We start from the raw sequence: 57,671 nt of genomic DNA on the forward strand, positions 1-57,671 counted from the left end.
GCTGGCAGCGTGGTGGTCAACGCTGGCCAGCCACCGCACCGCAATGCGCTGGCGCATCCGGTACAGTGGCAGCTCAAGCCGGGCGCGATTCCACGTCCTGTCGTCGGTACGGCGATTGACCTGGGCGCCGTCGAAAGATAAGGCGTATCGGGACTGCGCTGCCTGGCGGTAGCAGGCAGCGCCCCGGTCTTACGCGAGCGCGTGTGCGCGCTGCCAGCGGAACGACAGCGCGGCGCTGGCGGCTGCCCCCACCGCCAGCGCCCCCGCCAGATAAAATACCGACTGCGGCCCAATGCTGTCCCAGCATAGCGACATCAGCAGGCCGCCGACGGTACCGCCGATGCCGTAGGCAAGACTCATGTACAGCGCCTGGCCGCGCGCCTGCAGCGGGCCCGCGAACCAGCGCTGCATGACCATCACCGAGCTTGAAAGGTGCGCGGCAAAGGTTGCCGCGTGCAGCAGCTGCGCCAACGCCAGGACCAGCAGCAGCTGGCCGGCCGCGCCGATCAGCGGAAAGCGCACGGCAGCCACCGCGAACGCGCACATCATCACGCGCTGCGCACCGAAGCGGCGCAGCAGCGGCGCCTGGAAATAGAAAAACGCCACCTCGGCCACCACCCCCAGCGCCCACATGGCGCCGATCACCGGCTTGCTGTAGCCGGCCTGCTCCAGGTACAGCGAATAGAAGGCGTTGAGCGACATGTGCACGCCCGCCATCAGCGCGGCCGAGACGAAAAACGCGATCACTTCGCGCCGCCGCAGCACGCTCCACAAACCCGGCGCCGCTTGCGCATGGGGCAATGCGGGCGCCTGCACGATGAGCAGGCCCGACGCCGCCACGCACACCAGCAGGAACAGCGCGATCGACGGCAAGGCGTTCACGCCGAGCCAGTCGAGCAGCCAGCCGGCGGCCAGCACCGCCACGATGAAACCGACCGAACCCCACAGGCGCACCCGCCCGTAATTGCTGGCGTCGCCGCGCAGGGCCGACAGCAGCAGCGCTTCGGCCAGCGGCGCCTGCGCGCTCGAAAACAGGTTGAACGCCACCATCACGGCGATGAACTGGACGTAGGTCTCCGCGAAGAACATGCCGCTGAACGCCAGCAGCGCGCCGGCGGTAGTAAAGCGCAGCACGCGCACGCGCTGGCCGCTATGGTCGGCCAGCCAGCCCCACAGGTTGGGGCCGATAATGCGCATCACCTGAATCAGCGACATGAGCACCCCGATTTGGGGCGCGCTCATGCCGCGCGCCGCAAAGAACAGGGTCGCGTAGATGGCAAAGGCGCCGACCTGCGCGTAATACGCAAACAGGAACAGCGAAAACGGGGCGAGCGACGGGGCGATATGCGCAGCGCCGCGCCCCGCGCCGGCGTCAGGCAATTTTCGGCGTATCGACCCGCACGTCGCCGCACTGGGCACGGTGCATCAGCGCGTGGTCGATCAGTACCAGGGCCAGCATGGCCTCGGCAATCGGCGTGGCGCGGATGCCCACGCAGGGGTCGTGCCGGCCGAAGGTCTCGACCATCACCGGGTTGCCCGCTTTATCGATCGAACGGCGCGGCGTGCGGATCGACGAGGTCGGCTTGATCGCAATCGACACCGTAATATCCTGGCCGGTCGAAATGCCGCCCAGTACGCCGCCGGCGTTGTTACCGACAAAGCCTTCCAGGGTCAGCTCATCGCCATGCTCGGAGCCGCGCTGGGCCACCGAGCGGAAACCGGCGCCGATTTCCACGCCCTTGACCGCGTTAATGCCCATCATGGCGTAGGCGATGTCGGCGTCGAGCTTGTCGTAGATCGGCTGGCCCAGACCCACCGGCACGTTTTTGGCCACCACATCGATGCGCGCCCCGATCGAATCGCCATCGCGGCGCAGTGCGTCCATGGCCGTTTCCATGCGCGCGATCAGGTCGGCGTCGCCGCTGGCGGCAAAGAACGGGTTGTTCGGCACGTGTTCCCAGGCCTCGAACGGCACTGGAATGTCGCCCAGCTGGCTCATGCAGCCCATGAAGACGGTGCCGTACTGCTCGTGCAGCCATTTCTTGGCGATTGCCGCCGCCCCCACCACGGGCGCCGTCAGGCGCGCCGACGAGCGCCCGCCGCCGCGCGGATCGCGCACGCCGTACTTGTGCCAGTAGGTGTAGTCGGCGTGGCCGGGCCGGAAGCTCTCGACGATATTGCCGTAATCCTTGCTGCGCTGATCCTGGTTGCGGATGATCAGCATGATCGGCGTGCCGGTAGTCTTGCCTTCGTACACGCCGGACAGGATCTCGACCGTGTCGGCTTCCTGGCGCTGCGTAACGTGGCGCGAAGTGCCCGGTTTGCGGCGGTCGAGGTCGGGCTGGATGTCGGCTTCGGACAACACCAGGCCCGGCGGGCAGCCGTCGATCACGCAGCCGATGGCCGGTCCGTGCGACTCGCCAAACGTTGTAACGGTAAACAGCTTGCCAAAAGAATTGCCGGACATGATAAGAAAGTGAGTGGCGGAAAAGCCAATTCTACCAGCCCGCGCGCTTTTGCTGGCGGCACCGGCCAAGTGCCGCCTGGAAGCCGCCTTGGTTCCGCCACGCCGACGCCGCCCGTCAAGTGAGCATTTTAACAACCATGTTAGTACGTCGTACAAGTTCTTTTTCTCACGGTAAATAGATACAGTCAGCCGGATTCGTGGCATGCTGTTGGAAAGCAGTAGCTGTTCCGCAATCTGTGTCGCCCTATCCGCATGGATATGGGTTACTGTGTAACAGTTGGACGTATACTGGCGACGCGTCATTACCGAGAAACGCCTGGAGAAGCGACACATGCCCCCATCGAGCACGCCCTTGGACGACCTTGAGGACAACCACGACGACCTGGTATTTTTGGAGGAACATCCCGCGGCGCCGGTAGCCGGGGGTGCGAACAGCGTTTGGCGCGTGATGATCATCGACGATGACGAAGACGTGCACTCGACCACCACCTTCGCTCTCGGCAACCTGGACATGCAACAGCGGCCGCTCGAATTCGTGCACGCTTACTCGGCCGGCCAGGCGCGCGAAATGCTCAAGCACGAACACGACATTGCCGTCATCCTGCTCGATGTGGTGATGGAACAGGACGACGCCGGCCTGCACCTGGTGCGCTACATCCGCGAAACGCTCAAGCTGGCCGACGTGCGCATCATCCTGCGCACCGGGCAGCCCGGCTACGCGCCCGAAATCGACGCCATCCGCGATTTCGACATCAACGACTACAAGACCAAGTCCGAACTGACCCGCATCAAGCTGTTTACGACAGTGACGGGGGCGATCCGCTCGTACGAACAAATCCGCGCCATCAGTGCCAACCGGCGCGGCCTGGACCTGGTGGTGCGCGCCAGCACCGAGCTGATGGCGCTGCACGGCGTGCAAAACTTCGCCGCCGGGGTGCTGGCCCAAATCGCCGACATCCTGGAAGTCGAGCCGAACGGCGTGCTGTGCGTGCAGGAGTGCCCGGACGGGCGCTGCCGCGAGCTGCACATCATCGCCACCGCCGGCGCCTACCGCCGGCTTGGTACCGGCAATCTGACCGCGGCCGTAGACGCCATCGTCGCCACGGCCATGGAGCGCACCCTGGCCCAGCGCCGCAACATCTACGAGCCAGGTACCGTCACCCTGTTCTTCGCCGGGAAATCGAGCCGCGATTTCGTCGCCTACCTGGCGCCGGGCCGCCCGCTCGGCGAGATCGACCAGCGCCTGCTCGAAGTGTTTTGCAGCAATGTCGCCGTGGGGCTCGACAACGTCGAATTGGTGACGCATCTGCACAACGCCGCTTTCTACGACCAGCTGTCCAAGCTGCCCAACCGCACGCGCCTGGTCGAAATCCTCGACGCCACCATGGCCGGGCCGGCGCGCAACGACGCCACCCTGTCGCTGGTCGACCTCGACCACTTCGCCGAAACCAACGACGCGCTGGGGCACCAGTTCGGCGACATGCTGCTCGTCGCCGTGGCCACCCGCCTGCAGCAGCGCCTCGGCCAGCAGCTGACGGTGGCGCGCATCGGCGGCGATATTTTCAGCGTGCTGGGCGACGCCGAGGCGGTCAATCCGGTCCGCATCCTGGCGCTGTTCGAAACGCCCTTCTCGATCGACGGCCAGGATGTGCAGCTGTCGGCCACCCTGGGCCTGGTGCGGCTGTCGGAACACGATGGCAGCGGCGCCGATGCGCTCAAGGATGCCGACATTGCCCTCAAGCGCGCCAAGAGCCAGCAGCGCGCCGGCCACTTCTATTTTTCGCGCAGCATGGGCGTGGAAATCCGCGAACGCGTGCGCATGATGCATGCCTTGCGCACCGGCTTCGCCAAGGGCGAGCTGTTCGTCGTCTACCAGCCGCAGATCGACCTGACCGCGCGCCGCCCGGTGGGCGCCGAAGCGCTGCTGCGCTGGCAGACCGCCGACGGCACCTATATTTCGCCGGACCGCTTCATTCCCATCGCCGAGTATTCGGGCCTGATCATCGACATCGGCGAATGGGTGCTGCGCAGCGCCTGCCACGAACTGGTGCGCCTGCGCGAAGCCGGGCACCGCCAGTTCACCATGTCGATCAACGTCTCGCAGGTGCAGTTCCGCCATCCGTACTTCCTCGACATGCTGCGCTCGGCGCTGGAAGAAACCGGGGCGCCGCCGGAATTCGTCGAACTCGAAATCACCGAATCGATGGCGATGGAAGAGCCGGACCTGCTCATCAAGATGCTGGCCCAGATCAAGCATACCGGCGTGTCGATCGCGATCGACGACTTCGGTACGGGTTTTTCGTCGCTCTCGTATTTGCAGCGGCTGCAGGTGGACCGGCTCAAGATCGACCGCGCGTTCGTCACCGAAATCACCAATTCGGCGCGCGGCAGCAGCATTGCCGAAATGGTCATCCAGCTCGGGCGCAACCTGGGGCTGTCGGTGATCGCCGAAGGGGTCGAGGATGAACGCCAGGCCGAGATATTGCAGTCGCTCGGCTGCCCGCTGGCGCAGGGCTTCCTGTTCGCCCGGCCGATGGCCACCACGGCGCTGTACGAGTGGCTCAACGACGAAGCCCTGCCCGGCTCCGCATGATGCAGGTGACGGTCGATATCACCAAACGCGATGTGTTCCTGGTTTCGCTGGCGATGATTCCGCGCCTGAAGGGCAACTGGATTTTCATGGGCGTGCTGGCACTGGCGATCTTCGTGCTGGTGCTGGTGACGCGCACGCCGGACAATCTGTACTCGCTGGGCGTGGCGGCGGTGGCCGCGCTCGGAGGCGCCCTGGGCGGGGGTCTGTCGGCCCTGACGATCAATATCGCGACCATGCTGCTCAAGCTCGATGCCGGCAATCCGATGCTGGGGCGTCACCACTATGCGCTGACCGACGCCGGGCTGGAGCGGCGCGCGGGCAAGCAGGACAGCATGCGGCCATGGGCGGCGATTGCCTCGGTGGGCCGGCTGTCGGGATATATCGTGTTCCGGCTACAGGGGAACGGCATTTTCGTGCTGCCGCGCCGCGCTTTCAGTAGTGGCGAGGCATTCCAGGCGTTCTGGCAGCGGGCCAGTGCCCTGAAAACGGCGGCTTGACGTTTCGCGCCCATTTCACCACCGTCGGCCCCCGCGCAGGCGGGGGCCCAAGTATTCAGATATGCCACTGGCTTCGATACGAACTTTGGCCCCCGCCTGCGCGGGGGCGACGGTGGGGGGGCGCGGGCGACGGTGGAAGTGCGCAAATGACGGTGGAAGCGCAGGGGCGACGGTGCAGGCACGAGCGCGACTGAACTAAGCGTCAACGGCAGCAATCACCCCGAAGTATCCTAGTAGCAATCAATTGTTGCACGTCGGCAACAGCATCTCTTCCCCGCACCGTAATCGCACCGTGCGCGCCTGCGTTCACGTAATATCGATGCCATGCTTTGCAATGGATGGGGCGCCAACTTGAATGAATGCATGAGGATGGACACTTCGCGGTGCTCCCCAAGCCTGGCGCGGCGCGCGTGGCGCTGCTGCGTACTGCTCTGGCTGGCCTGTCTTGCCCTGAGCGGACCGGCCGTGGCGCTCGATCCCGACAAAGCCTTCCACCATTTCGTGCGCACCAGCTGGTCGATCCAGAACGGCTTGCCGCAGATCAGTGTGCAAGCCGTCACCCAGGATCAGCAGGGCTACATCTGGGTTGCTACCCAGAACGGCCTGGCGCGCTTCGACGGCGTGCGCTTCACCACCTATTCGCCGGAGAACCAGCCAGGCTTGGCCGGCGTATGGATCCGCAGCCTGATGGCCGACAGCGCCGGGCGCGTCTGGATCGGCACCTACAAGGGCCTGACGCTCTACGAAAACGGCGTGTTCCGCATCATCCCCGCAGCCGATACCGCCCAGTTCCCCATGCTCGACATCTACGCCGTGGCTGAAGACCAGGGCCGGCTGGTGGTGGCCACCACCAGCGGCGTGTTCGACTACGAGGGCGGCAAGCTGGTGCATCGTTCCGGCAGCCCGGCGCCGGCCACCGCCCTGCTCAAGAGCGCCGACGGCATCTGGATCGGCGGCACCGGCGGCATGTTCCACAGCAGAGGCAAACACACCGAACTGATTGCGCTGCCGGCGGGCCTGCGCCATGGCGTGGTCACGCGGCTGGCCGAGGCGCAAGGCAAAATCTGGGCCGGCACCAGTGTCGGCCTGTTTGCGCGCGCCGGCGGCGTGCTGGAAGCGGCGGGCACCGAGCCCGTCTTGCAAAACTCGCCGACCACTATGCTATACCAGGACAGCGACCGCAACCTGTGGGTTGCCAGCAACGCCGGCATGGCGCGCATCCGCAACGGCAAGACCACCGAGGTCATCCCCGACAAGAACCCGGCCGCCTTCAAGGGGGTCCTGGCCGCCTTTGAAGACCGCGAGCGCAACCTGTGGCTGGGCAGCCAGTGGCAGGGCCTGGTGCGCCTGTGGAACGGCTCGACCCGGCGCCTGGCCGCGGCGGAAGGCTTGACCGAACCGATCGTGTGGTCGCTGGCGCGCGCGCCGGACGGGCGCACCTGGGTCGGCACCAGCGATGGCTTGAGCGTGTTCAGCGACGGGCGCTTCCGCCATGTGCTGTCGGGCAGCCAGCTGCCGCATCCGCATGCCTACAACCTGCTGGCCGACGCCGACCGCATCTGGATCGGCACGCGGCGCGGGCTGGCGCTGTGGCGCGACGGCAAAGTCGAGACGCCCCCCCTGTTCGCGCCGATGTCCGCGGCGCAGATCAACGGCATCGTGCGCGACCGCACCGGCGTGCTCTGGTTTCCGACCAGCGAGGGCGTTTTCCGGCTGGCCGGCGCCACGCTGACCAAATACGGCAAGGACCAGGGCCTGCGCGACGTGCGCGCGCGCCAGGTGCGCGAACTCAAGGACGGGCGCCTGCTGGTGACCACCCAGGACGGCTTGTACGAACTGCGCGCGGAGCGCATGGTGCAGATAGGCCTGGACAGCGGCTTGCCGTCCGGGATGGACATTACCGCCATCACCGAGCTGAAAGACGGCGCGCTGGCACTCGGTACGCTGACGGAGGAAATCTACCTGTTCAACGGCCGCCGCTGGCACAAGTTCGGCAGCGCCGAGGGGTTTCCGGCGAATGCGCCGTTCTTCCTCACGGAGGATGCGGCCGGCTATCTGTGGTCGGCCGGCCTGCGCGGCATCCTGCGCGCCCCGCTGGCCGACATGCGCCGGGTCCAGGACGGCCAGACCAAAACCGCCTTTGGCGAAATGATCCTCAACGAGCGCGGCGACCGGCGCAGCGGCGAACAGGGATTCTGCTGCAACGGCGCCGGCAATTCCAAGGGCTTCATGGACCCGGCGGGCACGCTGTGGCTGCCCAGCCGCGATGGCGTGGTCACGCTCGATACCATGGGCATGACCAAGAACATGACGGCGCCGACGGCGGTGATCGAACGCGTGCGCGTGCTCGATACCTGGCGCGACGTCCGCCAGGGCCAGGGCGGCGCCCTGCGCATGCGCGAAGATGCGCGCGACCTGGCATTCGAATTCACCGCGCTGAGCTTCCAGGACCCGGCCAGCGTTGTGCTGCGCTACCGCCTGCACGGCTACGACAAGGACTGGCGCGAACTGCAGGCGGGGGCACCGCGCTCGGTCAACTACACCAACCTGCCGCCCGGCTCCTATACGTTCGAGGTCAAGGCCAGCAACAACGCCGACGTCTGGAACAAGCTGCCGGCGCGCCTGGACTTCATCATCGCGCCGCATTTCTACGAGACCAGCTGGTTTTACGGACTGCTGCTGGCCTGCCTGGGCGGCACCGTGTACGGGGGCTTTCGCCTGCAGCGCCATTCGCATGACAAGCAGCGCGCGGCACTGGAGCAGCAGGTGGCCGAACGCACCGAGCAACTGCACGTGGCCAACCGCGCGCTCGAACTGGCCAGCCAGACCGACCCGCTCACGGGGCTGCACAACCGGCGCTATCTGAGCAACCAGATCCCGGCCGACCTGGCGTTCTACGAACGCGAAAACAAGCGCACCGGATCGAGCGACAACACGCTGCTGTTCGCGCTGGTCGACATCGACCATTTCAAGCGCATCAACGACACGTATGGACACAAGGCGGGCGACCGCGTGCTGCAGCAGGTCTCGGACGTGCTGCGCGCCCAGGTGCGGGTGGGCGACTACATCGTGCGCTGGGGCGGCGAAGAATTCCTGCTGGTATGCCGGCCCAGCACGCGCCAGTTCGTGCCGGTGCTGGGCGAGCGTATCCGGCGCGCGGTCGCCAGCCACGTCTTCGACCTGGGCGACGGCATTCAGGTATCGCTCACCTGTTCGGTGGGGCTGGCCGAGAGCGGCCTGTATCTGGACGACAGCAAGGGCGTCAGCTGGGAACACCTGGTGGAACTGGCCGACGCCGCGCTGTACTGGGTCAAGGCGAATGGCCGCAACGGCTGGAGCGCACTGCGGCCCAAGCCCGATGCCGACAACGGCGAGCTGATCGAAAAGCTGCACCTGGGCGCGCAGGCGATGTTAGACACCGGCCGCGCGACCCTGATCAGTTCAGGCGACCAGCTCACGCCGGCGCACGCCGCGCTGGCCGAGTCGAACGACCCGGCGTGAGCGCCGTGATCGTTTAGCTGGCATCGACGCGGGTCGATGCGGGCGCTCAGAACTTCAGGATGTCGCCATCGGCCGGAATGCGCACGCGGTCCCCGATGCCGTGTTGCTTGACATGCTCCCTGAGTTCTTTCCGGCTCAGCGTCATGTGGTTGATGGCATCCATATGCGTGGCAATAATGGTCGCGTTCGGCATGAGCTGGTAGGCGTGAAGCACATCGTCCTTGCCCATGATGATGGACCCGCTGTAGCCGACCATGCGGGCGTCGCCGGCATTGACGATGATGATCTCGGGCTTGAATTTTTCCAGGGTCCGGTCAACCTCGGCACGCCATACGGTGTCACCGACGACGTAGACGGTTTTCGCGCCAGGCGCGTGGAACACAATCCCCATCGCCTCGCCGAGCGCCTCGGCCAACGGTGCCTTGGCGTACATCTCGTCGGTGCCGTGCTTGCCGCCGGCCTTGGTCAACCGCACGCCTTCGAACACGGTGTCCTCTCCGAGGATGCGGACATTGGTGAAGCCCTGTCCGCGAATCAGTTTCGCATCGGCTTCATGCTGTACGAAGAGCGGCATCGCTTTAGGAATGAACTGGTGAGCGCCGCCATCCCAATGGTCGAGGTGAGTGTGACTGACGATCACCGCGTCGACGCCCTTCATGATCGCTTGCGCCGGCATCGGCAGTTCGACCAGCGGGTTGCGCAGCTGGCTGTTGAACGTTCCCGCAAAGCCGGGGTAGGTGCCCTTCTTTGCCAGGAACGGGTCGACCAGGAAGGTCTTGCCGGCAACGCTGATCTTCGCGGTGGCATTACGGATTTGCTACACCTGCACCGCGTGCGTGGCCGCTGCCGAGGCGCCGTTGGCCGCTGCGTGGGCCGGTACGGTTGCCGTGCCAAGGGTCAAAGCCAGGGCGATCACTAGGGTTTTTACTCGTTGCATTTTGCTACTCCATGGATGTGGTGTTCGGTAGGAGTATTGTGGACGCATCGCCTTCCCTATAAAATTGACCCACAAGCCATTTATCGGCACTTTCGGGCCACCCTCTTCCATTCTGCTCATCATGACCACCAAAACGCCCGTCGTCGCCCTGATCGCCTATCCCAACTTCAGCCCGTTCCACTTCGCCGTGCCTTATCTGGTATTTAACGCGGAGTTGCCTGAAGGACGGCTGTTCGACCTGAAGATCGTCTCTGCGGGCGCCCGGCCGTTAACCGCCGAACGCGCACTGACCCTGCATCCGGATGGCGGACTGGAGCTGACGGAAGCAGCCGATATCCTGGTGGTTCCCGGCTGGGACGACTTGAACGCGCATCCGGAACCGGATCTGGTTGCGGCAATGGCGCGCGCCCATGCGAGAGGCGCGCATGTGGTCGGCCTTTGCTACGGTGCGTATGCACTCGCTTATGCTGGGTTGCTCGACGGCAAACGCGCCTCGACGCATTGGATGGCAGAGAAGGATTTCAGCGCCCGTTTTCCGCGCGTGCAGCTTGACATGAATGCCCTGTATGTCGACGAGGACAGGCTGATCACCTCCGCAGGCACTGGCGCCGGGCTCGACTGTTGCCTGTATATCGTGCGCGAATACTACGGTCCTAAAATAGCCAATAAAGTCGCCAGGACGATGGTGATCCCGCCCCACCGCGAGGGTGGGCAAGCGCAGTTCATCGAGCAACCCATGGCGGTATCGACCCAGGATGCGCAAGTCAATCGGCTTCTCGATTATTTGCGCGAACACCTCGGCCAGCCGCATAGTATCGATCAATTGGCGGCACGAACGTCGATGAGCCGGCGCACCTTCACGCGTCACTTCAGCAAGGCCACCGGCATGACCTTGGTCGACTGGCTGGTGAACGAACGCTTGCAGCGAAGTCGCGACCTGCTGGAGACGACCTCGCTGTCAGTCGAGAAAATCTCGGATCTTGCGGGGTTTCAGACGGCTATCTCGTTGCGGCAGCACTTCAAGAAGCGTTTTCAAGTCAGTCCGAGGGATTGGCGCAGGACCTTCGGACAGAAAACGGCGGCAGAGCCGCACTGAGCGCTTAAACGCGCACCGTCCCATCGATCACGGTGACCGAGCGGCCGCCGATCCACGGCTCGCCATCGACGTACCTGACCGCGATGCGGCCGTCGCACGCCACGCTGGCGCCCTGGCGCGCGCTGTAGGCGCTGCCCGTTTCGCCGCCATCGGGAAAACCCTGGGCCTGCAGCACGCGTGCGATGCAGGCATTGGCACTGCCGGTGACCGGGTCTTCGACCAGCGCGCCGTGCTTGGTAAACAGCGCCCTGACTTCGTAGTCGGCCGGCCCGGCGGCGTCATGCGGGCCGTAGAGCGCCACGCCGGTCACGCCCAGGCGCGTCAGTTCCTGCAGCGCGGCGCCGTCGACGCGCGCATCGAGGCACGCTTGCGCGCTCGCCAAACGCACCACCAGCCACGCAATGCCCATCGTGGCGATCAGCGGCGTGCATTCGGCGTCAACTGTGGTCCCTGGCAATACCCGCGCCAGCAATGGCAGGTGCTGCAGTGCGAGCGGCACCAGGCTGGCCGCGGGCGACCGGAACGCCAGCATGCCGGCGGCGCCAAGCTCGATCGGCACCAGCCCCACGCCGCACTCCTGCACCAGCGTGCCGGCGCGGCGCGGCACCAGGCCCGCTTCGAGCAAGGCGTGCGCCGTGCCCAGCGTCGGATGGCCGGCGAAGGGAAATTCGGTATCGGGAGAGAAAATGCGGACGCGGTAGTCGGCCTGCGCGTCGCGCGGCGTCAGCACAAACGTGGTTTCGGACAGGTTGGTCCAGCGCGCCATGGCTTGCATGTCGGCGTCGGACAGGCCGTCGGCATCGAGCACGACGGCCAGCGGATTGCCCTTGAACGCGACGCTGGTGAATACATCCACCTGCTTGAAGCGGCGCGGCGCGCCCGGGGCCATGCTCACATCAGTCTTCCTGGACGGCTTCGGCCGGCCAGTCGCGGATGTAGGCCTTGAGCATGCGGTTCTCGAAGCTCTGCGCTTCCAGGACTGCGCGCGCCACGTCGTAGAACGAAATGACGCCGAGCAGGGTTTTGGCATTCATCACCGGCAGGTAGCGCGCGTGCTTCTCGAGCATCATGCGGCGCACTTCATTGACTTCGGTGTCGGGGGTGACGGTGATCGGATGATCGTCCATGTGCTTGCGCACCGTGCCCGCGCCGACCGCGCCATTATTCTTGTGCAGCACCTTGATGACTTCGCGGAAGGTCAGCATGCCGACCAGATCGCCGAACTCCATGACAACCAGCGAACCGATGTCCTTTTCAGCCATGGTGTTGACGGCGTCCACGAGCAGCATCTCGGGCGTTGCGGTGTACAGGATGTTGCCCTTCACTTGAAGGATTTCTGAGACTTTCATGGTGGCCGCCTTGTCTGGTGAGGTTATAAGTAGGTGTCTTTTATAAGCCCTAGCTCCGACTGTAGCGTAAGCTTGGCAAAAAATCCAGCATTGCGAATAATCAGGGCACCGCCGAAAGCGCCCGATTGGCATTTGCACTATTTTAGCGAGCAAACCACGCTTTTGTGCAAGGCATGCGTGCTACGATTCGGGCCATCCCTTTTCTAACTGATGAGCCCACCATGAACGGACCTCAATATCCCGGCTTCGACACCCTGTCGCTGCACGCCGGCGCTGCGCCCGACCCGGCCACCGGCGCGCGCGCCACTCCCGTCTATTTCACTTCCTCCTTCGCGTTCAAGGACTCCGACCACGCGGCGTCGCTGTTCAATATGGAACGCGCCGGCCATGTGTATTCGCGCATCTCGAACCCGACCAACGCGGTGCTCGAAGAGCGCATCGCCGCGCTCGAAGGCGGCGTGGCCGGCATCGCCACCGCCAGCGGCCAGGCCGCCATGCATCTGGGGCTGGTGACGATCGCGGGCGCCGGCTCGCACATCGTCGCCTCGCGCGCGCTGTACGGCGGCTCGCAGAACCTGCTGGCCTACACGCTCAAGCGCTTCGGCATCGAGACCACGTTTGTGGACCCGCGCGACACCGACGCCTGGCGCGCCGCGATCCGGCCCAACACCAAGGTGCTGTTCGCCGAAACGCTGGGCAATCCGGGGCTGGACGTGCTCGACATCGCCACCGTCTCGGCCATCGCGCACGACCATCACCTGCCGCTGATGATGGATTCGACCTTTACCACGCCTTATCTGCTGCGCCCGTTCGACCATGGCGCCGACCTGGTGTTCCACTCGGCCACCAAGTTCCTGTGCGGGCACGGCACCGCCATCGGCGGCCTGCTGGTCGACGGCGGCACCTTCGACTGGCAGAGCGCCTACGACAAGACCGGGCGCTTCGCCGAATTGTGCGAACCGTACGAAGGCTTTCACGGCATGGTGTTCGCCGAAGAGTCGACCGTGGCGCCGTTTTCGCTGCGCGCGCGGCGCGAGGGCTTGCGCGACTTCGGCGCGGTGATGAGCCCCCACAACGCGTTCGCCGTGCTGCAGGGGATCGAGACGCTCAGCCTGCGCATGGACCGCCACGTGGCCAACACGCGCAAGGTGGTCGAGTTCCTGCTGTCCAATCCCGCGGTGGAGTCGGTGTCGTATCCGGAACTGGAATCGCATCCCGATTACGCACTGGCCAAGCGCCTGCTGCCCAAGGGCTGCGGCGCGGTGTTTTCGTTCAGCCTGAAAGGCGACCGCGCCGCCGGCCGCCGCTTTGTCGACGCGCTCAAGATCTTCTCGCACCTGGCCAACGTGGGCGACGCCAAGTCGCTGGTGATTCATCCGGCGTCCACCACCCACTTCCGCGTGCCGACCGAACAACTGGCCGCATCCGGCATCAAGGAAGGCACGATGCGCCTGTCGATCGGCCTGGAAGACGTGGACGACCTGATCGAAGACCTGGCGCGCGGCCTGAAACTGTCGCAGAAGGGAGCCTGACATGATCTGCACCCTTCCCGGCTTCGACGCCTACTGCTACACCGGCGGCAAGGTCTTTAATCCGGCCCAGCCGACCATCGTCTTCATCCACGGCGCCCAGAACGACCATTCGGTATGGGCCCTGCAGTCGCGCTATTTCGCGCACCACGGGTTCAACGTGCTGGCGGTGGACCTGCCCGGGCACGGGCGCAGCAAGGGCGCGGCCCTGCACAGCGTGGAAGAGATGGCGGCCTGGCTGCTGGCGGTGCTCGATGGCGTCGGTGTCGAACGCGCCGTGCTGGCGGGCCACAGCATGGGCTCCCTGATCGCGCTGGAAGCGGCATTCCAGGCGCCCGGGCGGGTGAGCCATCTGGCCCTGCTCGGGACAACCTACCCGATGAAGGTGTCGGACGCGCTGCTGGACACGGCCAAACACAACGAGCAGGCCGCGATCGACATGGTGAACATCTTCTCGCATTCGTCGATGGCGCAAAAACCGTCCTGTCCCGGACCGGGGTTTTACACCATGGGCGGCGCGCGGCGGCTGATGCAGCGCATGTCGGTCATCAATCCGGACCAGTTGTTCCACACCGATTTTTACGCCTGCAATGCGTACGCCAATGGCCAGACCGCGGCGCAAACGGTGCGCTGCCCTACCCTGTTCATCTTTGGCAGCAAGGACATGATGACGCCGCCGCGCTCGACAAAACTGCTGACGGGAGCGATCGCTCATGGCAAAATTATCAACGTGGATGCCGGCCACCAGCTGATGGCCGAGCAGCCGGACGCGGTGCTGGACGCGCTGTTCGGGTTCGCCACCACGCCCGCGTAAATCCGCCAGGAGAGCCGCATGTCGACCCGCCACGCCAGCTTTGCCGAGTTCTATCCCTACTATCTGACGCAGCACTCGAGCGTGCTGTGCCGGCGGGCGCATTTTATCGGCAGCTCGTCGGCGCTGGCGGCGCAGGTGCAGTATGTGGACAGCATGAATCCGTGGTGGATCGTGGCGGCGCTGGTGTCGGGCTACGGCGGCGCCTGGATCGGGCATTTTTTCTACGAAAAAAACCGGCCCGCCTCGTTTTCGCGGCCGCTGTATTCGTTCATGGGCGATTGGGTGATGTACTGGCAGATGCTGACCGGAAAGCTGAGCTGGTAGAGGTCCATATGCACCAGCTCTATTGCTGAGTTTCCTTTTGATGCCTCACCGACAAAATTGTGACCTCATCTTTATTGTGACGATAGCGAGCGATGTAGCCGGTATTGCCGAAGGAAATAAGCAACTCGTAGTAACCGTCCGACATGTTCTGTATCGGACGTCCGATTCCCGGATGCTGGCTCAGCACTTGGATGGACCTGATTATCGCTACGGTGGCGCGCCTGGCTGCCGCTTGATTTTTCGGCCGCAAAAATTCCCGCAACCTTTTCAGGTCAAGTAGCGCCCGTTTTGAAAAGCGTACTTGTGGCATAAGAGCACACGGAGTCCGTTTTTTTGCCTGTTTACGTCAGCAATCAACATCACTTGTGGCACTCCGGCGCGGGGAGCTCGTTTTCGTCGCCCCATGTTTCAAGCCATGCTATTACCTCGTCACCTGTCACGTGCAACCCGGTCACCTGATATTCCTTCCATGCGTCGAGGGTTTCTTGACGGGAAGCTTCGCGCTTTTCTTCACGCTCAAGATATTGAACAATTGCTTCGTGCATTATCAGAAGCGGTGTCTGCCGGCGCGATTCGGCCAAGCGTTCCAGACGGAGGTGCGTTTCCTGATCAAGTTCAAGCGCCAGCGATGTTAGGTCGGACATGGCAAACCCCAAAAGCGAGTACTGCGATAAATCACGTCTGCATCAAGGTCAAGTTTTAATTTAGAGCGGCCATCATGCGACAAGTTCCCTGCAAAGCGCAAGCCGACAGCCATGGTGTAGCCGGAAATATCGGGCAAACCCAGGCGCATGGTGTCGTTCAGGCGCGCGCCGCAGGGGCAAGCGGCGCCGCAAAATGCTGCGCCAGGGTCTGGTTCAACCCCTCCTCCACCGCGCACTCGACCTGGCGCGCCAGGGCGCTGCCGTCGAGCGTCATCGGCGAATTCCTGTCGAGCTCGGTATCCTTGTCGAGGTCGATGGCCACAGCCGCCTCGATCGCGGTGCGCCCGAACACGAACAGGCGGTACACGTCGGACAGGCGCAGCTTGTCCACGTTCACCAGCAAGACCCAGTTCTCGGCGCTTTCGATGGCGCGCTTGCCCCAGCGCGAGCGCGTCGTCACATTCGCCTGCACCCGCCCGACCCAGCCCACGGCCAGCATCTGTTCGAGCAAGGTGGTCATTTCATCGTAGCCGATGCGCGTATGCGCGCGGATCGCGGCGGAAGACACCAGCGCCGTATCGCTCACCTGGGCGCGGCCGTACAGCACCTTGAGGATCGCCATGGCATCGACGAACGCGCCGCCGGGCACCGGCTCATACCACCAGCGTTCGTACTTGACGATCGGCAGCGCCGCGGTCAGCAAGGCGCCGACCAGGGTGATCATCCACGACAGGTAAATCCACACCAAAAACAGCGGCAGCGCCGCCAGCGCGCCGTAAATGATGGCGTAGGTGGGAAACTGGCTGACGAACATGGCGAACAGGCGCTTGGCGATCTCGAAGGCGACCGCCGCCACCAGACCGCCCCAGACCGCGTCGCGCCAGTCGACGAAGCGGTTCGGTACCGTCATGTAAAGCAGCGTGTAGGCGCCGGTGGTCAGCCCGATCGACGCCGCCGTGTAAAACAGGGTACTCAAAAACGGCAGATTGCTGGTCAGCGCGCTGGTAGCCATGAACAGTTGCGAGGTCGCCGTCAGCGACAGCCCGAACAGCAGCGGTCCGAGCGTGACCAGCGCCCAGTAAATCGTCACGCGCTGGGCCAGCGGACGCACTTCGCGCACGCGCCAGATCTGGTTGAAGGCGCGCTCGATCATGTTCATCATGGCCGCCGACGTGAGCACCAGCGCGACCGCGCCGACCGCCGACAGGCTCTTGGCCTTGCTGGCGAACTGGGTCAGGTTGCCGGTGATGGTGTTGGCGATGGCCCTGGGCATCAGGGTCTGGGCGAAATACGCTTCCAGTGCCACCCGGAAATTACTAAAGACGGGAAAGGTCGTGAAAATGGCCAGCACGATGGTCAGCAGCGGCACCAGCGCGAGCGTGGTGGTGAACGTGAGACTGCCTGCCACCTGGGGCAATTTTTCTTCGTTGAGGCGGCGCCGCGCGAAGCGAAGCAGGTCGCGCGCTTCGCTCCAGGTCAGGCCACGCACCATATCGACGCTGCTATTGATCATTTCGCTGGTGGATCGGGAAATCGAATGGACTGTTTTTGAAAGCATGTATCGTGAAAAACGCGTGAAAAACGCGCCGGCTGTGCCGATGTAACCCTGTAAAGCGCCCTATAATACCAACGATGAACCAAACCAATCCGATTATTCTCGTTTTGTACTACTCGCGCCATGGCGCCACGCGCAAGCTGGCCGAACTCATTGCCCAGGGTATCGAGAGCGTCCCCGGAGTCGATGCGCGCCTGCGCACCGTGCCCGCCGTCTCCACCGTGGCCGAGGCCACCGAACCGGCCATCCCGCCGGCCGGCGCCCCCTATGTGGAAGCCCAGGACCTGGCCGAGTGCGCCGGTCTGGCGCTCGGCTCGCCTACGCGTTTCGGCAACATGGCATCAAGCCTGAAATATTTCCTCGACGGTACGGCCGCCGAGTGGCTGGCCGGCACCCTGTCGGGCAAGCCGGCGGTCGTGTTCACCTCCACCGGCAGCCTGCACGGCGGCCAGGAATCGACCCTGCTGTCGATGATGATCCCGCTGCTGCACCACGGCATGATGATCATGGGCCTGCCTTACAGCAACCCAGAACTGATGACCACCACCAGCGGCGGCACGCCCTACGGCCCGACCCACTGGGCTGGCGTGGACGGCAACAAGCCGGTCAGCGAGGATGAAAAACGCCTCGCCATCGCCATGGGGCGCCGCCTGGCGGAAACCGCCGCCCGCCTGCACGGAGTTTCCTGATGCAAGCGCCCAAGTACTTTCACATCGGCGCCATCGCCAGCCTGGTGGTGCTGATCGCCTGGCTGCTGGCCTGGGAAATCGTGGTCGCGCCCTTGCGCCCCGGCAGCTGGATCCTGGCGCTCAAGGTCCTGCCCCTGCTCATTCCCCTGGGCGGCGTGATCAAGCGCGACATTTACACCCTGCAATGGTCGTCGATGGTGATCCTGCTCTACTTCACCGAGGGCGTGGTGCGCGCCTGGAGCGACAAGCTGCCCGTATCGCGCATGATGGCGATGGGCGAAATCGTGCTTGTATTCGTCTATTTCGCCTGCGCGCTGCTGTACCTGCGTCCATACAAGAAAGCGGCGAAAAAGATGGCCAAGGAGTTGCTCGACAAGGTGAACTCGACCAAATCGACGAAGTGACTGCCTTGAATTACCCCGACTCCGGCACCGGCTTCCTGGCGCGCTGCCGCGCCATTGCCGGCCCGGCGCACGTGCTCACCAGCGACGCCGACATGGCGCCCTTCCTCACCGACTGGCGCGGCCGCTTCACCGGGCGCGCGCTGGCGGTGCTGCGTCCGGCCGACCCGGACCAGGTGGCGCAACTGGTGCAAGCCTGCGCCGCGCACCGCGTGCCGCTGGTGCCGCAGGGCGGTAAAACCGGCCTGGTGCTGGGCAGCGTGCCCGACGCCAGCGGCAGCGCCGTGGTGCTGTCGCTGGCGCGCCTGAACCGGGTGCGCGCGCTCGACCCGGTCAACCGCACCATCACGGTCGACGCCGGCTGCATCCTGCAAACCATCCAGGAAGCGGCCGCGGCCGTTGGCTGCCTGTTTCCCCTCTCGCTCGCGGCCGAAGGCAACTGCAGCATCGGCGGCAACCTGTCGACCAATGCCGGCGGCACCGCGGTGCTGCGTTACGGCAACACGCGCGAACTGTGCCTGGGCCTAGAAGTGGTCACCGCCCAGGGCGAACTGTGGAACGGCTTACGCGCGCTGCGCAAGGACAACACCGGCTACGACCTGCGCGACCTGTTCATCGGCGCCGAAGGCACCTTGGGCGTGATCACCGGCGCCGTGCTGCGCCTGTTCCCGCAACCGAAGGCATCGATCACGGCCCTGGTCGCCATTGCCGCCCCGCGCCAGGCGCTCGACCTGCTCACCCTGGCCCAGGACCGCTGCGGCGCCAGCCTGACCGGCTTCGAGCTGATGTCCGACTTTTGCCTGCGCCTGGTCGGCACCCATTTCCCCAGCCTGACGCAGCCCTTCGTCACGCGCCACGCCCAGTACGTGCTGCTGGAACTGTCGAGCAGCGAATCGGAAGAACACGCCGTCGGCCTGCTGGAAGAAACCATTGCCGACGCCATCGCCCAGGACATCGCCGACGACGCCGTGGTGGCCACCTCGGTGGCCCAGTCGCTGGCCCTGTGGCAGCTGCGCGAACACATTCCGCTGGCGCAGGCGGCGGCCGGCAAGAACATCAAGCACGACATCGCCCTGCCGGTCTCGTGCATCGCCGACTTCATCGCCAGCACCGACGCCAGGGTGCTGGCGGCCTATCCCGGCTGCCAGCTGGTCTGCTTCGGCCATGTGGGCGACGGCAACCTGCACTACAACGTGGCGCCGCCGCCCGGCACCGCGCACGAGGATTTCCTGGCGCACCAGGACGCGATCAACCGCATCGTGCACGACAGCGTGGCGTCGTACGCCGGCTCGATTTCGGCCGAGCACGGCATTGGCGCCCTCAAAAGAGACGAGCTCAAGCGATATAAGACGGATGTGGAACTGAACATGATGCGTGCCATCAAAGCGGCGCTCGACCCGCTCGGCATTATGAACCCTGGAAAAATCCTGTGAATCCGGAGCGAGCAATCATGTTACATCCCATGCACATCCTGGCGCTGTGCGCCCTGAGCGGCGCCGCCCATGCCGGCCCCATCTATAAATGCACCACCGGCGGCAAGGTCAGCTACGGAGACCAGCCCTGCGCCAGCGGCAGCGCAACGCAGCTGGGCGCCGCGCCATCGCCCGCGGCCGACCCCAGCGCGGCGAAGGAACTGCAGCGCCAGAAAGACTTGCTGGCCCGCCTGCAGAAGGAGCGCGCCACGCACGACGCCAGGCAGGCGCAGGCGGCGCGGTCGGACGCGCGCGCCTATCAGGCGGCCGCAGTGCGGCAAGCGAAGTGCGCCGGCATGCAGCAGCAACAGTCGAAGGAACAGCAGCGCCTGGCCGCCGAAGCCGCCAAGGCCGGCGGCATGGGCAAAGCCCAGCGCGACCAGCGCGCCTTGCACATGGCCCGGGCGGTCGACGCCGCGTGCCGCCGATGAAGACACTGTCACGCTGGCTGCTCCTGGGCGAATGGCGCGCGCACCCGGTACGGGCCCTGCTCGCGGTGGCCGCGATTGCCGTCGGCGTGGCGATGGGCTTTGCCATCCACCTGATCAACGCGTCGGCCTTCAATGAATTTTCGGCGGCCGTCAAGAGCCTGTCAGGCCAGGCCGACATCCAGGTGTCGGCGCGCGAGGGCGGCTTCGACGAAGCGATTTATCCGCGCCTGGCCCAGAACCCTTCGGTGGCGGTGGCCTCGCCCGTCCTGACCCTGAACGCCGGTGTGCCCGGCGCGCAGGGCAGCTTGAAAATCATTGGCCTGGACGCCTTTCGCGCCGGCTTCGTCTCGCCGGGCCTGCTCGGCGCAACAGACGGCGACAACATGGTCGACATGATGGCCGACGACGCCGTGTTCCTGTCGCCGGCCGCCATGAGCTGGCTCAAGACGCAGCGCGGCGGCACCGTGCAGCTGCGTTCGGGCACGCGCGACTTCACCCTGCGCGTGGCCGGCGGCCTGCAAGAGGCGCGGCCCGGCCAGCGCATCGGCGTGATGGACATCGGCGCGGCCCAGTGGCGCTTCGACAAGGTCGGCACGCTGTCCCGCATCGACCTGCGCCTGCGCGACGGCATCGACCGCGCCGGGTTTCAGCGCGACCTGGCACGCGAACTTGAACGCGAATTCCCCGGCCGCTTCAACGTCGGCCAGCCCAATGACGACGATGCCGAAAGCCGCAACCAGGGCATGAGCCGCGCCTACCGCGTCAACCTCACCGTGCTGGCGCTGGTGGCGCTGTTCACCGGCGCCTTCCTCGTGTTTTCGACCCAGGCGCTGTCGGTGATCCGGCGCCGCAGCCAGTTCGCGCTGCTGCGCGTGCTCGGCGTCGAACGCGGCCAGCTGCTGCGCCAGGTGCTGCTCGAAGGCGCCAGCCTGGGCGTGGTCGGCGCGCTTGCCGGCATCGGCGCCGGCTACGCGCTGGCCGCCACCGCGCTGCATTTTTTCGGCGGCGACCTGGGAGCCGGCTACTTTACCGGCGCGCGTCCGGCGGTGCAGTTCACGCCGGTGGCGGCCGTGGTGTTCTTTGCGCTGGGCCTGGGCGTGGCCTTGCTCGGCTGCCTGACGCCCGCCTGGGAAGCGTCGCGCGCCGCGCCCGCCGTCGCCCTCAAATCGGGCACCGACGAAGTCGCGCTGGCGCGCCTGGCGCGCGTGTGGCCATCGGTGCTGTGCATCGTGCTGGCCGGCGCGCTGGCCTTTGCGCCACCCGTATTCGAGCTGCCGCTGTTCGGCTACGCCGCCATCGCCCTGCTGCTGATCGGCGGTATCGGCCTGATGCCGCGTCTGGCCGCCTCCCTTTTCGGCCTGGTCAACCGCGTGGCGATGCGGCGCAACGTGCGCCATCCGGTGCTGGCGCTGACCATGGCACGCCTGGCCAACGCCTCCGGCCAGGCCGCCATTGCGCTGGGCGGCGTGCTGTCCAGTTTCAGCCTGATGGTGGCGATGGCGATCATGGTGTCGAGCTTTCGCGTCTCGCTCGACGACTGGCTGGTGCAGCTGCTGCCGGCCGACCTGTATGTGCGCATCGCCAGCGGCGGCAGCGCCGGCGGCCTGGGTCCTCCCGAGCAAAGGGCGCTGACCGCCTTGCCGGGCGCCGCGCGCATCGACTTTTTGCGTTCGCGCCAGATTTCGCTCGACCCGGCGCGGCCCGACGTGCTGCTCATGGCGCGCACCATCGATGCCGCCGACCCCTCGCGCACGATCCTGATCCGCGGCGAAACCGTTCCGGTGCCGAACGGCGCGGTGCCGGTCTGGGTATCCGAAGCGGTGGTCGACCTGTATGGCGTCAAGGCCGGCGGCACGCTGCGCATGCCGCTCGCTGGCCGGCTGCGCGACTTTTTCGTGGCCGGGGTGTGGCGCGACTACGCCACCCAGGCCGGCTCGGTGCAGATGCGCCTGTCCGACTACCGCGCCCTGACCGGCGACCAGGAAGTCAACGATGCCGCCATGTGGGTCGCCAAAGGCGTCACGGCCGACCGGCTTGAACAGCAGATCCGCGCCCTGCCCTTCGGGCGCACGCTCGATTTCGCCAAGCCGGGCGACATCCGTGCGCTCAGCATGACCATCTTCGACCGCAGCTTCGCCGTCACCTACGTGCTTGAAGCGATCGCCATCGCCATCGGCCTGGCCGGCGTGGCCGCCACCTTCTCGGCCCAGACGCTGGCGCGCGCCAAGGAATTCGGCATGCTGCGCCACGTCGGCGTCACGCGCGGGCAGGTGCTGCGCATTCTCGCCCTGGAGGGCGGCGCGCTGACCGCGCTGGGCGTGGCCTGCGGCTTCGTGCTCGGCTTCATCATCAGCGTGATCCTGGTCTACGTCGTCAACCCGCAATCGTTCCATTGGTCGATGCAGCTGCACGTGCCGTGGACCTTGGTGGGCGCCGTGGCGGCCGTGCTGCTGGTGGCATCGGTGGTGACGGCGCTGGTGTCGGGGCGCTTCGCCCTGTCGGGCGGACCTATTCGAGCAGTCAGGGAGGACTGGTGAAACGATTCATTTTCGCGCTGCTGCTGGCGGCGACCCATATCTGCCACGCGGCCCCGCCGGTATTCGGCGCGGTGACGCCCGGACGCGCGCTGACATTCCCGCTTGATTACGGCGCCCATCCGGACTACCGTACCGAATGGTGGTACGTCACGGGCTGGCTCAAGACCGCCGACGGCAAGCCGCTGGGCTTCCAGGTCACTTTCTTTCGGCGCGCCACCGACCATGACCGCGCCAATCCGAGCGCGTTCGCCCCCAAGCAGCTGGTGATCGGCCACGCCGCGCTGTCCGACCCCGCGCTCGGCAAACTGGTACACGACCAGCGCACCGTGCGCGAAGGCTTCGGCCTGGCGCACGCCAAAACCGGCATCACCGACCTGAAACTGGACGACTGGCGCATGGTGCGCGGGGCTGACGGCACCTACCAGGTGAGCATCGCCTCGCCCCATCTGAACCTGAACCTGACGCTGGCGCCAACCCAGCCGGTGCTGCTGCAGGGCCAGAACGGCTACTCGCGCAAGAGCGCGCAAGGCCAGTACGCGAGCTACTACTACAGCGAACCGCAGCTCAAGGTACGCGGCACGGCAGGTGCCGGCAGCAGCGCCGCGCGCGCGGTCGAAGGGACTGCCTGGCTCGATCACGAATGGTCGACCGAAGCGCTGCCACCCGATTCCCAGGGCTGGGATTGGGTCGGCGCCAATCTCGCCGACGGCTCGGCGCTGATGGCTTTCCAGATCCGCAGCAAACAAGGTGGTAAACTATGGGCGCACGCGACGGTGCGCGACGCGGGGGGCAAAGTGACGCAATACGCCCCCGACGAGGTGATGTTTACGCCGCAGGCCCACTGGACGTCACCGCGCACGAATGCCGTCTACCCGGTGGCGACCAGATTAACGACGGGCGCCACGCACTGGCAGATCACCCCCCTGCAGCAGGACCAGGAGCTCGACTCGCGGCGCTCGACCGGCGCCGTGTACTGGGAAGGCGCAGTGACGATCAAGCGCAATGGGGCGCAAGCCGGCCAGGGGTACCTTGAAATGACCGGTTACGACCGCGCGATGAAACTTTAAAAAACGAACACTGAAGCACTGACACGATGACCAACAGCTCCACCAGCAGTTCCAGCAGTAGCAACTCGTCCGACTCGAACCGCAAAGGCAGTCTCGCCGCATTCAAGGGCCTGTTCCCGTTCCTCCGTCCGTACCGCCGCCAGTTCCTGATGGCCGGCGTCGCGCTGGTGGTCGCCGCCTGCGCCACCTTGGCGATTCCAGCCGCCTTCAAGCAGATGATCGACCTGGGCTTCGGCGCCTCGGCCGGGCCCAAAAGCATCCGCCATGTCGACGCCACTTTCCTCGCCCTGTTCGGCGTGGCGGCGGTATTGGCCGTGGCCACCGCCGCGCGCTTTCTGACCGTATCGTGGCTGGGCGAGCGCGTCACCGCCGACATCCGCAGCGCCGTGTACAAGCACGTGGTCGAGCAGAGTCCCGAATTTTTCGAAACCACCCAGACCGGCGAAGTCCTCTCGCGCATCACCACCGACACCACCCTGATCCAGGCGGTGGTCGGTACCAGCATCTCGATGGCGCTGCGTAACGTGCTGCTGTTCGTGGGCGGCCTGGTGATGCTGTTCGTGACCAGCGTCAAGCTCTCCGCCATCATCCTCGGGCTGCTGGTGCTGGTGGTGGTGCCGATCGTGCTGTTCGGACGGCGCGTACGCAAGCTCTCGCGCGACTCGCAAGACCGCATCGCCGACGCCTCCGCCATGGCCGGCGAAATCCTCAACGCCATGCCGACGGTGCAAGCCTTCACGCACGAAAAAATCGAATCGGCGCGCTTCGGCAAGTCGGTCGAAGGCGCCTTCCAGACCGCGATGCGGCGCATCCGCGCGCGCGCGCTGCTGACGTTGATCGCCATCGTGCTGGTGTTCGGCACCATCGTTTTCGTTCTGTGGCTGGGCGCCCACGCCGTCCTGCAGGGGACGATGACCGGCGGCGACCTTGGCCAGTTCATCTTGTACGCATCGATCGTGGCCGGCTCGATCGGCGCGCTGTCGGAAGTGATGGGCGAAGCCCAGCGCGCCGCCGGCGCCACCGAACGCCTGCTCGAACTGCTGTCGGTACAATCGTCGATCCAGAACCCGGCCAAACCGGTGGCCCTGCCCGCGCGCACCGCCAGCGGCGCCGCACTGGCCCTGAACGACGTCACCTTCTCGTATCCGTCGCGGCCTGAAACGGCGGCGCTGGGGCACCTGACGCTGTCGATCGCGCCAGGCGAAACGGTGGCCGTGGTCGGCCCGTCGGGTGCTGGCAAGACCACCCTGTTCCAGCTGTTCCTGCGCTTTTACGACCCGCAAAGCGGCACCATCACGCTCGACGGCGTCGACATCAAGCGGCTCGACCTGCACACCCTGCGCGACGCCATCGGCATCGTCCCGCAGGACACGGTGATCTTCTCGGCCGACGCCATGGAAAACATCCGCTACGGACGCGCCGGCGCGACTGACGCCGAAGTGATCGCCGCGGCGCGCATGGCGGCCGCGCACGAATTCATCGAACGCCTGCCGCAGGGGTACAAATCGTTCCTGGGCGAGCGTGGCGTGCGGCTCTCGGGCGGGCAGCGCCAGCGGATCGCGATTGCACGCGCGCTGCTGAAAAACCCGCCGCTGCTGCTGCTCGACGAAGCGACGAGTGCCCTCGACGCCGAATCGGAGCGCCTGGTACAAAGCGCGCTGGAAGCGGCGATGGTCGGACGCACCACGGTCATCATTGCGCACCGGCTGGCGACGGTGCAGCGGGCCGACCGCATCATCGTCATGGAAGACGGGCGGATCGTCGAAACCGGCACGCACGCGTCGCTGGTGGCGCTGGGAGGCATTTACGCCAACCTCGCTGCCCTGCAGTTCCACAACATCCACATCGCCCACGAAGCCGCCTGATTGCCTAACCGGGTCAGAGCACTCCCCCAAACCGGGGTCAGAGCTCTGACTCGAAACTTTTAACACTTTTATTGCCTACAGGTGTCAAAATCCAGTCAGGCAACAATTGGGGCTGCATGAACAGGACCTGGCCCGCCCCTGCTTGAGGAATGATGATGATCGGCGTAGCGGCAATAACAGGCTGATTCGCGATTCGCCGGCTGAGATGTAACAATGTTGCAAGTCAGAGCTCTGACCCCGATTGGGAAATTAGTTGCCGAAGGAGAGTGTTTTGACGGATGCCGAGTTGTTTCTACACTGCCATACGGTGCTGCCGGGCCATCGGGCGCGTACGCCGGCCGAGACGTTCCGCGCCATGGCCGCGTGGTGCGAGGATAATCATGTCGCCCATGATGTCTACGGCAACGGCGCCCTGATCGAGCAGTTCGAGGAGAAAATCGCCAGCCTGCTCGGCTTCGAAGCCGCCGTGTTCTGCATCAGCGGGACCATGGCCCAGGTCACCGCGCTGCGCCTGGCCTGCGAGGACCGCGCCAGCACGCTGGTAGCGCTGCATCCGACATCCCACATCATCATCCACGAAAAATCGAACTACCAGCTGCTCGGCCACTTCCACGCGCTGCTGGCGGGCGAACGCCATCGGCCCTGGACGGCGGCCGACTTGCGTGCGCTTCCCGATAAACTCGGCGCCGTCGCCATGGAAGTGCCGATGCGCGAAATCGGCGGCCAGAATCCGACCTGGGAACAGCTCGATGCGATCAAGGCCCATTGCCGCACCCGCAACGCGCACCTGCACATGGATGGCGCCCGCCTGTGGGAGGCGGCCGCCGGCTACAAGCGCACGCCGCGCGAAATCGCCGCCGGCTTCGATTCGGTCTACGTGTCGCTGTACAAGGGCATCGGCGGCCTGGGTGGCGCCATGCTGGCCGGCAGCCGCTCGTTCGTCGAGCGCGCGGCCGAGTGGTTCCGGCGCGAAGGCGGCAATGTCATACACCGCTCGCCCTACGTGGTATCGGCCGCAATGCAGTTCGATGCGCGCATCGCCGCCATGCCGCACTACTTCCGCCGCACCGAATGGCTGTACGAGGTGCTGCGCGATTATCCGGCCATCCGCGTCAATCCGGCCCGCCCCCAGGCCAACATGCTGCATCTGCACCTGCCGGTCAGCCGCGAACGCGCCCTCGAGATCCGCAACCGCGTCGCCCGCGACCACCAGGTGTGGCTGTTCGGCCGCGCCGCACCGGGCGCGCTGGCCGATACCAGCATCGTGGAACTGTACGTGGGCGAGAACCTGGCCGCCTTGCCCGACCAGCGCGTGCGCGACAGTATCGAGCTGCTTGCCCGGGGCATGGCCGGCCAGTGATCATATATAATCAGGAGTTTTAGCGATGCGCCAATACCTCGACTTCATGCGCCATGTGAAAGACCATGGCACCGAAAAAACCGACCGCACCGGCACCGGTACGCGCTCCGTCTTCGGCCACCAGATGCGCTTCAACCTGCAGGACGGTTTCCCCCTGGTGACGACCAAGAAGGTGCACCTCAAATCCATCATCCATGAGCTGATCTGGTTCCTCGCGGGCTCCACCAACATCGGCTACCTGAAGGACAATGGCGTGAGCATCTGGGACGACTGGGCCGACGCCAACGGCGAGCTCGGTCCCATCTACGGTTACCAGTGGCGCAGCTGGCCCACCCCGGGCGGGCAGCATATCGACCAGATCACCCAGGTGCTCGACCAGATCAAAAACACGCCCGACTCGCGCCGCATGATCGTCTCGGCCTGGAACGTGGCCGACATTGCGAACATGAAGCTGCCGCCGTGCCACGCGCTGTTCCAGTTTTATGTCGCCGACGGCAAGCTGTCGTGCCAGCTGTACCAGCGCAGCGCCGATATTTTCCTGGGCGTGCCGTTCAATATCGCCTCCTACGCGATCCTGACCCACATGATGGCGCAGCAGGCCGGCCTGGAAGTGGGCGATTTCGTGTGGACCGGCGGCGACTGCCACCTGTACTCGAATCACCTGGAGCAGGTCGACCTGCAGCTCTCGCGCGAGCCGTTCGCGCTGCCGCGCCTCGTCATCAAGCGCAAGCCGGACTCGCTGTTCGACTACAAGTTCGAGGACTTCGAGGTGGTCGGCTACGAGTCGCACGCGCATATCAAGGCGCCGGTCGCAGTGTGAACCGGCGCAGCGCCTGCCATTGCGCAGGCGCTGCGCGTTGTCTCAGAAGGCGAAACCGCTGATCACCGCGAGGGAACCGGCGTTGATCGACAGCGGCGCAGCCTGGCCATCCTCACCCAGTTTGCTTGCCCGCTCCACCACGTAGGCGGTGCTTCCCATTCCAGCGTAGAGGCGGTCGTGAGCGCGGTCGAATGCCAGTACGCCATCGATCGTCCACCTGGGCAGCGTAATGAGCTTGACCCGGCTCGCGGGATCTGGCTTGCTGACGTCGGCAAAGACCGCCAGTCCCCGCATGTTCGATCCCGCATACAGACGGTCGCGATCCTCATCGATCGCCAAGCCGACGATGTCGCCAGGCAGATTGAAACGGCGGGCGATCGGCAATTCGCCCGACGCCTTATCGATGTTCTCGAATACGTAGACCGGCTGGCCGCTGGCATGGGAATGTTTGGTGTACAGCAGCCCCCGTTTGGTATCGATGGCGGACTGCATCGTATCCATCGGCCCGGTAAACGTGCGCGCTGGCGCTACCCGGCCGCTCAATGTACTCACGCGTTCAAGCACCATGAAACCAGTCGCCCCTCGATTGGTCTCTTTATAACCCACATACATTCGATCATTGGTTTTGTCCAGGATGAGACTTTGGACCACATAACTGGCCCCGATCTCCGGTGTGATGTAGCGCTGCGGAGTCATTTTGCCTGACAGCTTGCTGGCGTCGGCAAGTACCCCGATTTGGGCGCCGGCCTGGTCACCGGCCATGATGTACAGCAGATCCCGCGCAGCGTCGAGCTGGGTCGAATAACCGTAGTAACGCTCGGCCGAAAGAACGTTCGCGCTCACTGCCGTATTTGCCGCCGCTGGTGCCAGCGTGTCGAATGCGGCAATCACCTGATTGTTGCGGTCGCTGACAAACAAGATATTGGGGCCACGTCCAATACGAGCGGTATCGGGCGCGACCGTCACCGGCCCGTTACCGGCGAGCTGGCTGCCGCTGCCGCCACCACCACCGCCACCACCGCATGCGGTCAGCAAGAGAACACTCAACAGGATTGAGAAAGAGCGAAAGATTTTCATTTTTTGCAAAAAAGTAATAGACACGCGATTGTAAACACGTAATTACTTTTATGCAATATAAATGCACAGATTACAACATCGCAGGAGTCGCGATGCCGGCGCGCAGGCTATGACGGCGCCAGCGCCGCCATGGCCCTGCGGGTCCGCTCAGAACTCTTCCCAATCCGATTCGGCGGCCGTACTGGCGGCGCGCTTTTGCGGGGCCGGCTTGGGCGCAGCGGCTTTCCTCGGGGCCGGTGTGCTCTTGCCCCCCAGGCGCGGTGCCACGGGGGCGGCCTTGCGCTGCGGCGCGTGGCGCGCTGCCGCCACCGGTGCGCGGCTACCATCGAGCTTGAACACGCTGACCACCTGCGTCAGCGTACCGGCCTGCTCCTGCAGCAGCCCGGCGGCAGCTGCCGCTTCCTCTACCAGGGCCACGTTTTGCTGGGTGATCGAGTCCATCTGCCCGACCGCTTCGTTGATCTGGTCGATGCCGGCCGTCTGCTCGGCGCTGGCGGTGGTGATCTCGCCCATGATGTCGGTAACGCGATGGATGCTGGTGACGATTTCCTGCATCGTCAGGCCGGCCTGGTCGACCAGCTTGGCGCCGCTGTCGACTTTTTCGACCGAGTCGCCAATCAGTTCCTTGATTTCCTTGGCGGCGCCGGCCGAGCGCTGCGCCAGGTTGCGCACTTCGGACGCCACGACCGCAAAGCCGCGACCCTGTTCGCCCGCGCGCGCCGCTTCCACGGCGGCGTTGAGCGCCAAAATATTGGTCTGGAACGCGATGCCGTCGATGACGGCGATGATGTCGACGATTTTCTTCGACGACGCGTTGATCGAGCCCATGGTCTCGACCACCTGCGCCACCACCAGGCCGCCCTTGGTAGCCACTTCCGACGCCGACAGCGCCAGCACGTTGGCCTGGCGCGCGTTGTCGGCGTTCTGGCGCACGGTGGAAGTCAGTTCTTCCATCGAGGCGGCGGTCTGCTCCAGCGAACTGGCCTGGGAGCTGGTGCGGTCCGACAGGTCGGTATTACCGGCCGCGATTTCGCTCGATGCGCTGGAAATGGTGTCGGTGCTGCTGCGCACCTCCGATACGATGTCGGCCAGGTTCGATTTCATCTTGGCCATCGCGCCCAGCAAGGCGCCGATTTCGTTGCGCCCGTGCGAGTCGATATGCCCGGTCAGGTCGCCGTCGGCAACGCGCACGGCGATCTGCATGGCTTCCTGCAGCGGCGCCGAGATGGCCTTGACCAGGGTCCAGCCAACCGCGACGCCCAGCACCACGCCGATCACCAGGATGCCCATCATGCCGTAGGCGATGCGCGCAAGGCTGGAGTTGACCATCTCGTCATCGGCCTTGACGCGCTTGTCGGCCAGTTCCTTGAGCGTGGCCAGTGTGGCGTCGCCGATGCGGTAGCCCGGGTTGATCTTCTTGATCAGGACCGTCTCGGCGTCGTCCCACTTCTCGACCTTGATGAAGGCGGCCGCCGCGCGCACGTTCTCGATTCCCAGTCCGTCGCTCTTGGCGTACCACTCCTGCGCCAGGCGCTTTTCTTCGGGCGACCTGACGCTGGCGATATACTCTTCCCAGCGCTTGGCGGTGCGTCCGGCAATCGCGTCGATCTGGTCGAAGTGGACCGTCAGCGGGTGGTCGTGCAGCTGCGACCAGCTCAGGACCGGATTGTGCTGAAGCGCCTGCAGGATCTGGCTGCGGTTGAGTTCCATTTCGAGGCGGATGGACGTCTGCACGGTGGTGTTGCGCTGGTCTTCGACGGTGATGTCGCGCACCAGGCCGACCGAATGGCGTCCGCTGTAAATACCCATGGCGCCAATAGCGACCATCAACACGATCAGGAATCCGAGGACTCCGATCACGAGTGTCCTGATTTTCATGTTATCGAACATGCGTAGCTCCTTGTGTGACTAGTAATTGGTGGTGTTGCTTGCGCCGAGCCGGATAGTGCTGAAAAATGCGTGGATGCCCTTGCGCAGCTCGTCGACGTGCTCGAATTCGAGATAGGTGACATCGCACAGGTCCTGCAGCTCGCGGATCAGGGTGGTCTTGATCGGTGCGTGCTTCCATACCAAAAACAGAACGGGCGAACAGCGGCCCTTGAAGATGTGGTACCCCAGCTCGAAAGCGCTGCTCTCGCTCATGCCGACCCGGATGTTGACCACCGCATCGGCATGGTCGAGCAGCCCGAGACGATGGTCGCGGAAGTTCTTGGGCGTGAACGGCAGGTGGTAATCGCGCTCGAACGACTTCTTGAAGGTATCCGCGCTTTCGGCGCGGGTGCCGGTCAGGTAGTCGAACGGATGCGGCATGCCGTTGGCGCTGTCGATCAGGTCCATGATGTCGCCGATCAGGCGCTGCTGCTCGGCGTCCGATTCCGTGAACGGCTGGCGGATGAACAGCTTGAGCGGCGTGCCGCCGGCCGTGCGTTCGCGCGAACGGGCGCGCCGCTCGGGCAGGATGGTGGAGGCGGCCGCCAGGTCGGCGGCGCTGGGCAACGCGCGCGCGGGCGGCGCCGGTTCGGCCTCGGGGTGCTTGGCGTGCAGTTCCTGGAGCGAAGCCAGGCCGTAGCTGTCGGCATGGCGGGCCGCTTCGAACATGCATTCGGCGGCGGCGATGGTGGTGCACACCACCGTGCCGGCCGCCAGCGCCGCCACCCGCAGCGGCCGCGATGCCACCACGGCGCTGCGCTTTTCATCGACCGTCAGGACCATCAGGGCGATCTCGCGCGCGGCCAGGCGATCCAGGATGACGGCGTCGTCGATGTCCTCGACCGCCATGTCGGCGGCGCGGATGACGGTCGCCGTCACCAGGCTGGCGCACAGGATGAAGCCGGCGCCGCTCAGCTGGCGCGCCAGCGCCACCGCGCGCGCCTGGTCGCCGCGCTTGACGCGCAGGTACACCAGGCCCGCGCGCGGCACCTTGACCGAGGCGCCCAGCTGGGCCTTGAAGTAGGCTTCGCCGAAGGTCGGACCGACACCCATCACTTCTCCTGTCGATTTCATTTCGGGACTGAGGATGGTGTCCACGCCGGGGAACTTCGCGAACGGGAATACCGCTTCCTTGACGCTGAAGCACGGCGCCACCGCTTCGTCGAGCATGCCCTGGCTGGCCAAGGATTGCCCGGCCATGCAGCGCGCGGCGATTTTTGCCAGCTGCAGTCCGGTGGCCTTGGACACGAACGGCACGGTGCGCGAGGCGCGCGGGTTCACTTCGAGGACGTAGACCACGTCGTGCACGCGTCCGTCGACCCGCCTTTGCTGGACCGCGAACTGCACGTTCATCAAGCCCACCACCTTCAGTTCGAGCGCCATGAGCGCGGTCTGGCGCTTGATCTCGGCCACCGTGGCGGCGCTGAGCGAATGCGGCGGCAGCGAACAGGCCGAGTCGCCCGAGTGGATGCCGGCCTGCTCGATATGCTCCATCACGCCACCGATCAGGGTGCGCACGCCGTCGCACACGCAGTCGACGTCGACCTCGATGGCGTCGTTCAGAAAGCGGTCCAGCAGCACCGGCGAATCGTGCGAGACGGTGACCGCTTCACGCATGTAGCGTTCCAGGTCGGCCTGCTCGTGGACGATTTCCATCGCGCGACCGCCCAGCACATACGATGGACGCACCACGAGCGGGTAGCCGATTTCCTCGGCCAGGCGCACTGCTTCAGGCTCGGTGCGCGCGGTGCGGTTCTGCGGCTGGCGCAGGTCCATCTTTTGCAGGAATTGCTGGAAGCGTTCGCGGTCTTCGGCCGCATCGATCATGTCGGGCGAGGTGCCGATGATCGGCACGCCGGCCGCTTCCAGCGCCAGCGCCAGTTTCAACGGGGTCTGGCCGCCGTACTGCACGATCACGCCGGCCGGCTTTTCAAGCGCGACGATTTCGAGCACGTCTTCCAGGGTCACCGGCTCGAAATACAGGCGGTCGGAGGTGTCGAAGTCGGTCGAAACGGTTTCGGGATTGCAGTTGACCATGATGGTTTCGTAACCATCGGCGCGCAGGGCCATGGCCGCGTGCACGCAGCAGTAGTCGAATTCGATGCCCTGGCCGATGCGGTTCGGGCCACCGCCGAGCACCATCATCTTGCTGCGCGAGCTAGGCGCCGCTTCGCATTCTTCATCATAGGTGGAGTACAGATAGGCGGTACTGGTCGAGAACTCGGCGGCGCAGGTGTCGACCCGCTTGTACACAGGGCGCACGCCGAGCGCGTGGCGCGCTTCGCGCACCGCCTGTTCGGTGGCGCCCAGCAGCGCCGCAAGTCGCCGGTCGCCGAAGCCCTGCTGCTTGAGGCGGTACATCACCGGCTTGTCGAGCACAGACAGGGTTTGCAGTTCGAGCCACTGCTCGACCGCGACCAGGTCGTGGATCTGCGCCAGGAACCATGGGTCGATGGCGCTGCAGGCGTGTACTTCATCCTGGGTGAAGCCCTGGGCGAAGGCTTCGCCGACGTACCAGATACGGTCCGGACCCGGTTTCGACAATTCTTCTTCGATCACGGCGCGTCCGGTCTGCATGCCGTCGCGGCGCACGCCATCGACGCCGATATCGAGGCCGCGCAGGGCCTTCTGGAACGATTCCTGGAAGGTGCGGCCGATCGCCATCACCTCGCCCACCGATTTCATCTGGGTAGTCAGGTGATCGTCGGCGCCGGCGAATTTTTCGAACGCGAAGCGCGGAATCTTGGTGACCACGTAGTCGATCGACGGCTCGAACGACGCCGGCATGGCGCCGCCGGTGATTTCGTTGCGCAGTTCGTCGAGCGTGAAGCCGACCGCCAGCTTGGCGGCCACGCGCGCAATCGGAAAGCCGGTGGCCTTGGAGGCCAGCGCCGACGAACGCGAAACGCGCGGATTCATTTCGATGACGATCATGCGGCCGTCAAGCGGATTGACCGCGAACTGCACGTTCGAGCCGCCCGTGTCGACGCCGACTTCGCGCAGCACCGCCACCGAGGCGTTGCGCATGATCTGGTATTCCTTGTCGGTCAGCGTTTGCGCCGGCGCCACGGTGATCGAGTCGCCCGTGTGCACGCCCATCGGGTCGAGGTTTTCGATAGAGCAGACGATGATGCAGTTATCGAGCTTGTCGCGCACGACTTCCATTTCGAACTCTTTCCACCCGAGCAGCGACTCTTCGATCAGCAGCTCGTTGGTGGGCGACAGTTCCAGCCCGCGCTGGCAGATGGTGTGGAACTGCGCCGCATCGTAGGCGATGCCGCCGCCGCTGCCGCCCATCGTAAACGATGGCCGGATCACCACAGGAAAGCCGAGCGGACCTTGCGCTTCCCATGCTTCGGCCATGCTGTGGGCCACACCGGAGCGGGCCGAGGCCAGCCCGATGCTGGTCATGGCGGCCTTGAACTTGGCGCGGTCTTCCGCCTTGTCGATCGCTTCAGGCGTGGCGCCGATCAGCTCGACCCCGAATTCGGCCAGCACGCCGTGGCGGTGCAGGTCGAGCGCGCAATTGAGCGCGGTCTGCCCGCCCATGGTCGGCAGGATGGCGTCGGGACGCTCCTTGGCGATGATGCGCGCCACCACTTCCCAGGCGATCGGCTCGATGTAGGTGGCGTCGGCCATCTCGGGATCGGTCATGATGGTGGCCGGGTTGCTGTTGACGAGGATGACCTTGTAGCCTTCCTCGCGCAGCGCCTTGCAGGCCTGGGCCCCGGAATAGTCGAATTCGCAGGCCTGGCCGATGACGATCGGGCCGGCGCCAATAATCAGGATGCTACGGATATCTGAACGCTTAGGCATGGTTACGGCTTTCCATCATGGTGACGAATTTGTCGAACAGACCGGCCAGGTCGTGCGGGCCGGGTGAGGCTTCGGGGTGGCCCTGGAAGCAGAAGGCGGGACGATCGGTGCGCTCGAATCCCTGCAGCGTGCCGTCGAACAGCGACACGTGGGTGACGCGGCAGTTGGCCGGCAAGGTGGCCGCATCGACCGCGAAGCCGTGGTTCTGGGAGGTGATGGCGACCTTGCCGGTGGCCAGGTCCTGCACCGGGTGATTGGCGCCGCGGTGGCCGAACTTCATCTTGACCGTGCGCGCGCCCGAGGCGAGCGCCATGATCTGGTGCCCGAGGCAGATGCCGAAGACCGGCGTGCCGCTGTCGATCAGGGTGCGCGCGGCCTCGATGGCGTAGTCGCAGGCTTGCGGGTCGCCCGGGCCGTTGGACAGGAAGATCCCATCCGGGGCCAGCGCCAGCGCTTCCTGCGCGCCCGCTTGCGCGGGCAGCACGGTGACGCGGCAGCCGCGCCCGGCCAGCATGCGCAGGATGTTGTTCTTGACGCCGTAGTCGAAGGCCACCACGTGCAGGTGCGGCGCCGGCGCCGGCGCAAAACCGGCGCCCAGCTGCCATGGGCCTTCAGTCCATTCGTAGGCCGTTTGGGTGGAGGCGACCCGCGCCAGGTCCATGCCTTCAAGGCCGGGGAAGGCGCGCGCCAGGGCCAGCGCCTGTCCCGGCTCGCCGCCGACGACAATGGCGCCGTTCTGCGCGCCCTTCTCGCGCAGCAGGCGGGTAAGCTTGCGGGTATCGATATCGGCAATCGCCACCACGCCCTGCTGCGCGAGATAGTCGGACAGGCTCTGGGTCGAGCGGAAATTCGAGGCCAGCAAAGGCAGGTCGCGGATGATCAAGCCGGCCGCCTGCACCCGCGCCGATTCGCCGTCTTCCGGGTTGATGCCGGTGTTGCCGATGTGGGGATAGGTCAGCGTGACGATCTGGCGCGTGTAGCTCGGGTCGGTCAGGATTTCCTGATATCCCGTCATGGAGGTGTTAAAAACGATTTCGCCGCTGGTCTGGCCGGCGGCGCCGATGGCGGTGCCTTCGAACAGCGTGCCGTCCTGCAAGGCCAGCGTCGCACGCGGGCGGGCGCCATTGCTGTTAGTAAGTGGGTGCTTCATGTGGTCTCCAGACTGTAGGTCACCCGCAGCCCGGTCCAAGCGACGTTTTCCCTTGCAATCCGATCAGAAAAAATTGCCATTTCTATCTCTGTTGCGGCGAGTGTTCAAGTACGATACAGCAAACAAAGCAGTTGCCCTACAGAAATTAATGTGTGACGTTTTATCCCAACACTTAGTTTCGAGTTTGCCAATTTCCCCTTTGTAATTAAGGATATACGGCAAAACAATAGTGTGAGAGTTTGTTACTTTTCATCCGGAAACTATTCGGACGGACGACGGGCGCGAGGCCGCATTCACCGGATCAAGATCGTCCAACCTGCCCGATTTCGATGATAATGGCGACATTCTGATTTCCTTGAAACTAGGCTGTATGACAACACTCTCACTCATTGTTGCAATGGATGCCGCGCGCGGCATCGGCATCGACAACACCCTGCCCTGGCGCCTGCCGGAAGACCTGGCGCACTTCAAGCGCCTGACCACCGGGCACCCGATCATCATGGGCCGCAAAACGTTCGACTCGATCGGCCGCCCGCTGCCGAACCGGCGCAACATCGTCATCACCACCAACCCGGACTGGCGCCAGGAAGGCGTGGAACGCGCCGCCTCGGTGCCGGAGGCGCTGGCCCTGGCGGCAGGTGCCAATGGCGATGCGCCGGCCTTCGTCATCGGCGGGGCCCAGATCTATGCGCAGACCATGGCCCTGGCGCAGCACGTAATCGTCACCGAGATCGCGCACAGCTTCGCCTGCGACGCCTTCTTCCCGGCGCTCGACCCGGACGAGTGGATCGAGACGGCGCGCGAATCGCACCATTCGGCCAGCAACGGCTTCGATTACGCGTTCGTCACCTACACCAAAGCGGGTTGATGTCCCTGCCGGGACGATCTCCCCGCCTCGCCCAGGCAAAGCCCGGCAAGACGAGCATGCGCGCGTGCGCATGTTGTGCGACACTAGCGCCCGCATGTAGTTAATCTAGCAAAAGTTTTTTCACCGGATTGCCGCCATTTCTGCGAAAATCCGCTTCTTATTTTTTATCGGTGCCGCGAGCGGCGTCCCGCAACAGGCGCGGACTTCCCTCGCGGCGCTTCGCTTTGGAGCTGTCCATGAAATTTCGTTTCCCAATCGTCATTATCGACGAGGATTTTCGTTCCGAGAACACTTCCGGCCTCGGCATCCGCGCGCTCGCCGAGGCGATGGAAAAAGAGGGCATGGAGGTACTCGGCGTCACCAGCTATGGCGACCTGTCGCAGTTCGCGCAGCAGCAGTCGCGCGCCTCGGCCTTCGTGCTGTCGATCGATGACGAGGAATTTGGCTCCGGTTCGATCGAAGACACCGATTCGGCCCTGATCGCGCTGCGCGCGTTCGTGAAAGAGATCCGTCACAAGAACTCGGACATCCCGATCTACATCTACGGCGAAACGCGCACCTCGCGCCACATCCCGAACGACATCCTGCGCGAGCTGCACGGCTTCATTCACATGTTCGAGGACACGCCCGAATTCGTGGCGCGCCACATCATCCGCGAAGCCAAGTCCTACCTGGACGGCCTGGCGCCGCCGTTCTTCCGCGCGCTGGTCAACTACGCCAACGACGGTTCGTACTCGTGGCACTGCCCCGGCCACTCGGGCGGCGTGGCCTTCCTGAAGTCGCCGATCGGCCAGATGTTCCACCAGTTCTTCGGCGAGAACATGCTGCGCGCCGACGTCTGCAACGCCGTCGAAGAGCTCGGCCAGCTGCTCGACCACACCGGCCCGGTCGCCAAGTCCGAACGCAACGCGGCGCGCATCTTCAATGCCGACCACTGCTACTTCGTCACCAACGGCACCTCGACCTCGAACAAGATGGTGTGGCACTCGACGGTTGCTCCCGGCGACATCGTCGTGGTGGACCGTAACTGCCACAAGTCGATCCTGCACTCGATCATCATGTGCGGCGCGATTCCCGTGTTTCTGATGCCGACCCGGAACCACCTCGGCATCATCGGCCCGATTCCGCTCGAAGAGTTCACCCCCGAATCGATCGCCCGCAAGATCGAAGCCAATCCGTTCGCGCGCCAGGCCGTCAACAAGAAGCCGCGCATCCTGACCATTACCCAGTCCACTTACGACGGCGTGGTGTACAACGTCGAGACCTTGCGCGAAATGTTGGACGGTAAGATCGACACCCTGCACTTCGACGAAGCGTGGCTGCCGCATGCGACCTTCCACGACTTCTACAAGAACATGCACGCAATCGGCAAGGACCGCCCGCGCGCCAAGGAATCGATGATCTTCTCGACCCAGTCGACCCACAAGCTGCTCGCGGGCCTGTCGCAGGCCTCGCAGGTGCTGGTGCGCGAATCGGAAACGGTCAAGCTGGACCAGGATGCCTTCAACGAGGCCTACCTGATGCACACGTCCACCTCGCCGCAGTATTCGATCATCGCCTCGTGCGACGTCGCCGCGGCCATGATGGAAGCGCCGGGCGGCACCGCGCTGGTCGAGGAATCGATCTTCGAGGCGCTCGACTTCCGCCGCGCCATGAAGAAAGTCGACGCCGAATTCGGCAACGACTGGTGGTTCCAGGTGTGGGGCCCGGACACCTTCTCGGAAGAAGGCATCGGCACCCAGGACGACTGGATGATCCGCGCCGAGGACGACTGGCACGGTTTCGGCAACCTGGCCCCGGGCTTCAACATGCTCGACCCGATCAAGGCGACCGTGGTCACCCCCGGCCTGTCGCTCGACGGCGTGTTCGGCGAGTCCGGCATTCCGGCGTCGATCGTCACCAAGTACCTGGCCGAACACGGCGTGATCATCGAGAAGTGCGGGCTGTACTCGTTCTTCATCATGTTTACGATCGGGATCACCAAGGGCCGCTGGAACACGCTGGTCACGGCGCTGCAGCAGTTCAAGGACGACTACGACAAGAACCAGCCGATGTGGCGCATCCTGCCGGAGTTCGCGGCGGCCAACCCGCGCTACGAAGCGATGGGCCTGCGCGACCTGTGCCAGCAGATCCACGACTTCTACAAGACCTACGACGTGGCGCGCCTGACGACGGAGATGTACCTGTCCGACATGATCCCGGCGATGAAGCCGTCCGACGCCTTTGCCAAGATGGCGCACCGCGAGATCGAGCGCGTGGCGATCGAGGAGCTGGAAGGCCGCATCACGGCGATTTTGCTGACGCCTTACCCGCCGGGCATTCCGCTCTTGATCCCGGGCGAGCGCTTCAACAAGACCATCGTCGACTACCTGCGCTTTGCGCGCGACTTCAACGAGCGCTTCCCCGGCTTCGAGACCGACGTGCACGGCCTGGTCAAGCGCGAAGTCGATGGCAAGCGCGGTTATTTCGTCGATTGCGTGCGCCAGTAATCACCGACCCATGCAACAGGCATGAAAGGAACCTTCGGGTTCCTTTTTTTTGGCGCGCAAATCGCGCGCGTGACAATTGAGGAGTATGCGCAGGGGCGCACCGTGGCAAGCTGGCAGCCATCGCAAGACCAACCATGGGAGAGTTTTCATGCACGAGATCCTCGTCAGGCGCGTCCAGCACCCGGTCGGCCAGGGAGGCTTTCACATGGCAGACATGCGGGTGGCAAACAAGCCATTCCGCTACATCTACGATTGCGGATCGAGCAATCCGGGCGCGATCAGCGCCTTGCTGAAGGGGCTGGGTCGATCCACCGGCGAAAAAGAGTTCGACTGGCTCGTCATTTCCAGTTTCGACATGGACCACTGCAACGGCGTGGCGCTGCTGCTCGCCGAAGGCTATACGTTCAAGCGCGTGTTCCTGCCGCACCGGCTGGACAACAAGCTGCTGGTCTGGCTGTTGTGCTGCTATGTGCTGGACGAGCGCAGCGCCAAGGAGATTACAGATGCCCTGGCATCGCTGCGCATACTGCGTGAGCTATATGATCAATTCGGCCGCGATGGCGACGGTCCGGACGACATGCTTGAACGCCTCACCCCGGATCCGGCGAAACCGAACGCGGTCAACGTCACCTACCATGTCAAGGAGGCGGACTGGATGTTCCGCTTCTACTCGCGGGAGACGAACTACGGGAACCTTGTCAAAGCCCTGTTCGACAAAGTCGAATTTGCGCAGCTCAAGGCGATCATGAAACGCGCCGCGAAAACGGTAAGCGGATCGGCAAAGCCTCGCGATACCGTAAAGATCCTGGCCGACCTCTTTTCGGTACTCGGCAAGCCGCCGGCGCAGGCGCAGGCAGGCAATGGCGCCGCCCCGAGCGGGCCATCGGTCAAAAAGCTCCTGGGGAACGCCTATGAAAATCTCACCGAGGACGACGCCCGCGTATTCGGAGACTATAACGAGGTATCGCTCTGCCTGTACGCCGGCCCGCGTACCTCGGGCCAAAGCGCCGACCGCCGATTCAGCGTGCAGTGCACCGTGGGCCACCATTCCGACTTTCCCGCCCGGGATTGGACCCGCCGCGCCGGCTGGCTGGGGCTGGGCGACATCGGTTTTCGCAATCGGGCCTTGCTCGACGAGCTGGCGCTGTACTACCGGTCGGAGCTTGCGCTATCGTGTACGAAAATGGTGCCGCATCACGGCGCGCAGAGCAACTACGGCACGCTACTCCCCATGCTGGCGCCATTTTTCGCGCTCGATGCCATGCAAACGCTGTGGGTCGCCGCCGCCTATCCACTCACGCGCTACCGTCACCCGGCAGGCGTCGTGGTCCTGGAATCGGAGAAGAATGGGACCTTCGTCATGGTCTCGGACGACCCCGGATCGCGCATTGAAGAAACCGTCCGCTCGATCCCGTCGTTGGCATTGAGCGGGTCCAGCGTCCGCTACCTGATCCATCTCTTGCGCAAGGCCGGCTATCGATAGACCGCTGCGGTAATCAGGCCTTGGGAAGCGTAACGCCAACCTGCCCCTGATATTTTCCGCCGCGGTCCTTGTACGATACTTCGCACACTTCGTCCGATTCGAAGAACAGCACCTGCGCCACGCCTTCGTTGGCATAGATTTTTGCCGGCAGCGGCGTGGTGTTGGAAAACTCCAGCGTGACAAAACCTTCCCACTCCGGTTCGAACGGGGTGACATTGACGATAATGCCGCAACGGGCGTAGGTCGATTTGCCCAGGCAGATCGTCAGCACATTGCGCGGAATCCGGAAGTATTCGACGGTGCGCGCCAAAGCGAACGAATTGGGCGGAATGATGCAGAAGCCCTTGCCCGAGACGTCGACGAAATTGTTTTCGTCAAAATTCTTGGGGTCGACGATGGTGGTATTAATATTGGTGAACAGCTTGAACTCGTCGGCGCAGCGGATGTCGTAACCGTAGCTCGACGTGCCGTACGAAACGATTCTCTGACCATCGAGTTCCTTGACCTGCCCTGGCTCGAAAGGCTCGATCATGCCCGTTTCCGCAGCCATTTTGCGGATCCATTTATCAGATTTAATGCTCATACGTGTCGTTCCAGAAGAGAAAATTGGTCAGGTTGCGCTGTCCCTGCCGCGCTGTTTGCCCGGCAAAGAGAGAATTTCCCGCGATTTTACGCGAAAAGTCGCTGCCGGCGGCAGTCCGCGGCCTGTTTTCTCCGGTACAGCGGCGATGCGTCGCCGCGCTTTTCTAGCGCTGCGCGAGCAGTTTGGCGATCATTGTGCGCGTCAGGCGTCCCGCCAGTTCGGGCGATTCCATCGGAAACAGATGCCCGCCTCCGGGGATTTCGGCGAAATTGTCGCCCACCAGCTTGCGCGTGGCGTCCAGGCCGGCCTGGCGCAGCTCCACCGATTCGGTGCCGGCGATGAAGCCGATCGGCACCGGGTAGGCCCCGTTCATCACGCTGCCGAGGTGGTGCGGCAGGCCGCGGTAAATCTCGGTTTCCACATCGCGCGAAAAGCGCAGCTGCACGCCGTCCGGATGGGGTTCGAGGCCATGTTCCAGATAGTCGTGCAGCACGCCGGGCGCCCAGGCCGCGAACACGGGCTTGGAGACAAAGTGCTCGTAGGCCGCCTGCACGGTGGGCCACACCGTGCGGCGCCGGCGCGACAGGCGGGCCGGCGACAAATAATCGCTCCAGTTCTGGTTCGATTTCACCAGCCGCCAGAGCATGGCGCGCCAGCCCGCCACCACGGGCGAGTCGAGCATCACCACGCAGCGCACCAGGTCCGGCCGCTCCCTGGCCGCCATCATGCTCAGCATCCCGCCCAGGGAATGGCCGACCAGGATGGCCGGCTCGCCGTAGCTTTCCAGCGTGGCGATCAGGTGCTCGACCAGCTTGGGCCAGCCGTCGCTGACCGGGTAAGCGGGGTCGTGGCCGTACATGTCGACCGCGCGAATGTCGTAATCCGGGCGCAGCTGGTCGAAGAACTTGCGGTAGCTACCGGCCGGGAAGCTGTTCCCGTGCGAGAAATGGAGGATCGGTGTCGTCATTTTTCGATTGTAAGACGATTCTGCGACCGGCCATACAGGATTAGAGGGAAACCCCTACTGTCAGCGTGGCGACGTAGCCCAGGCTCGCGCTGGCGCTCACGCTGGCGATTTGCAGGGCCGTGCCGTCGCTGAACACGTTGTCGGTCGCGTAGGTGATGTTGGCCAGGTTGCGCACGCTGGCGCTGTAACCCGTGGCGGCGTAGGCGTCGGACAGCATCGAGGTCGGAAAGCCGAACTGCGAGGTCTTGATCCGGTTGGCCGCGCTGGTGCTCTTCGCCAGGCTCGGATAAACCTCGAAGTGCACGTGCGGCATGCGGCCCGCGTAGCAGCCCGGGAAGATCGTGGTGAAGGTGACCATGCCACTGGCGTCGGCTTCCTGCACGCCGCGCAGGTAATTTTCGGCGGTGACGCCGCTGGTGTACATCGAATAGCGCCCTTCGCGGTCGCAGTGCCACAGGTAGACGGTGGCGCCGGCCAGCGATGCGCAGCTCGACTTCACGTTCACCATCTGCAGCTTGATCGTCAGCGGCACACCGGCGGCGACACCGGTGGCGCCGGCGATGCTGGCGCGAATATCGGGCCGCACGATGCCGGCCAGGATCAGCGCATTGGCCACGCCGCCGACGCTGCTGTTGGTGCCGTCGCCGGGATACGGTCCGCCCGTCTCTTCGGGGATCACGGCGCAGGAACCGCTGCTGCCGGTGGCGGGCGTGGTGCCGGTGCCGGCGGCGGCCGGGGTGGTGCTCAGGGTGCTGCCGCCCGAGTCGCCACCGCCTCCGCACCCAGACAGCGGCAACGCCGCCGCCGAAGCGAACATCCAGCGCAGCGCCTGGCGCCGGCTCAGTGTCATGTCCAGCATGGTTTGTATGTCCTGGGCCAGGCTGTGATCGTGGTCGTGGTGGTCCATGGTGTAGTCCTCCTTGTGCCGAATCAGGCGGTAGTGTTTATCAGGTTGCCGGCAGCTCCCGCGCTGTCGAACTTCGCGCTTACCCCGGGGATCAGGAACGTGGCTGGCGGCGCGGACGATCATCGGCGGACTGCTTGCGCTGCTCCGGCGTGAGCACGGCGCGCACCTGGGCGTCGGTGCGGGCGTCGAGCAGGGCCAGTGCGGCCAGCGCCTTGCCGGCGGCCTGCGCCAGGGAAGACGCTTTGGCGTCGTCGAACTGCTCCGCGTTACCGAGGGCGCGCAGGGCATCTTGCGAATCATGCAAGGTGCGCGCGTGCTCGCGGCGCTTCGGTTTCTGTGCATGCAGAATGGCGAAAACCTTGTCTTCCTGGGCGTCCGTGAGCTCGACGCCCTGCCCGAAGAGCGGACCGCGTGGTGGCGGCAGGCCGCCCTCCCCCGGCGCGGCAAAGGCGCCAAGGCAGGCAGTGCTTAACAAGACGGCGAGTACACGTTGGTGTATGTTTTTCATGGTGGTTCCTGTCAGTGCGTTGCGAAGGACTCCATTGTGCGAGGGCGATATGTAAAGCGGTGTCAGGGACATGTAAAAGCGCGTAAAGGCATCCGCCCGGCGATCAACCAGGGGCGCCCGGTTTGCTATGATGGGTGCATGAATCAAGTGCTATTAATCGATGACGACGTTGAACTGGTCGGGATGTTCCGCGAATACCTGGAGCAGGAAGGATTTCGGGTCAGCTGCGCGCATGACGGAGAGGCCGGCGCGCGCGAGGCGCTGTCCGGGCGCAGCGCCATCGCGGTGCTCGATGTGATGATGCCGCATATGAATGGCCTGGAAACGCTGCGCCGCATCCGCGCCCGCAGCCACATGCCAGTCCTCATGCTGACCGGCCGTGGCGACGATACCGACCGCATTCTCGGGCTGGAACTGGGCGCGGACGACTACGTGACCAAACCCTGCACCCCGCGCGAGCTGACGGCCCGCATTCGCGCCATTCTGCGCCGCACCAACGCGCCGCGCGGCGATGGCGACGGCATCACCATCAGCGTCGGCAAGCTGTCGATGCAGCCGGCGCAGCGCCGTGCCAGCTGGGATGGTGCTACGCTGGAATTGACCAGCACCGAATTCAACCTGCTCGAAGTCCTCGCGCGCAACGCGGGCCGGCCGGTCAGCAAGAACGACCTGTCGGAACAGGGCTTGGGCCGGCCGATGGCGCGCTTCGACCGCAATATCGACGTCCACCTGAGCAGCCTGCGTCACAAGCTCGGTACCCTGGCCGACGGCCGCTCCTGCCTGCAGACCGTGTACCGCCTCGGTTACCAGCTCATTCGCGACTAGCGCATGGGCCGCCTGTTCTGGAAGTTCTTCTTGTCGATACTGCTGGCGCAGCTGGCGGCAACCATTGGCGTGGGCACCGTGTTCTGGCTGCGCGACCAGGCGCGCGCGCAGGCGGCCATCGATTCGCCCCGCGCGAGCGGCATCGATACCGCGCCGTCCGCCGAGTTCATGATCGACAGCGCGGCCGCCACGCTCAAATTCGGCGGCAGCGCGGCATTGCGCGAACTGGTGGGCGGCACCACGCGTCACAGCATTTTCGTCATCGACGCGAATGGCCATGAAATGCTGGGCCGGACCGTCACGCCCGCGCTGCGCGCCCAGGCCGAACGGATGCTGGCGCATCCGGCGCGCCACAATATGGTGCGCACCCTGACGGCGCCGGACGGCGCGCGTTTCCTGGTGTTCGTGCGCTGGCTCGATCAGCGCGGAGCGGGCGGCGGGCCGCCGGATCGACGCCAGATGCCACCCGGCGGCTTTGGCGCCGGCCCGCGCCCGGGTGCACCGGGCGACCAGGGACGTCCGCCACCGAACCGCCACCTGCTGCCATATATCACGATGGCCGGCGCAACGCTGGCCAGCCTGTTGTTCGCGGCCCTGCTGGCGTGGTATTTTTCGCGCCCGATCCGGGCCCTGCGCGGCGCGTTCGAGGCCGCGGCCGCGGGCGATCTGTCGCCCCGGTTTGCGGAGGTCAAGGGCGTGCGCGGCGACGAGCTCAATGATTTGGGACGCGACTTCGACCGCATGAGCGCCAGTTGCGCACCCTGATGGACGGCCAGCGCCACCTGCTGCACGACGTTTCGCACGAACTGCGCTCGCCGCTGGCGCGCCTGCAGGCCGCCATCGGGCTGGCGCACCAGCAACCCGACAAGATCGGCGCCTCGCTCGAACGCATCGAGCGCGAGAGCGTGCGCATGGATAAGCTGATCGGCGAGCTGCTGACCTTATCGCGCCTGGAAGTATCGACCGCGCTGCCGCGCTATGAAGACATTTCGTTCATGGACCTGATCGACGACATCGTGACCGATGCGCGCTTCGAGGCCGAGCAGTGCGGCCGCCGCATTGCGTTGTCGGGGCAGGCGGTAGTCACCGTGCGCGGCGCGCCGGACCTGCTGTGGAGCGCGATCGAGAACGTCATCCGCAACGCCATCAAGCACAGTAGCGAAGGTGGCGTGATCGAGATCGGCATCAGCGCCGACGCCGACCGCCTGGAATTGTCGGTATGCGACTGCGGGCCGGGCGTGGCGCACAAGGACCTGGCGTCGATCTTCAAGCCGTTCTTCCGCTCGAATGCGGCCGGTAACAACGTCGACGGGCATGGACTGGGCCTGGCGATTGCGCAGCGCGTGATCGACGCCCATCGTGGCACGATCAGGGCCAGCAACCGCGAAGGCGGCGGGCTGCGCGTCGATATCGTACTGCCGCTGCTCCATTAATTTGGCGAGATCGAAACGCCAGGTATCAAGCCGTTGAAAAACGGCCAGGCCAGTAATCGATGGCAAGCGCGACGAGCAGGCAAGCGGTTACGGCAATATCGGCCATCACCACCCGCCCTATCGAATCATTATAGTTTCCTACCGACCACGCAACCATCACGAACGATGTTACGCTAACCAGCCCGGCAATATACGCGAGAGGCCGCCATGCAGGAATGAGCGCTGCGGACACCAGGAGTAATCCTAAGAGGCCGAACATGACGGCCCGATGTTGCATCAGGATGAGCAAGTTCGGGTCCTGGATACGCACTCCGTATAGCTGAGCGAGATGCAATTCACCAAGCACGCCTGTCACAGGGATGAGGTGAATGAGTGCGGCGATGATCAGCATGGCAGGGATAAGCCGTTGCATCGTATTTTCCTTGATCGGTGGGGTAGTCGAAGTGAACGATTCTAACGACGGCCCGTTCGCGGCGCTTTCAAAAACAAGCTGCCCGCAGGCGCGTCCTTTGCTGGTCAGCTGGAACGCGCGTGCGCTGTACATCGGGCCGGCATTGCATCTTGCGGCACACCGAAACGCCGTGGCGGTATTGGCAATCGGACTGGACGGGCCACTGGGCGTGGCGCTTGATCCAGCCGACCCCGGTCGCGGCTTCGTGAACTGTCGAACCGCGCTGATCGAACCGAACCAATTGCACCTGCTGGCAACGCCAGGGGCGCAATACGCTTTCTTGTATGTCGACGCGTTAAGTAACGATCTGAAGTCGCTCCATGGACGGTGCCGTCGTCGCGTCGGGAAGGTTGGCTTCGACCTCGACAACGAAGATGCGCTCATCGCCTTGTTGGCTGGCATGGATCGCAGCGCCGAAGGCTGGCAGGCCACAGTCGACCGGCTCGCGGCCCTTCTGTCCCTGTATCCCGCGGGCACGGATGCGCGGATCCGGAAAGTGGCGGGCGCGTTGTTGGCGTCGCCAGCGGCGGAAACGGACGCAGCGGGGCATGCGCGCCACGTAGGTCTGTCTTCCTCCCGGTTTCAGCACCTTTTCAAGGAGCAGACAGGTGTGTCATTTCGCCGCTATCGCTTGTGGGCCAGGCTTCAGGCCACCATATCGAATGTGCTGGACGGCAGGACGCTCACGCAAGCGGCACATGAAGCGGGTTTTTCAAGCTCCGCCCACCTGAGCGCTGCTTTCAAGGCCATGTTTGGACTGCCACTGACAAAACTTTTAAGCGGGAACGTCCTATTTGTGCGCTCATCCCAGGAATGATCGGCCATGAAGACGAGGACCTATTTGCCATACCAGTAACGCGCACGCGCGCGGCGATATTCGACCGGTACGAAGCCGCTGGCCGAGTCGAGCATGATCGCTCCCGATTCGTCCGTGCGCAAGCGTTCGATGCCGAGTTTTTCATAGCGCTCCACCACCTCCGTCTTGGGATGGTGGTAGCGGTTGCGATAACCGACCTGGAACAGCACCAGGCGTGGCTGCACGGCGGCCAAAAACGCCGGCGTCGACGACGTGCCGCTGCCGTGATGCGGCGCCAGCAAGACGTCGGCACGCAGCAGCGGCGCCGACTCGGCGACCAGCTGCGCCTCCTGCGCGGCCTCGATGTCGCCCGCCAGCAGAATGGCATGGCCGCCGGCCGTGATGCGCAGCACGCAGCCGCGCGCATTCGGTTTCAGACTGGTATCCGCATAGCTTTCCACGGTCGGATGCAGCATCTCGAAGCGCACCCCATCCCAGGTCCACTGCTGCCCGCCGGTGCAGCGGATATGGCGCGGCGCGGCCTTGACGATCGGATGATCTGGCCACAGCGACGACGACACCCAACCGACCCTGACCGCACCGAGCAACGTGCGCCCACCGCCGGCGTGGTCGATATCGCTGTGGCTGACGACAACGCCATCCAGAAAGCCGATGCCGCGCCCCTTGAGGTACGGCAGGATCACCCGGTTCGCGCCGTTCGACTCGGGAGTGTACGCGGGCCCGGTGTCGTACAGCAGGCGATGCGTACCGGTCTCGATCAGCACTGCCATGCCCTGCCCCACGTCGAACGCGGTAACAAGCACCTCGCCAGGCGCCGGAGCGGTCGGTTGCGCGGTCAGCAGCGGCAGCCATGCGGCAAGCCCGGTCCAGCGGTGCGGCCAGCCGCGCGGAGCGAGCATCCACAAGGTGCCGATCACCGCGAACACGAACAGCCAGGGCTCGGGCGCCGGTGCGCTCCACACCGCAAAGCGCAGTCCCGAGCACCACGTGAGCACCCAAGCCAGCGCCTGAACGGCGTAGTGCGCGACATTGAGCAGCAAGGTAGACACGGGTGCCGGCAGCATGCTGCCCGCCAGCGCGAGCGGCGTGACGACGAAGCTGACAAGCGGAATCGCCAGCGCATTGGCCAGCGGGCTGATAATGGACACCTGCGCGAACAGCAGCATCGTCAGCGGCACCAGCGCGAGCGTGACCACATACTGCGTATGCGCACCCACTAGCAGCATGCCGCGCCAGCGCGATTGCCTGACGACGGTGCGGCCGGTGGTCGCAAACAGAATGGCCGCCACGGCGCCGAACGACAGCCAGAAGCCGGGTGAGGCGATTGCCCAAGGGTCGAGCACGACGACCAGGCCAAGCGCCATGCACAGCACATGCGACACCTGCGTGAGCCGGCCGAACCAGAGTGCGGCGGCGACAACGATCAACATATACAAGGTGCGCTGCGCCGGCACGCCGAAGCCCGCCAGCAGCACGTACAGCAGCGCGACCGCGGCGCCTGTCAACGCGGCCACCTTCTGCGCCGGCATCAGCAGCGGCAACTGCGCGCCGGTGAAGAACGAGCGGCGCCAAAGCGCCGAGGCGAGCGACGCAAACAGCCCCGCCACCATAGTGATGTGCAGGCCGGAGATCGAGATCAGGTGGCCGACGCCGGTGCGGTTGAATACATCCCAGTCGGCCTGGCCGATCGAGCGCTGGTCGCCGACGACCAGCGCGACGATCACGCCGGCATATTCCTTTTCCGGCAGCGCGCGCAGGATACGTTCGCGAAGCGTGGCCCGGCAGTGTTCAATCACGTTCGACAAACCGAAAACGAAACCGTCGAGACGCCGGTTCCTGCCGCCTTCCGGCCGTACGTAGCCGGTGGCGCGCACGCCCTGCTCCAGCAGCCATGCTTCGTAATCGAAGCCGTGCGGGTTCGCATTGCCGTGCGGGCGTTGCAGGCGCACGACCAGCTGCCAGCGCTCGCCGGGCTGCACGTCGCCAATGGGCTGCAATGCATCGCGGTAGCCGGCATACCACGCCAGCGACACGCGCGGCGGCACCGCGACCGGCGCGTCGAGAACCCGTTCGACCTTGAAATTGAAGCGAACGCCGTTACCGAACCGGTACGGCAGGCTGTCGACGATGCCGACGAGCGTGATGTCGCGGCCCTCGTCGGCCTTGGCCAGTTCCGGCGCCAGCGCCAGATGAGCGGCCAGCGCGGCCCAGCAGAAACCGGCCAGCGCACCGGCCAGCGCCAACCTTGCAACACCACGCAAAAAGCACAGCAGGACCACGATAACGGCAAGCGCCGCGATGGTCGATGGCGATGGCAGCACCGCCTGGATTTGCAGCACGGCGGCGCCACAGGCAAATCCCAGAATGGCGGCGCGCATGGCTCCCCGGAGGCGTGGACAAAACCCCTAGCATGCCATTGGGCGCAGCACCGCACCTTGGCGCGCGTCAGTCTTTCGATGCCTTGCGCAAGAAGCCGGCAATCGTCGGAACCAGCGTTGGCGCGAGCGGAAACTTGGGGTCGGTGTAGGTCACGACCTGGCGCTCCTTATCAGGCGGTGCGTCCTTCAACACGTGGTTCATCCCCGGCACCACAACCAGTTGCGCGGCCGGCAGGGCCTTGTGCAGCAGTTCAGCCTCGCTGAGCGGGACCTGAAGATCGGTGGTGCCCTGAACCAGCAGCACGGGCATCGTCAGGTCCTTGATGACCGTCGCAGGCACGTACTTGAACCACGAAATGAGGTACGGCTGCACGCTTGCGCGGTACAGCGCCGCCAGTTCGGGCGGCACATTGCCGGCCGCGCGCCCGCCCTCCAGCGCCACCAGAATGCGCTCGCTTTCCTTCGCCAGCGGCGGTGGCAATGCCGGCGCAAGCTGCTCGCGCAGCACGGCCGACGCACCGCGTCCCACACCGGCAAGCGACACATAGGCGTGCGCATTACTGGCCTTGGCAGCCAGCATGCCAATCAGGGCGCCTTCGCTGTGACCAATCACGCTGACGCTTGAGAAGCGCTTGTCGGCCTTGAGCATGGCCAGCCAGGCAGTGGCGTCGTCGATATACGTCTCGAAGCGCAGGTCCGCCTCGTTGGGGCCAGCCGCCGCGCTTGTCGAAACGAACGCTCGCCACGCCCGCGTCGGCAAGACCTTGCGCAAGCAGGCGCAAGCAGGCGCAAGCTGTCGTTCCTGAATCCGGGGCCGTTGCCGTCACGGTCGGTCGGACCGGAACCGGCGATGATCAGCGCGACCGGCACCGGTCCGGCGCCCTTGGGCAGTGCCAAGGTGCCGGCGATCTCCCCCGTCGCCGTACGCAGCACGATCGGCTGCTCGTTACCGGCTGCGCAAGCGCTGACGCACACGGCAAGCAGCAGGCAAATACTCCACTTCAAAACGCGTAAGGGATTCACGGATTGCTCCCGGATTGACCAGTCGACGGATGGGACTAATGTTATTTAGGCAATGCTGACATTAAGACCACTTTAGCACGTTCTGCGCTTACCCCGGCGCGTGCGTCCGCTGCCCCATCGCTTCGGCATCCTTCATCGGCGGCAAGCCGAACATTCGTCCATATTCGCGCGTGAACTGCGACACGCTCTCGTAGCCGACCGCAAACGCCGCGCTGCTGGCCGACACGCCGTCCGACATCATCAGCCGGCGCGCCTCGATCAGCCGCAAGTGCTTCTGGAATTGCAGCGGCGAGAGCGACGTCGCCGCGCGGAAGTGATGGTGGAACGACGATGGGCTCATCCCGGCAGTGGCGGCCAGGCGCTCGACCGGCAGCGGCTGCGCGAATTCGGCCCGCAGCAGCGCGACCGCGCGCGCCACCCGCTGCGCATGCCCGTCCGGCCCGCCCAGCCGGCGGATGGCCGCCCCGTGCCGTCCCGCCAGCAGCCAGTAATGCAGCTCGCGCACCAGCTGCCCATGCAGCACCGGCACGGACGCCGGCCGTTCGAGAAGGCGCATCAGCCGCAGCGCCGTATCGGCCACCTCGGCATCGGTCGGTTCGGCGGGAGCGCCGTCGACACGCGGCAGCGCCATCATCTGCGCGGTCAGTTCGGCCAGAACGGCCGGGTCCAGGTCCAGCACCAGCGAAATGTAGGGTGCGTCCACGCTGGCGCGCGTGACCTGGCTGACGGTCGGCACGTCCGCCGTAATGAGCAGGGAGTCGCCGGGGTTGTAGGTCACGCAATCGTTCCCCATCGCGACCTGTTTGCTCCCCTGGAGTACAAGGCAGACCAGCGGCCGGGCGATCGCATGCAGCAAGCCGCTGGGCGAGGTCGAGCGGATCGTCATCAGGCCGGCGATGGGCGTTTGCGCCAGGCCGGCGGCGTCGGCGTGCGCTTCGACGTAGCGGCGAACGGTATTGAGCAGGGTGTCGGTCATGCCGCAATCCTAACCGATTCCGGACGGCTCCCGGCACGACCTGGAGGATTAGGCAAACAAGCGCGAGGTTCCGGCTACGTTGCCCGCGCCTTCGCGCCCTAAGATGAACTTCCCCCACACAGCAGGAGTTCAGCATGACCAAGATTGCCATCGTTACCGGCGCCAGCCGCGGCCTGGGCCGCAACACCGCCTTGAGCATTGCCCGGGGCGGCAATGACGTGATCATCACCTATCAGTCGCGCGCCGACGAGGCGCATGCCGTGGTGGCCGAGATCGAGGCGATGGGACGCAAAGCCGTTGCCTTCCAGCTCGACATGGGCAGTGTCGCAACGTTTGCGCCGTTCGCCGCGAACCTGCGCACCGCGCTGCGCGACACCTGGCAGCGCGACAGCTTCGATCACCTTGTCAACAACGCCGGCCATGGCGACTACGCCCTGATCGAGCAAACCACCGAAGCGCAGTTCGACAGCCTGGTGAACGTGCACTTCAAGGGTGTCTATTTCCTCACCCAGGCGCTGCTGCCGCTGATGGCTGACGGCGGGCGCATCGTCAACCTGTCAACGGGCCTGACGCGCCTGACCTACCCGGGCTACGCCGCCTACGCGGCGGTGAAGGCGGCAATCGAGACGCTCAGCGTGTACATGGCAAAGGAATTCGGCGGCCGAGGCATTGCCGTCAACACGGTGGCGCCGGGCGCGATCGAGACCGATTTCGGTGGCGGCGTGGTGCGCGACAACCCGGAGCTGAACCAGACCTTCGCCGCCATGACGGCGCTCGGCCGCGTGGGCCTGCCGGACGACATCGGACCGATGATCGCCAGCCTGCTGTCGGAAAATAACCGCTGGGTCAACGCCCAGCGCATCGAAGTCTCCGGCGGCCAGGGCATCTGAATCACCGCCCGCTGACGACTACAGGAGCGGCAAGCGTGGAAGCGCGGCCAGTGCGTTGGCACAGGTGGCCGTGCGCACTTCATCGACCGTCAATCCGCGCAGCTCCGCCAGCACGGCGCCAATGGCTGGCAGTTGCTCCGGGCTGTTGCGGCCCGGATGAATCCAGGCCGGCGAAATATCCGGCGCATCGGTTTCAAGCACGATCGATTCAAGCGGGAGGGTGGCCGCCAGGCGCCGGATCTGCAAGGCGCGCGTAAAGGTCATGGCGCCACCGAATCCCAGCTTGAATCCCAGGTCGATGTAGACCTGCGCCTGCTGGAAGCTGCCGTTGAACGCATGTGCGATGCCGCCGGCCGGGCGGATCTGGCGCACATGCTTGAGCACCTGATCCTGCGAACGGCGCACGTGCATGAGCACCGGCAGGCCCAGGTCGCGCGCGATGCGCAACTGCTCGCGGAAAAAATGATCCTGCTTCTCGCGCATCGCCGGTTCGCACAGCATCGGAATGAAGAAATCGAGCCCGATCTCGCCGATGGCCACGAAATTCGGGTCGGCCATCGCCCCTTCCATCGCCGCGCGCAGCGCAAGCAGATCATCTTCCGTCGCGTTGGGCACATAGATCGGATGGATGCCGAGCGCGTAGCTGGCATTCGGCGCGCTGGCGGCCAACTGGCGCACGGTGTCGAAGTTACCCCGTTCGACTGCAGGAATGACGATCATCGACACCCCTGCTTCGCCCGCCCGGCGCGCCACGTCCGGCGACTCGGCGCCGAATTCATGCGCGTCCAGATGGCAGTGGGTGTCGATCCACATGGTCACAGTTCGGCCGGTTGCAGTCCGTGTTCGGTCAGGCGCAGGACGCGGTCGCAACGGCGCGCCAGTTCGATATCGTGGGTAACGATGACGAAAGCGGTGCCCAGCGTTTTTGACAGTTCGAGCATCAGGTCGAAAATCTGCTGCGCGGTGGCGTGATCGAGGTTACCGGTCGGCTCGTCGGCCAGCACGCAGCCAGGCTGGGTGACCAGCGCGCGCGCCAGGGCCACGCGCTGACGCTCGCCGCCGGACAGCTCGCCCGGCACGTGCACCACGCGCTTGGCCAGGCCCACGCGTTCGAGCACGGCGCGCGCCTTGTCGATGGCGGTCGCGCGCTTTTCACGGCGGATCAGCAGCGGCATGGCGACGTTGTCGAGCGCCGAAAATTCGGGCAGCAGATGGTGGAACTGGTACACGAAGCCGAGCGCCTCGTTGCGCAGGTCGCCGCGCGCGGTTTCCGACAGACTGGCGAAGTCCTTGCCCAGCAAGGTCACCGAGCCGGTGGTCGGCGTGTCGAGGCCGCCCAGCAGGTGCAGCAGGGTCGATTTGCCCGATCCGGATGCGCCGACGATCGCCACGCGTTCACCGCGGTAGATGCTGAAGTCGACGTTGGTCAGCACCGGAACCGAATAGGTGCCCTGGGTGAAGGTCTTGCCCAGTCCACGGCAGGCGAGAACCGGCGCGTCGCCGGGTTTGTTCAGATTACTCATAGCGCAGCGCCTCCGCAGGTTTGACGCGCGACGCCGTGTAGCTCGGGTAGAGCGTGGCGACAAACGACAGGACGACGGCCACGCCGCCGATCTTGGCCACGTCGGGCCAGCGCAAATCGGACGGCAAGGCGCTGATCAGGTAGATATCCTTGGGCAAAAACTGTACTCCTAATAAACGTTCAATAAACGGGACGATGACATCGATGTTCAGCGCCACCAGCACGCCCAGGCCGACGCCGGCCAGGGTCCCCATCAGCCCCACCAGCGCACCCTGGATCATGAAGATCTTCATGATCGAGCGCGGCGACGAACCGAGCGTGCGCAGGATGGCGATGTCGGCCTGCTTTTCGGTCACCGTCATCACCAGCGTGGCGATCAGGTTGAAGGCGGCCACCGCGATGATCAGGGTCAGCACGACGAACATCATTTTTTTCTCGGTCTGCACGGCGGCGAACCAGGTGGCATTTTGCTCGGACCAGTCGCGGATGCGCAAGCCGCCCGGCATGCTCGCCTTGAGTTCCTGCGCCACAGCGGGCGCGGCGTGCATGTCGGCGATGCGCAGGCGCAGGCCCGATGGTGCGTCGAGCCGCTCCATCTTCTGCGCGTCTTCCAGGTGCACAAAAGCGAAGCTGGCGTCATATTCGTAATGGCCGGCTTCAAAAATGCCGACCAGCGTGAACGAGCGCGTGCGCGGCAGCATGCCGGCCGGCGTGGTCTGGGCCTGCGCCAGCAGCATGGTCACCTTGTCGCCGATGCCGATGCCGAGCGAGCGCGCCAGCGCGTAGCCCATGACGATGTTGAACTGGCCCGGCACCAGCGCGGACAGGCTGCCCTGGCGCACCTGGCCGGCCGCATCGGACACCTTGTGTTCTTCCAGCGGCAGGATGCCGCGGATGACGGCCGGACGCATCACGCCATCGCGCAGCAGCATGCCCTGGGTTTCGACGAACGGCGCGGCGCCCTTGACCGCCGGGTTCTTGAACGCGTCCTGCATCGCCGCCTGCCAGTTGGGCATGGTGCCGCGCGGGTCGAACACTTCGATATGGGCCAGCACCGACAGCATGCGGTCGGTGACTTCTTTCTGGAAGCCGTTCATCACCGACAGCACGACGATCAGCGCTGCCACGCCGAGGGCGATGCCGGAGACGGAAATAAGGGAAATGAACGAGATAAAGCTGTTGCGGCCACTACGCTTGCCGGCACGCGTGTAGCGCAGGCCGACCAGCCATTCGTACGGTAAGTTGTGGATGATGCTCATGTGCCCCGGCAGTGATTGATTGCAAGTGCGCAGTTTGCCACACAAAGCGCGTCCCGGGCAGGGTTGCCACAATTGAATCACACGTTGCCGCCGTGGTTTTTACAAAAAACTTTGAACCTGGCGCTTTGTGAGCACTCCAACGCATTACCGCAGAATGGAGGCAAATCATGGCATTCAGTCTTTTCGATTCAAAAGGCGTCGATATCGACAAGCAGCGCTTCACCTGGCGCGAGCTGGTGCAAAAACCGATCAGCAAGCTCGACGACGACGCATTCACGCGCATCCGGGTCATCCTCGTTAACGGGCTAGAGACCGAAGCATTGCGTTTCGGCCATCTGGCAGCCCGCTTCAACCGCGAGCTGCGCCTGCCGCTGGCCAAGGTGCGGCGTACCGAGCAACACCAGGCCACCCTGGTCAACTGGCTCATCGCAGCCGACCATTCGCCGCTGGAAACGACGGTCGCCTACGAGCAGGTTGCCATCGAGGTCACCGCGGCCGTCGCGCAGAGCGAGCCAGACCCGTACCTGGCGCAGGTCTACCGCTTCGGCCTGCTGGAAGACTTCGATCACCTGTACCGCTATTCGGCCCTGCTGGACCGGCTGGAGGGCAAGGACGCGAACAATATCCTGCAGAGCTATACGGATATTTTGCCCGGCCGCCCGACGGCCGAGCACCACCGCGCGCCCGAGGATGAGCTGCGCGAACCCTACAACGCCCGCACGGCCGCCTTCCAGACCAAGATCAACGCGCTGACCATCGTTTCAAGCGAATACCAGACGCACGACTATTATCAGAACATCGGCCCCCTGTTCTCCGACCCGCTGGCACGCCAGCTGTATGCCGAAATCGCGTCGGTCGAAGAGCAGCACGTGACCCAGTACGAATCCATGCTTGATCCTGGCGAATCCTGGATCGAGCAATGGCTGCTGCACGAGGCGGCCGAGTGCTACACCTATTACAGCTGCGTCGAGCAGGAAACCAATCACCACATCCGGGCGGTCTGGGAGCGCTTTCTCGACTACGAACTGGGGCATTTCAACATGGTGTGCGAGGCGCTCAAGCAATTCGAGCGGCGCGACCCGGCTGAAATCGTCACGAGCGATTTTGCCGGCCCGCTCGCCTTGCACAGCCAGCGCGACTTCGTGCGCAAGGTATTGGCCAGCGAGGTCGACCTGCGGACCGACGGCACCCGCTTTGTCGGCAAGGAGTTCGAAAGCCCGCTCTCGCTCAACTACCGCAGCATGGTCAACGCCGATGGTTCACCGAGCGACATGGTCGCCGCCGGGTATATCTGGCGCCCGGGAACCGAGCTCACTCGCAGAGGCATGCTGGCCGCCGCCGGCGTCGCCGCGCCTTGAGCGTATTTGGGAAGAGGAGACAAGCCATGAGTAATATACAGACCGAAATACAGACTGAACACGTAGGAATGAACCGCACGGGTATCCAGATGTCGCCCATCGACAGCAAGGCCATGCAGGATATTGAGCCGGCTCTGATGGACAGCGATGGCGTCGACGAAATGGCGCTGGCCGAGCTACGCAGCGAGTACATCGCCAATGCGGATGCGCTGGGATCGGTGCCCCTGCCCGGCACCATCACCGGTGCGGTGACGATGGGGGTGTCGATGCTCAAAGGCGAGAGTCCGCAAATCCTGCTCGACAAGCTGGGCGAACGGCTGGCCTACGAGCGCACCGGAACGCGTTTGTACGATGCGCTGATTACCAAGTGCGAGGTGATGCTGGCAGGTGAAATCAGCATGACAATCGAAGACCTGGAGCAGATACGCGCCGACGAAGCGCGCCATTTCCTGATGCTGGCCGATGCGATCGAATCGCTGGGGGGCGATCCGACGTCGCAAACGCCCAGTGCCGATCTGGTGGGGGTGGAGTCGCTCGGGCTGGTGCAGGTATTGAACGACCCGCGTACCAGCATTGCACAGTCGCTGCACGCCATCGTAACAGCAGAGCTAAGCGACAAGGCAGGCTGGGAAACCCTGGTAGCGCTGGCGGACGAGCACGAATTATCGGACATGGTCGACCGTTTTACACAGGCGCTGAACGAAGAACGCGAGCATCTGGCGCTGACCCAAACGTGGTATGAAGAGGCTATCGGGCTGACTTACGGGGATGTGGAGGTCGACGAACTGCCGGCGCAGTCGCAGTCACAGTTGCAGTCGCCGCCGCCTCCTTAATACAGCGGACCAACGACGGGGCGCTTGCGGATTTTCGCGGTGACTGGTGCGCCAGATGCGACTGCTGTGACCGGTGCGCGCCCCTGCGGCCGACGCAACCGGCGCGACCAATGCAAGCGGTTCAAACGGCACGATCATTGGGCACATTCTGGCCGTAGCGCATGGGTGCGCTACGGCGGCT

Annotated in this window: 50 protein-coding genes (1 of these 50 cut by a window edge); 27 read left to right on the forward strand and 23 right to left on the reverse strand. The window is 64.7% G+C overall.

The features are described from left to right. On the forward strand, positions 1-141 hold the 3' portion of the coding sequence (locus CR152_RS33885) for a right-handed parallel beta-helix repeat-containing protein (protein ID WP_208640196.1). 1,752 nt of this gene lie to the left of the window's left edge; 141 of the gene's 1,893 nt are visible here — the last part of the coding sequence; its start codon lies off the left edge, out of view; it ends in the stop codon at positions 139-141. A gap of 48 nt (positions 142-189) precedes the next feature. Here CR152_RS33885 and CR152_RS24910 read toward each other — a convergent pair whose 3' ends face one another. Further along, positions 190-1,380, reverse strand: coding sequence for an MFS transporter (locus tag CR152_RS24910; RefSeq protein WP_229413578.1), 1,191 nt, complete (start codon positions 1,378-1,380; stop codon positions 190-192). Then, the gene (gene aroC / locus CR152_RS24915; RefSeq protein ID WP_099879463.1) at positions 1,373-2,467 is read right to left on the reverse strand and encodes a chorismate synthase; all 1,095 of its coding nucleotides are present in this window, start codon (positions 2,465-2,467) and stop codon (positions 1,373-1,375) included. The genes CR152_RS24910 and aroC overlap by 8 nt, the downstream gene beginning before the upstream one ends. Positions 2,468-2,798: 331 nt before the next feature. Between aroC and CR152_RS24920 the strand changes: the two genes are divergently transcribed. From CR152_RS24920 to CR152_RS24930, 3 genes are all read left to right on the forward strand, one after another. Then, positions 2,799-5,060 (forward strand): putative bifunctional diguanylate cyclase/phosphodiesterase, encoded by a 2,262-nt coding sequence (locus CR152_RS24920; protein ID WP_099879465.1) that lies wholly within the window; start codon positions 2,799-2,801, stop codon positions 5,058-5,060. Then, positions 5,057-5,557, forward strand: a complete 501-nt coding sequence (locus CR152_RS24925; RefSeq protein WP_099879467.1) for a YcxB family protein — start codon at positions 5,057-5,059, stop codon at positions 5,555-5,557. The genes CR152_RS24920 and CR152_RS24925 overlap by 4 nt, the downstream gene beginning before the upstream one ends. A gap of 369 nt (positions 5,558-5,926) precedes the next feature. Beyond that, the gene (locus CR152_RS24930; RefSeq protein ID WP_167399949.1) at positions 5,927-9,058 is read left to right on the forward strand and encodes a ligand-binding sensor domain-containing diguanylate cyclase; all 3,132 of its coding nucleotides are present in this window, start codon (positions 5,927-5,929) and stop codon (positions 9,056-9,058) included. A 46-nt stretch (positions 9,059-9,104) separates the two neighbouring features. On the opposite strand, the gene CR152_RS24935 is transcribed toward CR152_RS24930, so the two are convergent. Beyond that, complete coding sequence (locus tag CR152_RS24935; RefSeq protein WP_307718608.1) at positions 9,105-9,872, reverse strand: MBL fold metallo-hydrolase; 768 nt, start codon at positions 9,870-9,872, stop codon at positions 9,105-9,107. 244 nt (positions 9,873-10,116) lie between these two features. Here CR152_RS24935 and CR152_RS24940 point away from each other — a divergent pair, with 244 nt between their 5' ends. Beyond that, the gene (locus CR152_RS24940) at positions 10,117-11,091 is read left to right on the forward strand and encodes a GlxA family transcriptional regulator (RefSeq protein ID WP_099882749.1); all 975 of its coding nucleotides are present in this window, start codon (positions 10,117-10,119) and stop codon (positions 11,089-11,091) included. A 4-nt stretch (positions 11,092-11,095) separates the two neighbouring features. Here CR152_RS24940 and CR152_RS24945 read toward each other — a convergent pair whose 3' ends face one another. Together CR152_RS24945 and CR152_RS24950 are read right to left on the reverse strand one after the other, a co-directional pair. Continuing rightward, positions 11,096-11,980, reverse strand: coding sequence for a PhzF family phenazine biosynthesis protein (locus tag CR152_RS24945; protein ID WP_099882751.1), 885 nt, complete (start codon positions 11,978-11,980; stop codon positions 11,096-11,098). A gap of 7 nt (positions 11,981-11,987) precedes the next feature. Continuing rightward, positions 11,988-12,440, reverse strand: coding sequence for a CBS domain-containing protein (locus CR152_RS24950; RefSeq protein WP_099879471.1), 453 nt, complete (start codon positions 12,438-12,440; stop codon positions 11,988-11,990). Positions 12,441-12,661: 221 nt separating this feature from the next. Between CR152_RS24950 and CR152_RS24955 the strand changes: the two genes are divergently transcribed. The 3 genes from CR152_RS24955 to CR152_RS24965 are packed head-to-tail and all read left to right on the forward strand — an operon-like array spanning position 12,662 to position 15,107. Then, positions 12,662-13,972 carry an O-acetylhomoserine aminocarboxypropyltransferase gene (locus CR152_RS24955; RefSeq protein WP_099879473.1) on the forward strand — a complete coding sequence of 437 codons (1,311 nt, stop codon included), beginning with the start codon at positions 12,662-12,664 and terminating at the stop codon, positions 13,970-13,972. A 1-nt stretch (position 13,973) separates the two neighbouring features. After that, the gene (locus CR152_RS24960; RefSeq protein WP_099879475.1) at positions 13,974-14,783 is read left to right on the forward strand and encodes an alpha/beta fold hydrolase; all 810 of its coding nucleotides are present in this window, start codon (positions 13,974-13,976) and stop codon (positions 14,781-14,783) included. 18 nt (positions 14,784-14,801) lie between these two features. After that, on the forward strand, positions 14,802-15,107 hold the full coding sequence (locus CR152_RS24965; protein WP_099879477.1) for an Mpo1-like protein: 306 nt from the start codon (positions 14,802-14,804) through the stop codon (positions 15,105-15,107). A gap of 19 nt (positions 15,108-15,126) precedes the next feature. Here CR152_RS24965 and CR152_RS24970 read toward each other — a convergent pair whose 3' ends face one another. The 3 genes from CR152_RS24970 to CR152_RS24980 all read right to left on the reverse strand — a co-directional run bounded on the left by CR152_RS24970 (position 15,127) and on the right by CR152_RS24980 (position 17,264). Beyond that, a complete protein-coding gene (locus CR152_RS24970; RefSeq protein WP_099879479.1) occupies positions 15,127-15,417 on the reverse strand; it encodes a type II toxin-antitoxin system RelE/ParE family toxin in 291 nt (96 codons plus the stop codon). A gap of 49 nt (positions 15,418-15,466) precedes the next feature. Further along, positions 15,467-15,751, reverse strand: coding sequence for a CopG family ribbon-helix-helix protein (locus CR152_RS24975; RefSeq protein ID WP_099882753.1), 285 nt, complete (start codon positions 15,749-15,751; stop codon positions 15,467-15,469). 157 nt (positions 15,752-15,908) lie between these two features. Beyond that, entirely contained in the window at positions 15,909-17,264 is a 1,356-nt protein-coding gene (locus tag CR152_RS24980; RefSeq protein WP_099879481.1) for a YihY family inner membrane protein, read from the reverse strand. A 119-nt stretch (positions 17,265-17,383) separates the two neighbouring features. On the opposite strand from CR152_RS24980, the gene wrbA reads away from it, so the two are divergent. The 9 genes from wrbA to thyA all read left to right on the forward strand — a co-directional run bounded on the left by wrbA (position 17,384) and on the right by thyA (position 27,948). Next, positions 17,384-17,995: an NAD(P)H:quinone oxidoreductase gene (gene wrbA / locus CR152_RS24985; RefSeq protein WP_099879483.1), complete on the forward strand. Its 612-nt coding sequence runs from the start codon at positions 17,384-17,386 to the stop codon at positions 17,993-17,995. Further along, the gene (locus CR152_RS24990; protein ID WP_099879486.1) at positions 17,995-18,399 is read left to right on the forward strand and encodes a DUF2069 domain-containing protein; all 405 of its coding nucleotides are present in this window, start codon (positions 17,995-17,997) and stop codon (positions 18,397-18,399) included. Before wrbA ends, CR152_RS24990 begins: the two co-directional genes overlap by 1 nt. After that, the gene (locus CR152_RS24995) at positions 18,396-19,829 is read left to right on the forward strand and encodes an FAD-binding oxidoreductase (protein ID WP_370663831.1); all 1,434 of its coding nucleotides are present in this window, start codon (positions 18,396-18,398) and stop codon (positions 19,827-19,829) included. The genes CR152_RS24990 and CR152_RS24995 overlap by 4 nt, the downstream gene beginning before the upstream one ends. A gap of 17 nt (positions 19,830-19,846) precedes the next feature. Beyond that, a complete protein-coding gene (locus CR152_RS25000; RefSeq protein ID WP_099879488.1) occupies positions 19,847-20,299 on the forward strand; it encodes a DUF4124 domain-containing protein in 453 nt (150 codons plus the stop codon). Further along, positions 20,296-22,836 carry an FtsX-like permease family protein gene (locus tag CR152_RS25005; protein ID WP_099879491.1) on the forward strand — a complete coding sequence of 847 codons (2,541 nt, stop codon included), beginning with the start codon at positions 20,296-20,298 and terminating at the stop codon, positions 22,834-22,836. Before CR152_RS25000 ends, CR152_RS25005 begins: the two co-directional genes overlap by 4 nt. Then, positions 22,833-23,903 carry a lipocalin-like domain-containing protein gene (locus CR152_RS25010; RefSeq protein WP_099879493.1) on the forward strand — a complete coding sequence of 357 codons (1,071 nt, stop codon included), beginning with the start codon at positions 22,833-22,835 and terminating at the stop codon, positions 23,901-23,903. The genes CR152_RS25005 and CR152_RS25010 overlap by 4 nt, the downstream gene beginning before the upstream one ends. A 26-nt stretch (positions 23,904-23,929) precedes the next feature. Further along, a complete protein-coding gene (locus tag CR152_RS25015; RefSeq protein ID WP_099879495.1) occupies positions 23,930-25,768 on the forward strand; it encodes an ABC transporter transmembrane domain-containing protein in 1,839 nt (612 codons plus the stop codon). Between the two features lie 271 nt (positions 25,769-26,039). Then, positions 26,040-27,128: a threonine aldolase family protein gene (locus CR152_RS25020; protein WP_208640198.1), complete on the forward strand. Its 1,089-nt coding sequence runs from the start codon at positions 26,040-26,042 to the stop codon at positions 27,126-27,128. A gap of 25 nt (positions 27,129-27,153) precedes the next feature. After that, positions 27,154-27,948, forward strand: coding sequence for a thymidylate synthase (gene thyA / locus CR152_RS25025; protein ID WP_099879497.1), 795 nt, complete (start codon positions 27,154-27,156; stop codon positions 27,946-27,948). 42 nt (positions 27,949-27,990) lie between these two features. Here the strand turns inward: thyA and CR152_RS25030 are convergent, their stop codons facing one another. The 4 genes from CR152_RS25030 to carA all read right to left on the reverse strand — a co-directional run bounded on the left by CR152_RS25030 (position 27,991) and on the right by carA (position 35,920). Next, positions 27,991-29,049: a YncE family protein gene (locus tag CR152_RS25030; RefSeq protein WP_208640200.1), complete on the reverse strand. Its 1,059-nt coding sequence runs from the start codon at positions 29,047-29,049 to the stop codon at positions 27,991-27,993. A 123-nt stretch (positions 29,050-29,172) separates the two neighbouring features. Beyond that, positions 29,173-30,915: a methyl-accepting chemotaxis protein gene (locus tag CR152_RS34885; RefSeq protein WP_099879501.1), complete on the reverse strand. Its 1,743-nt coding sequence runs from the start codon at positions 30,913-30,915 to the stop codon at positions 29,173-29,175. 18 nt (positions 30,916-30,933) lie between these two features. Then, positions 30,934-34,770: a carbamoyl-phosphate synthase large subunit gene (carB, locus tag CR152_RS25040; RefSeq protein WP_099879503.1), complete on the reverse strand. Its 3,837-nt coding sequence runs from the start codon at positions 34,768-34,770 to the stop codon at positions 30,934-30,936. Continuing rightward, positions 34,763-35,920, reverse strand: a complete 1,158-nt coding sequence (gene carA, locus CR152_RS25045; protein WP_099879505.1) for a glutamine-hydrolyzing carbamoyl-phosphate synthase small subunit — start codon at positions 35,918-35,920, stop codon at positions 34,763-34,765. The genes carB and carA overlap by 8 nt, the downstream gene beginning before the upstream one ends. A gap of 370 nt (positions 35,921-36,290) precedes the next feature. On the opposite strand from carA, the gene CR152_RS25050 reads away from it, so the two are divergent. The 3 genes from CR152_RS25050 (at position 36,291) to CR152_RS25060 (ending at position 40,760) form a co-directional block, all read left to right on the forward strand. Then, a complete protein-coding gene (locus tag CR152_RS25050; RefSeq protein WP_099879507.1) occupies positions 36,291-36,788 on the forward strand; it encodes a dihydrofolate reductase in 498 nt (165 codons plus the stop codon). A 236-nt stretch (positions 36,789-37,024) separates the two neighbouring features. Further along, a complete protein-coding gene (locus tag CR152_RS25055) occupies positions 37,025-39,277 on the forward strand; it encodes an arginine/lysine/ornithine decarboxylase (protein ID WP_099882760.1) in 2,253 nt (750 codons plus the stop codon). Between the two features lie 148 nt (positions 39,278-39,425). Continuing rightward, positions 39,426-40,760 (forward strand): ComEC/Rec2 family competence protein, encoded by a 1,335-nt coding sequence (locus tag CR152_RS25060; RefSeq protein ID WP_099879509.1) that lies wholly within the window; start codon positions 39,426-39,428, stop codon positions 40,758-40,760. A 13-nt stretch (positions 40,761-40,773) separates the two neighbouring features. On the opposite strand, the gene dcd is transcribed toward CR152_RS25060, so the two are convergent. From dcd to CR152_RS25080, 4 genes are all read right to left on the reverse strand, one after another. Next, on the reverse strand, positions 40,774-41,343 hold the full coding sequence (gene dcd / locus CR152_RS25065; RefSeq protein WP_099879511.1) for a dCTP deaminase: 570 nt from the start codon (positions 41,341-41,343) through the stop codon (positions 40,774-40,776). A gap of 163 nt (positions 41,344-41,506) precedes the next feature. Beyond that, complete coding sequence (locus CR152_RS25070) at positions 41,507-42,310, reverse strand: alpha/beta fold hydrolase (RefSeq protein WP_099879513.1); 804 nt, start codon at positions 42,308-42,310, stop codon at positions 41,507-41,509. Between the two features lie 40 nt (positions 42,311-42,350). After that, positions 42,351-43,217, reverse strand: a complete 867-nt coding sequence (locus CR152_RS25075; RefSeq protein WP_099879515.1) for a dioxygenase family protein — start codon at positions 43,215-43,217, stop codon at positions 42,351-42,353. Positions 43,218-43,308: 91 nt separating this feature from the next. Beyond that, positions 43,309-43,725 (reverse strand): Spy/CpxP family protein refolding chaperone, encoded by a 417-nt coding sequence (locus CR152_RS25080; protein ID WP_099879517.1) that lies wholly within the window; start codon positions 43,723-43,725, stop codon positions 43,309-43,311. A 138-nt stretch (positions 43,726-43,863) separates the two neighbouring features. Between CR152_RS25080 and CR152_RS25085 the strand changes: the two genes are divergently transcribed. Genes CR152_RS25085 through CR152_RS34895 form a run of 3 tightly spaced genes read left to right on the forward strand, consistent with a single transcriptional unit; the run spans position 43,864 to position 45,983 of the window. After that, positions 43,864-44,550: a response regulator transcription factor gene (locus tag CR152_RS25085; protein ID WP_099879519.1), complete on the forward strand. Its 687-nt coding sequence runs from the start codon at positions 43,864-43,866 to the stop codon at positions 44,548-44,550. 3 nt (positions 44,551-44,553) lie between these two features. Next, positions 44,554-45,315: a HAMP domain-containing protein gene (locus tag CR152_RS34890; RefSeq protein WP_307718595.1), complete on the forward strand. Its 762-nt coding sequence runs from the start codon at positions 44,554-44,556 to the stop codon at positions 45,313-45,315. After that, a complete protein-coding gene (locus tag CR152_RS34895) occupies positions 45,303-45,983 on the forward strand; it encodes a sensor histidine kinase (RefSeq protein ID WP_307718596.1) in 681 nt (226 codons plus the stop codon). Before CR152_RS34890 ends, CR152_RS34895 begins: the two co-directional genes overlap by 13 nt. A gap of 25 nt (positions 45,984-46,008) precedes the next feature. Here CR152_RS34895 and CR152_RS25095 read toward each other — a convergent pair whose 3' ends face one another. Next, positions 46,009-46,374 carry a phosphopantetheine adenylyltransferase gene (locus CR152_RS25095; protein WP_229413582.1) on the reverse strand — a complete coding sequence of 122 codons (366 nt, stop codon included), beginning with the start codon at positions 46,372-46,374 and terminating at the stop codon, positions 46,009-46,011. On the opposite strand from CR152_RS25095, the gene CR152_RS25100 reads away from it, so the two are divergent. Beyond that, the gene (locus CR152_RS25100) at positions 46,364-47,251 is read left to right on the forward strand and encodes a helix-turn-helix domain-containing protein (RefSeq protein ID WP_208640202.1); all 888 of its coding nucleotides are present in this window, start codon (positions 46,364-46,366) and stop codon (positions 47,249-47,251) included. The two genes, CR152_RS25095 and CR152_RS25100, sit on opposite strands and share 11 nt — an antisense overlap. 20 nt (positions 47,252-47,271) lie before the next feature. Here the strand turns inward: CR152_RS25100 and CR152_RS25105 are convergent, their stop codons facing one another. From CR152_RS25105 to CR152_RS25115, 3 genes are all read right to left on the reverse strand, one after another. After that, positions 47,272-49,629 (reverse strand): DNA internalization-related competence protein ComEC/Rec2, encoded by a 2,358-nt coding sequence (locus CR152_RS25105; RefSeq protein WP_099879526.1) that lies wholly within the window; start codon positions 49,627-49,629, stop codon positions 47,272-47,274. Positions 49,630-49,696: 67 nt separating this feature from the next. Continuing rightward, the gene (locus tag CR152_RS25110) at positions 49,697-50,401 is read right to left on the reverse strand and encodes an alpha/beta fold hydrolase (RefSeq protein WP_208640203.1); all 705 of its coding nucleotides are present in this window, start codon (positions 50,399-50,401) and stop codon (positions 49,697-49,699) included. A 339-nt stretch (positions 50,402-50,740) separates the two neighbouring features. After that, entirely contained in the window at positions 50,741-51,628 is an 888-nt protein-coding gene (locus CR152_RS25115) for an AraC family transcriptional regulator (RefSeq protein ID WP_099879529.1), read from the reverse strand. A gap of 134 nt (positions 51,629-51,762) precedes the next feature. On the opposite strand from CR152_RS25115, the gene CR152_RS25120 reads away from it, so the two are divergent. Further along, positions 51,763-52,518 carry an SDR family oxidoreductase gene (locus tag CR152_RS25120; protein WP_099879531.1) on the forward strand — a complete coding sequence of 252 codons (756 nt, stop codon included), beginning with the start codon at positions 51,763-51,765 and terminating at the stop codon, positions 52,516-52,518. Between the two features lie 18 nt (positions 52,519-52,536). On the opposite strand, the gene CR152_RS25125 is transcribed toward CR152_RS25120, so the two are convergent. Genes CR152_RS25125 through CR152_RS25135 form a run of 3 tightly spaced genes read right to left on the reverse strand, consistent with a single transcriptional unit; the run spans position 52,537 to position 55,299 of the window. Further along, positions 52,537-53,331, reverse strand: coding sequence for a TatD family hydrolase (locus CR152_RS25125; protein WP_099879534.1), 795 nt, complete (start codon positions 53,329-53,331; stop codon positions 52,537-52,539). Positions 53,332-53,333: 2 nt separating this feature from the next. Continuing rightward, positions 53,334-54,041 carry a lipoprotein-releasing ABC transporter ATP-binding protein LolD gene (gene lolD / locus CR152_RS25130; protein ID WP_099879536.1) on the reverse strand — a complete coding sequence of 236 codons (708 nt, stop codon included), beginning with the start codon at positions 54,039-54,041 and terminating at the stop codon, positions 53,334-53,336. Then, positions 54,034-55,299: a lipoprotein-releasing ABC transporter permease subunit gene (locus CR152_RS25135; protein ID WP_099879538.1), complete on the reverse strand. Its 1,266-nt coding sequence runs from the start codon at positions 55,297-55,299 to the stop codon at positions 54,034-54,036. Before CR152_RS25135 ends, lolD begins: the two co-directional genes overlap by 8 nt. Before the next feature lie 167 nt (positions 55,300-55,466). On the opposite strand from CR152_RS25135, the gene CR152_RS25140 reads away from it, so the two are divergent. Continuing rightward, the gene (locus CR152_RS25140; RefSeq protein ID WP_099879540.1) at positions 55,467-56,657 is read left to right on the forward strand and encodes a hypothetical protein; all 1,191 of its coding nucleotides are present in this window, start codon (positions 55,467-55,469) and stop codon (positions 56,655-56,657) included. A gap of 26 nt (positions 56,658-56,683) precedes the next feature. Next, on the forward strand, positions 56,684-57,490 hold the full coding sequence (locus CR152_RS25145) for a ferritin-like domain-containing protein (protein ID WP_229413583.1): 807 nt from the start codon (positions 56,684-56,686) through the stop codon (positions 57,488-57,490). Positions 57,491-57,671 lie beyond the last annotated feature (181 nt).

Source organism: Massilia violaceinigra, assembly GCF_002752675.1.
GTDB lineage: Bacteria > Pseudomonadota > Gammaproteobacteria > Burkholderiales > Burkholderiaceae_D > Telluria_A > Telluria_A violaceinigra.

Coding starts and splice junctions, on each gene's coding strand:
- CR152_RS24950 (WP_099879471.1), bottom strand. CDS start 12,440: ATGAAAGTCTCAGAAATCCTTCAAGTGAAGGGCAACATCCTGTACACC.
- CR152_RS25075 (WP_099879515.1), bottom strand. CDS start 43,217: ATGGACCACCACGACCACGATCACAGCCTGGCCCAGGACATACAAACC.
- CR152_RS24970 (WP_099879479.1), bottom strand. CDS start 15,417: ATGCCACAAGTACGCTTTTCAAAACGGGCGCTACTTGACCTGAAAAGG.
- CR152_RS24940 (WP_099882749.1), top strand. CDS start 10,117: ATGACCACCAAAACGCCCGTCGTCGCCCTGATCGCCTATCCCAACTTC.
- CR152_RS24920 (WP_099879465.1), top strand. CDS start 2,799: ATGCCCCCATCGAGCACGCCCTTGGACGACCTTGAGGACAACCACGAC.
- carA (WP_099879505.1), bottom strand. CDS start 35,920: ATGAAGCACCCACTTACTAACAGCAATGGCGCCCGCCCGCGTGCGACG.
- CR152_RS25095 (WP_229413582.1), bottom strand. CDS start 46,374: ATGCTGATCATCGCCGCACTCATTCACCTCATCCCTGTGACAGGCGTG.
- CR152_RS24945 (WP_099882751.1), bottom strand. CDS start 11,980: ATGGCCCCGGGCGCGCCGCGCCGCTTCAAGCAGGTGGATGTATTCACC.
- CR152_RS25055 (WP_099882760.1), top strand. CDS start 37,025: ATGAAATTTCGTTTCCCAATCGTCATTATCGACGAGGATTTTCGTTCC.
- CR152_RS25085 (WP_099879519.1), top strand. CDS start 43,864: ATGAATCAAGTGCTATTAATCGATGACGACGTTGAACTGGTCGGGATG.
- CR152_RS25120 (WP_099879531.1), top strand. CDS start 51,763: ATGACCAAGATTGCCATCGTTACCGGCGCCAGCCGCGGCCTGGGCCGC.
- CR152_RS34890 (WP_307718595.1), top strand. CDS start 44,554: ATGGGCCGCCTGTTCTGGAAGTTCTTCTTGTCGATACTGCTGGCGCAG.
- CR152_RS25145 (WP_229413583.1), top strand. CDS start 56,684: ATGAGTAATATACAGACCGAAATACAGACTGAACACGTAGGAATGAAC.
- CR152_RS25060 (WP_099879509.1), top strand. CDS start 39,426: ATGCACGAGATCCTCGTCAGGCGCGTCCAGCACCCGGTCGGCCAGGGA.
- CR152_RS25115 (WP_099879529.1), bottom strand. CDS start 51,628: ATGACCGACACCCTGCTCAATACCGTTCGCCGCTACGTCGAAGCGCAC.
- CR152_RS34885 (WP_099879501.1), bottom strand. CDS start 30,915: ATGTTCGATAACATGAAAATCAGGACACTCGTGATCGGAGTCCTCGGA.
- thyA (WP_099879497.1), top strand. CDS start 27,154: ATGCGCCAATACCTCGACTTCATGCGCCATGTGAAAGACCATGGCACC.
- wrbA (WP_099879483.1), top strand. CDS start 17,384: ATGAACCAAACCAATCCGATTATTCTCGTTTTGTACTACTCGCGCCAT.
- CR152_RS24925 (WP_099879467.1), top strand. CDS start 5,057: ATGATGCAGGTGACGGTCGATATCACCAAACGCGATGTGTTCCTGGTT.
- CR152_RS24965 (WP_099879477.1), top strand. CDS start 14,802: ATGTCGACCCGCCACGCCAGCTTTGCCGAGTTCTATCCCTACTATCTG.
- lolD (WP_099879536.1), bottom strand. CDS start 54,041: ATGAGTAATCTGAACAAACCCGGCGACGCGCCGGTTCTCGCCTGCCGT.
- CR152_RS24955 (WP_099879473.1), top strand. CDS start 12,662: ATGAACGGACCTCAATATCCCGGCTTCGACACCCTGTCGCTGCACGCC.
- carB (WP_099879503.1), bottom strand. CDS start 34,770: ATGCCTAAGCGTTCAGATATCCGTAGCATCCTGATTATTGGCGCCGGC.
- CR152_RS25015 (WP_099879495.1), top strand. CDS start 23,930: ATGACCAACAGCTCCACCAGCAGTTCCAGCAGTAGCAACTCGTCCGAC.
- CR152_RS25005 (WP_099879491.1), top strand. CDS start 20,296: ATGAAGACACTGTCACGCTGGCTGCTCCTGGGCGAATGGCGCGCGCAC.
- CR152_RS25140 (WP_099879540.1), top strand. CDS start 55,467: ATGGCATTCAGTCTTTTCGATTCAAAAGGCGTCGATATCGACAAGCAG.
- CR152_RS25105 (WP_099879526.1), bottom strand. CDS start 49,629: ATGCGCGCCGCCATTCTGGGATTTGCCTGTGGCGCCGCCGTGCTGCAA.
- CR152_RS25070 (WP_099879513.1), bottom strand. CDS start 42,310: ATGACGACACCGATCCTCCATTTCTCGCACGGGAACAGCTTCCCGGCC.
- aroC (WP_099879463.1), bottom strand. CDS start 2,467: ATGTCCGGCAATTCTTTTGGCAAGCTGTTTACCGTTACAACGTTTGGC.
- CR152_RS24960 (WP_099879475.1), top strand. CDS start 13,974: ATGATCTGCACCCTTCCCGGCTTCGACGCCTACTGCTACACCGGCGGC.
- CR152_RS25050 (WP_099879507.1), top strand. CDS start 36,291: ATGACAACACTCTCACTCATTGTTGCAATGGATGCCGCGCGCGGCATC.
- CR152_RS24930 (WP_167399949.1), top strand. CDS start 5,927: ATGGACACTTCGCGGTGCTCCCCAAGCCTGGCGCGGCGCGCGTGGCGC.
- CR152_RS25000 (WP_099879488.1), top strand. CDS start 19,847: ATGTTACATCCCATGCACATCCTGGCGCTGTGCGCCCTGAGCGGCGCC.
- CR152_RS24975 (WP_099882753.1), bottom strand. CDS start 15,751: ATGTCCGACCTAACATCGCTGGCGCTTGAACTTGATCAGGAAACGCAC.
- CR152_RS24980 (WP_099879481.1), bottom strand. CDS start 17,264: ATGATCAATAGCAGCGTCGATATGGTGCGTGGCCTGACCTGGAGCGAA.
- dcd (WP_099879511.1), bottom strand. CDS start 41,343: ATGAGCATTAAATCTGATAAATGGATCCGCAAAATGGCTGCGGAAACG.
- CR152_RS25135 (WP_099879538.1), bottom strand. CDS start 55,299: ATGAGCATCATCCACAACTTACCGTACGAATGGCTGGTCGGCCTGCGC.
- CR152_RS25080 (WP_099879517.1), bottom strand. CDS start 43,725: ATGAAAAACATACACCAACGTGTACTCGCCGTCTTGTTAAGCACTGCC.
- CR152_RS25125 (WP_099879534.1), bottom strand. CDS start 53,331: ATGTGGATCGACACCCACTGCCATCTGGACGCGCATGAATTCGGCGCC.
- CR152_RS25100 (WP_208640202.1), top strand. CDS start 46,364: ATGATCAGCATGGCAGGGATAAGCCGTTGCATCGTATTTTCCTTGATC.
- CR152_RS24990 (WP_099879486.1), top strand. CDS start 17,995: ATGCAAGCGCCCAAGTACTTTCACATCGGCGCCATCGCCAGCCTGGTG.